The organism is Paenibacillus sp. OK076, assembly GCF_900110055.1.
In the GTDB taxonomy this organism is placed as follows: Bacteria; Bacillota; Bacilli; order Paenibacillales; family Paenibacillaceae; genus Paenibacillus.
This window is the reverse complement of the sequence record NZ_FOCH01000001.1, coordinates 4,093,655-4,151,325: the sequence shown is the minus strand read 5'-3', so window position 1 is coordinate 4,151,325 and position 57,671 is coordinate 4,093,655. Positions and strand designations below refer to the sequence as shown.

The following is a 57,671-nucleotide window of genomic DNA, read 5'->3' as shown; positions in this document are numbered from 1 at the left end:
AGGATATTCTGCCGCCTTCAATCAGCCGCAAACTGCAAGGGGTGGAGCAATGGTCCATATTTATTTTCCTGTTGATCCTTGTTATTCCACCATTGCAAAATGCGACGATTCAACCTCTATATCAATTTGCCCAGAATATGTATGTGGATCTGGCAAGGATAATCATCGGTTTATATCGTTAGAAACGTATGGTGTATGGGACTGAAATACTGGTCAGATAGACATAAAAGTTGTATGATCATCTGTGGCGATTGGATTCATGCCTGCCATCAGGCGGGGTGAATTCCAGTCATAACAGGACAGAATGGGTGGATAGACGAATGCAGCGTTATTTTGTATCTGCAGAACAGTTTAATGAACATTCCGTGGTCATCACGGGTGATGATGCGCGCCATATCGGCAAAGTGATGCGTGGTAAACCTGGAGATAAACTGATTGTCAGTGACGGAAACTCCAAAGAAGCTTTGGTGGAGATTGAAAGCATCGAAGCCCAGCAAGTAACAGCGAATATTGTGGAGCCCCTCGAAATGGACCATGAAGCGCGTATACGTGTAACCGTGGCTCAAAGCTTGCCAAAAGGCGATAAGATGGAGACGGTCATCCAAAGATGTACAGAGATCGGAGCGGTTTCATTTGTTCCTTTCCTGTCTGAGCGTACGATTGTGCAATATGATGCCAAGAAAGAAGGCAAACGGTTGGAGCGGTGGCGTAAAATCGCCAAGGAAGCTGCTGAGCAAAGCCATCGGAACCGCATTCCATCCGTTGAGCAGCCACTTTCCTGGAAAGGGCTGCTATCTTCTTTTGAGGGCTACAGTCTGGTATGTTATTGTTATGAAAAGGAAAACGGCAAGCAGTTAAGAGACGCATTGAAGCCGTTTGTGGAGCAGCTTGCACCTGGTGCGAGCGCTGAAGTGTTGATCGTTGTTGGACCTGAGGGCGGATTCTCGGAGAGGGAAACGATTGAAGCCGATCAGGCGGGTGCTGTATCCGTTGGACTGGGCAAACGCATCTTGCGGGCCGAGACAGCCGGAATGGCGGCGCTAACTTGTGTCTTATATGAATCCGGAGAAATGGGGGGAATGTAATTATGCCATCCGTGGCGTTTTACACCTTAGGCTGCAAAGTTAATTTTTATGATACAGAGGCGATTTGGCAATTGTTCAAAAATGAAGGATACGATCAGGTAGACTTTGACGAACAGACAGCGGATGTATACTTGATTAATACTTGTACAGTAACCAATACCGGCGACAAAAAGAGCCGCCAGATTATCCGTCGTGCCATTCGGCGCAACCCGGATGCGATTGTAGCCGTTACAGGCTGTTATGCGCAAACTTCACCGGCAGAAATTCTGGACATCCCTGGTGTGGATCTGGTTATCGGTACACAGGACCGGGACAAAATTTTGCCATATGTCAATGAAATTCAGGAATCACGTCAACCCGTCAATGCTGTGCGTAACATCATGAAAACGCGGGTGTTTGAAGAGATGGACGTACCGGATTTTGCCGATCGTACCCGTGCATTTCTGAAAATCCAAGATGGCTGCAACAACTTCTGTACGTTCTGCATTATTCCGTGGTCGCGTGGACTTTCCCGCAGCCGGGAAGCAAACAGCATCATCCAACAGGCTCATCAACTCGTACACGCCGGGTACAAGGAAATTGTCCTGACAGGCATACATACCGGTGGGTACGGAGATGACATGGAGAATTATGATCTGACGGATCTGCTATGGGACTTGGATAAAGTAGAGGGCCTGGAACGTATTAGAATCAGTTCGATTGAAGCCAGTCAGATTGATGATCGGATGCTGGATGTGATTAAACGTTCAGACAAACTTGTGCGCCACTTCCACATTCCGCTGCAAGCAGGCGATGATACCGTATTGAAACGTATGCGCCGTAAATATACGACCGAAGAGTTTTACAATAAAATGCTTCGCATTCGGGAAGCAATGCCGGATGTAGCAATTACAACCGACGTTATTGTAGGGTTCCCGGGTGAGACGGATGAGATGTTCCGTAATGGCTATGAACTGATGAAGAAAATCGGATTTTCCGAAATGCACGTTTTCCCCTATTCCAAACGAACTGGAACACCGGCAGCACGTATGGAGGATCAGGTGGATGAGGAAGTCAAAAATGCGCGCGTGCATGAACTGATTGAGCTATCCGAGCAAATGCAGCTGGCATACGCCAAGCAATTTGTGGGCCAAGTACTGGATGTCATTCCTGAAGGTGAAGCCAAGGGCCGTGAAGGCAGTGGTAAACTGCACGGTTACAGTGACAACTACATTCAGTTGGTCTTTGATGGTTCCCTGGATATGGTCGGCAAGGTATGCCGTGTCAAAGTGACCGAAGCGGGTGTGAATGAAAGCCAGGCTACGTTGGTTCGTGTGTTGGAGGAAAATCTCAAGTCCGCAGCGATGTAATCGAGGCGTTAGGAACAAGGATTTCATTTCCTTGGGGAGCGTACCCGTGGAGATGAGGTCCTTCTTTTTCCAAAAAAGATGAAGTCAATTCCGTAATGGGGGAGAGCAGCATGAATAAAAAAGAAATTTCGGCAGGCGGAGTCGTCTACCGCACGGGAGAAGACGGAAAGCTCCAAATTCAACTGATTGTAGATCGCTACGGCAAAACGACTCTCGCCAAGGGCAAAATGGAAGCTGGAGAAACGGTAGAACAAACCGCACTGCGTGAGATTCTGGAAGAGACAGGCATGGTCGGCCGAATTGTAGAACCCGTCGATATCATTGCTTATACGTATCAGCATGCTGAGTTTGGTCCGGTGGACAAGGAAGTTCATTATTATCTCGTTGAAGCGGAAAGCGGCGATCTGCAGCCTCAGATTGAAGAAATCAAAGGTGTAGATTGGTACGCTCCGGAAGAAGCTTGGTCCAGACAGCAGCATAGCGGATACGATAATAACGATGACATTTTACGAGTGGCACTGAACAAATTAGGCATTAACGTATAGCTGTTTTCTATTGAGTGACGTATCGCTACTTTTTGTCGAGAGTGAGAGAGTTTCGAACATCAGGCCATGGGTGACTTCGCCACTGGGGTGGAGACCGGTGGTTTTTTGTGCCAAATCGGCAAGTAACAGAACGGCAAGGCAAGCAGTGAACTGGTGACGTTAAAAAGGGTCTGGGCGTGCGCAATCTGCGCCCCGTTATCCGCTGACAGCCAGGCCGAAGCTGCATGCAGCTGGCCGATCAGCGGCATAAATAGCAGCGCTCCCGCAATGTTTAGTACGACATGGGAGGCTGCGACAAATTTGCCTGCGGATGCTCCGCCAGCGGCAGCAATCACGGCGGTGATACAGGTCCCTACGTTCGACCCGATCACAATGGCGATGCCGATCTCCACAGGCAGTACGCCTGTGGCTGCAAGCGTAATCGCCATGCTGATGACGGCTGCGCTGCTATGAATGAGCGCCGTCAGGCAGGCACCTGCCAGAAAGCCCCACCACAAGCTGTCGGCTGAGCGATCCAGAAACCACTGGAATACGCCCAACCTTCGCAGGGGTACGGCAATGGATTGCATCACTTGAATGCCTGTCATAACGAGGGCAAATCCGGCTGAAGCGAGAAAGCTGTATTGCATGGTAGACAGCGTCCGGCGTGTGCGTTCAGGAGCGAGCTGATTTCGTTCACCAAGCACAACTAAGACGGCCCAGCCTGTAAGTGACAAGGCAAGCAGAGGCAGGGAAACCCGTCCGATCTGCAGTCCGACCAGCTCGGTGGTCAGGCACGTCCCGATGTTGGTGCCGAGAATAATGCCAAGTGTGCGTCCGTAGCTAATTAATCTGGCGTTCGCGAGTCCAATGGTGAGCACGGTGACGGCGGTACTGCTTTGCAGCAGGGCTGTAGCGCCCGCACTGAAAGCCATGCCTTTCCAGGGAGCAGAGGTAGCACGGCCCAGCCATCCAGCCAACATGGGCCCGGCCATCCGCTGTAAGGCTGTTTCCATCAGCTTCATCCCGCCAAAAAAGATAAGAAGCCCGTATAGTAAGGGCAGCACAACATCTCTGAACATGAGTTAACATCATTCCTTCCGTGCATATCCTTATTCTCATCCTATGAGTAAATAAGGACAACCATGACAGGCTAACGGAATTCTGAAGTTAACAGCGTTTGAAAGACCGATAAGTTATCTTAATGGTCACCCCAATTACCGCGCCCCTATTCAAAAGATACGGAGACTCTGCAAACGCAGCGAAGGGGATGGAGTTGGAACTGTAGAAGCGAAGCATTCGCCCTTATCCTCGGATTTTTCCTATAGTGAAATGGAATCAAAAAAATCTGAGGGTAACAGCGATCGAAAGTCCGATCCATCCCCGAAGCGGACACCCCAATTACCGCGCCCCTATTCAAAAGATACGGAGACTCTGCAAGCGTAGCGAAGGGGATGGAATTGGAACTGTAGCAGCGAAGCGTTCGCCTTTGTCTCCAAATTTTAACCTTCTGAATAATAAATCAATAAAATTTGGAGACAACAGCGATCGAAAGTCCAATCCATCATCAAAGCGGTCTCCTTTGCACCAAACCTATCATTTCAACTAACTATGAAAGAAGTGGATCTATCTTGCCATCAGTTACACTGGAACGCAGCCGCAAAAAGCGGCTTGAACATGCACATCCATGGATATATAACAATGAAATCGCCTCTGTTGAAGGAAATCCCGAGCCGGGAGATCTGGTCAACGTAATGAATCACCAAGGTCGCTATCTCGCGACAGGGTACTATAATCCTGCATCTCAAATCACAGTGCGAGTCGTGGCCTATCAACCCTTGGAGTTTGAACAGATGGACACCGCGTTTTTTGCAGCGCGTTTCCGCGATTGCTTACGCCACCGGGAGCGTTTTATCCAGGATGGGGAGGCATACCGTCTTGTTTATGGGGAAGCTGATTTCCTGCCAGGTCTGATCGTTGACCGTTTTGGAAGCATTCTTGTTGTTCAATTGCTCACATTGGGAATGGACCGTTGCCGCGAAGCGATTGTACAAGCTCTAATTGAAGTGATGCAGCCGGAAGGCATCTATGAACGCAGTGATGTGTCCATTCGTGAACTCGAAGGCTTGGAGCAGACGAAAGGACCATTATATGGGGATTGCCCGCGTCATGTCACGGTAACAGAGAACGGATTACTCATTAAGGTGGATATCGTGGAAGGCCAGAAGACAGGGTACTTCTTCGACCAACGCGAGAATCGTGCAGCCATTGAACCACTTATGAAGGGTTGGGGTTACAAGAGTGGTATTACGCTCCAACAGACTGAGCAGGATGGTACGCAGCAGTTGCTTCCTGTGAATAAAAGCGGCAAGGTTGTGACGTTCCCTTATTGGGATGGGGCCACTGTGCTGGAATGTTTCTCCCACACAGGCAGCTTCACATTGAACGCCTGCAAATATGGAGCCAAAAAAGTAACATGTCTCGATATCTCAGAACATGCGATTGAAAGTGCACGTACCAACGTAGAGCTGAACGGTTTTACTGATCGGGTCGAATTTGTCGTTGCGGATGCATTCCAATACTTGCGTGAACAGGTGAAAGGCCTCGATGAGCGTAACGTACGTGCACGTGCTGGCGAACAGAAAGTGGATACGTCCAAAGCGCTTGCAGCCGGTGGTAAAACATTTGATGTGGTCATCCTCGATCCACCAGCCTTTGCCAAAACGAAATCAGCAGTCAAAGGCGCATGCCGTGGATATAAGGACATCAATCTGCAAGGAATGAAGCTGGTGAATGAGGGCGGGTATTTGGTAACGGCAAGCTGTTCATACCACATGCGTCCGGATCTCTTCTTGGAAACTATTGCGGATGCAGCCGAAGATGCAGGCAAAGTATTGCGTCTGATCGACTGGAAAGCAGCTGGTAAGGATCACCCACAAATTTTGGGGGTAGACGAAGGTCATTACCTGAAATTTGCCATCTTCGAAGTACGCAGCAAAAAGAATTAATCGAGCGATATCAGTATTGGATCGTTCATCTATTTTGGCAAAGAGGGGCTGTCTCAAAAGGAATTCCACTTCGCTCCATGCGCTAACGAACCTATCACATCTTAACAGGTGGATTATCAACGGTTGCCAGATTTAACGAACCTCAGTCACGCTATTCCGTCATCAAACGGTGTCAAAACATAAAAAATGGATCGAATCGCCGAAATAACGTCTCTGTGATTCGTTAGATCTTAGATCTGGGCTAATGGGAGCGCATAGCGTGTCTCAGGTTCATTAGTACAAAATAACGCTAACAAGGGATGTCCTCTGTCATATTCATGACTTATGGGATATCCCCTTTTTGCTATGCTCATGCAAAAGCTCTCTGGAATTGCCGGATAGTGGCAAACGTATGTTCCGAACCAAGTCAGATATGTTATACTGGGAATTAAAATCTTGTTCGTGATGGTTTGGAGGATTAAACATGTCCGTACGCTTTGTTATTGGCCGGGCAGGCAGTGGCAAGAGTGCGCTGATTACCCGGGAAATCACATCCCTGCTTCAAAAGGAACCACAAGGTAAACCACTGATTCTGCTAGTCCCGGAACAGAGTTCGTTTCGAACCGAACAGTCGCTGGTTTCTTCTGGTGCTATTAAAGGTACCATGCGTGCTGAAGTGCTTGGTTTTCGCCGATTGGCCTATCGGGTCATGCAGGAGGCAGGTGGTTCTGCCCGTATTCCCATTGGAGCTGAAGGCAAAAAAATGCTGCTCTACAAAGTGCTCCAGCGTCGTAAGGAAGAATTGAAGCTGTTTGGAGCATCGGGCAGTCAGCTGGGATTTATAGGAGATTTAAATGATTTGTACAGTGAGTTTAAACGTTATGAACTTGACCCTACTTCACTGGAAGAAGGACTTTCCGCAATGAATACTTCCTCTTCTGCACCGATTCTGGGAGACAAGCTGCATGACTTGCTTCTTATATACCGTGACTATGAAAAGGAATTAACCGAACTATATATCGATGATGAAGACACGTTGACTGAACTGACAGAGCGATTGCCGGAGAGTAGGTTGCTGCAAGATGCAGAGATCTGGATCGATGGATTTCAGGGATTTACCCCGCAGGAAATGAGTGTCATTGGAAGACTGATGCTGCAAGCTTCTTCCGTTACAATTGCATTGACGTTGGATCGTGCTTACGACCACGGCGCACTTCCAGGAGAATTGGAACTGTTCCATCCCACAGCAAGTGCATACGCACGTCTCAAAGGCATGGCCGAGGATCTGGGTGTCCTTAATGAGACAACGGTGCTTCAACCGGAAGTTTTGCCGAGATATGAGGGCAGTCCTGGACTGGCCCATTTGGAGGCTGGCTTTGATCGCAGAGTTCGCTGGAAGAGTGAGGGGCGTGATGCAGGTGTCCGACTTTACGCTGCTGAGAACCGCCGGGCTGAGATGGAAGGAGCACTTCGTGAGATGCGTCGTCTGGCGCAAGATGAAGGTGCGCGTTATCGAGATATGGCAGTGCTTGTTCGTCAGTTGGATACATATGCCGACATTGCTGAGCCCCTATTCAGGGACTATGGCGTGCCTGTCTTTCTGGATCGGAGAAGAAATGAACTACATCATCCATTATCGGAATTTATTCGTTCAGCACTCGATATCGTTCGCCGTCGCTGGCGTTATGAGGATGTATTTCGCTGTGTAAAAACGGATCTGCTGCTTCCTCGAGACGGTTCCATCACGCGTGAAGATATGGACCAGCTTGAAAATTATATATTGGCTTGTGGAATTCACGGATACCGCTGGACAGATGGCAAGCCATGGAAGTATGTACCCAGCCTTTCTCTGGAAGACAACGACCAGGATGTTCGCAGCCGGGGCCGGGAGCAGATGCTGTCCTTAATGGAAAAATGCCGAACGGTGATTGTTGACCCGCTGGGTACTTTTGAGAAACGAATGAGCAAGGCAAAGACAGCTAAAGACCAATGTGCGGCCCTTTATAGATTACTGGAAGATGCCGAGATTCCTTGGAAGCTGGATCAGATGTCTGCAGAAGCCAAGGCCCAGGGTGATCCGGAGCGATCGAGAGAGCATCGTCAAATGTGGGGTGCCGTCCTAGATCTATTAGATCAGATGGTTGATATGATGGGGGCCGAACGGCTGGATATCGATCTGTTTGCAGGGCTGATGGAGACCGGATTGACCGAACTGAAACTGGGACTCGTTCCTCCAGCGCTTGATCAGGTGTTGGTTGGATCGATGGATCGTACACGTCTTCAGGATATCAAGTACGTATTTATTCTGGGTGCAGTAGATGGTGAACTGCCTGCCGTGCCTCAGGATGATGGTGTATTAACCGAGCAGGAACGGCTGCTGTTAACGGAGAGAGGTTTGGGGCTTGGTCCCGGAGCAACAAGACAAATGCTGGACGAACGCTTTCTGATCTATTCAGCCCTGACCGCGGCGAGCAAGCAGTTATGGATGAGTTATCCCGTTGCAGATGATGAAGGGAAAACATTACTGCCCTCGGAAATTGTACGACATGTACGGAAAATGTTCGGTCTGCATGAGCAGCCATTGCTTGCCCAACCGCCGGTTACGGATGCTGAAGAGGTACACTGGTCTTATGTTAACCATCCTGGTCAGAGCCTCTCTTATCTCATTGGACAATTGCGAAGATGGCGCCGTGGAGAAGATATTCCTGAAATGTGGTGGGCGATCTATAACTGGCATGTCTCTCGGGAGACGAGCAGACCTCAGCTGAAACAATTGCTTGGATCGGTCTTTTATCGCAATCGGGCGTTACCTCTACGTACGGCTACTAGCCGTAGATTATATGGCACAGAGGTAAGGACCAGTGTCTCCCGAATGGAGCGGTTTGTGGCGTGTCCTTTCTCCCATTTTGCATCCCATGGGCTGCGGCTGAAAGAGCGCCAGCTGTACCGCTTGCAAGCTCCTGATATTGGACAATTGTTCCATGCTGCCTTGAGTCAGCTTGCGATGCGTTTGCGACAGGAGAATCGCAGCTGGGGCAGTCTGTCTCCGGATGAATGTCGGAAGGAAGCGGAGCACACTGTGGAGCAGATTGCACCACAGCTGCAGGGAGAGATTTTGCTTAGCACGAAACGATATGGTTACATCTTCCGCAAGCTGAAGGATATCGTTAGCCGGGCATCGGTTATTCTGGGTGAACAGTCCAGACGGGGAAGCTTTGAACCGATTGGGCTGGAGCTTGATTTTGGACCAGGCAAACCGCTGCCACCGCTGCGTTTTGAATTGGAAAATGGCTGTGTGATGGAGATCGTGGGTCGGATCGACCGCGTGGATGTGGCTGAAGGAGAGAACGGTCTGCTGCTGCGGGTCATTGATTACAAATCGAGCCAGACCGATCTCAAACTGCATGAAGTGTATTATGGCCTGTCATTACAGATGCTCACGTACCTGGAGGTGCTGCTTAGTGCTGCCGAGGAGTGGCTTGGAGAATCGGCGATGCCTGGAGGAACACTCTATTTCCATGTGCATAATCCGTTGCTTCAATCCGCGAATGGCATGACTTCTGAGCAGGCAGGACAAGAGCTGCTGAAACGGTTCAAAATGAAGGGCTTGCTGCTCGCGGACCGGGATGCGATCGCTCAAATGGACAATACCTTGGACAAAGGCTATTCAGCCATTATTCCGGTTGCACTTAAGGCAGATGGCAGCTTTTATAGCAGTGCTGCTGTAGCTACCCCAGAGCAATGGGATACCTTGCTTGCTTCAGTTCGCAGTAATATACGTGAGATTGGCACCCGGATTACGGACGGGGATGTGGCGATTGAACCTTACCGTATCCAGCAGGAGGTTGCATGCACCTTCTGTCCGTACAAGCCAGTCTGTCAATTTGATGAAAATATCGAAGGCAATGAATATAATCTGTTGTCCAAACCGGGCAAACAGCAAATCTGGGACATGCTGTCTCATGACAAAGGAGGGGAAACATCATGACGATTATGCCAAAACCGGAGGGAAGCTTCTGGAGTGATGACCAATGGAGTGCCATCTCACAGAGTGGGGAAGACATTCTGGTTGCTGCTGCAGCGGGTTCCGGGAAGACGGCCGTATTGGTTGAACGGATTATTCGTAAGATTGCAGACCCTTCCCGTGGATTCAGCGTAGATCGTTTGCTGGTTGCAACATTTACGAAAGCTGCTGCGGCGGAGATGAAGCAGAGGATACGGGAAGCACTGGAACGTGCACTTGAAGAGCAGCCTGCCGAAGAACATTTGCGCAAACAACTTTCACTACTTGGGCGGGCATCCATTACGACACTGCATTCATTCTGTATGGAGGTCATTCGTCGTTATTATCAGCAAATTCCGCTAAACCCGGCTTTCCGGATTCTGAATGAAAATGAAGCCGAGATTATGCGGCAGGAATTGTTGGAGCAGTTGTTTGAGGAAAAGTATGGGGAAGAAGATGAAGGCAGTACATTCCGCGAATTGGTGGATTGGTTCAGTGGGGAACGAAACGATGATGCCATGCATCGACTTGTGCAGCGTTTGTATGATTTCTCGCGCAGTCATTCCTGGCCGGATCATTGGCTTGCGGAGATGGCATCTGCTTTTCAGGTGGAAAGTGTCGAGGCACTTGGGCATTCTGCATGGGTTCAAAGTATTTTGCGTGATGCGGCTCTTGCCCTGAGTGGTGCGGCTGGTCTGCTGCGTCAAGGAATCAGCATATCGATGCAGCCGGAAGGTCCGAAACCTTATGCAGATACATTAAAAGAAGATTTGGCAATGGTCGAAGAGCTTCTGTCAGCTGTTGAGGTCATGCCGTGGGAAAGATTGCCTGAAGTGTTTCAGCCAGCATCTTTTGGCAAGCTGAAGCCTTGCAAAAAGGACCAGACGGACCCGGGGTTACAAGAACAGGTCAAGGAACTGCGTGAGGCTGCGAAAAAAGCCGTTACGGATCTGAAAGGGTCATTGTTTGGAAGAAGTGCGTTTTCTTTCTGGCAGGAGCTGGAGCAGGCGGCACCACTAATGCAGGAGCTATCCAAGCTGGTCAGTGCATTTGGAGAGCGATATCGACAGGCTAAGCAGGAACGCGGTCAGGTCGATTTCAGTGACCTGGAGCATTACTGTCTTCATATTTTGCGTCATGAGGATTCAACTCCCGAGCTGTCCATGCCTTCGGATGCAGCAATGGAATATCGGGCACGTTTCGATGAAGTGCTGCTGGATGAATATCAGGATACCAATACGGTGCAGGAAGATATCGTCAGACTGATTTCCAGAGAAAATCCAGGAAACCGATTCATGGTTGGTGATGTAAAACAGAGTATTTACCGTTTTCGTCTGGCTGAACCCGGTCTGTTTCTGAACAAGTATCGTCAATACGCAGCGAATTCGGATATGGAAGTGGACGTAGAGAGAGATTCATTGCATGCAGGAAGGCGTATTGATCTTGCACGTAACTTCCGCAGCCGTGCAGAAGTCGTCCATTCGGTCAATATGTTATTCAAGCAGCTCATGAATGAAGGGGTAGCCGAGATTGCCTATGATGAACGAGCGCAGCTCGCTTATGGAGCTACTTTCCCGGAAGAGACGCTTGGAGATGAGGCTTACACACCTGAACTCATGCTGATCGATCGTCAAGGCGGAGGACCTGATCTCACGGAAAGCACGGACGAGAATGGGGATGCGCTGCCTTCTGCTGAGCTGGAAAGTGCCGAGCTCGAAACCGCCCAGCTGGAGGCTCGGGCCATGGCTCGACGTATTCGTGAAATGGTTGGAGATACGGATAAACCGGCCCTTAACGTTTATGATAAAGCTCTCAAATCCATGCGACCTGCGCGTTACGGAGACATAGTTATTTTGCTTCGTTCTGCCCTGATGTGGGCTCCACTCATGATTGAGGAATTCAGACAGCAGGGTATTCCTGCCGGAGGGGAGCAAAGCAAAGGGTATTTCCAGGCGACGGAAGTGGAAGTGATGTTGTCCTTGCTGCAGATTGTGGATAATCCAAGGCAGGATATCCCGCTTGCTTCCGTGCTTCGTTCGCCGATTGTCGGACTAGATGAAGAGGAACTGGCTCAGATTCGCCTTGGGGACAAGCGACAGTCTTTCTATGATGCTGTTGTTTCAGCTACAGGAGCATTCACTAGTTCGTTGAATGTTTTCGGGCAGCATGGTGAGAAAGTTTCAAATTCGAATTCATCTGCAATCCAGCTGCAATGGCCCGAAGTCTGGTCAGAAATGGAACAGGGGCAGCGGGAGTCGGCAGTAACCGCCGAAGCAGACGTTATCGAACTTATACATGAATCCTCTGTACATGCAGATACAGATGAGCTTCTGGATGCTGGTATAGATGCAAGTATGGGTGGACGTATAAGCAACGATGCGGATAGGGACAACGGTACCAGCACAGAGCTGCAACAAAAGCTAATTCGCTTTTTGCGTCAGTTGGAACAGTGGCGGCTTGAAGCCAGACAAGGGAGCCTGAGTGAACTCATATGGCGAATGTACCGGGAAACGGGTTATCTGGACTGGGTTGGCGGCCTACCGGGAGGCATACAGCGTCAAAGTAATTTGAAGGCTCTGTATGATCGCGCTCGGCAATATGAGGAGGCAACGGCTAATCGTGGGTTGTTCCGCTTCCTGACCTATGTATCCAGACTACGTGAGAACGGGGGAGATCTTGGCACCGTATCAAGTGGTTCTGGTGAGCAGGACAATGCGGTACGCATCATGACGATTCACCGGAGTAAGGGCTTGGAATTCCCTATTGTTTTTGTCGGGGGCATATCCAAAATGTTCAATCAGCAGGATCTGAATTCGCCGTTTCTGATGCATAAGGAGCTGGGGTTTGGCCCGAGGTTTGTTGATCGTGAGAATCGGGTTGCCTATCCAACCTTGGCGAATCTGGCGATTCGTCGTCGTGCCCAGTTTGAGCTGCTTGCCGAAGAGATGCGGGTGCTCTATGTGGCTTTGACCCGCCCAAAAGAGAAAATGATTTTGGTCGGTACTGTGAAAGATGTTGTTAAAAAGGCAGTGGCTTGGTCTCAGATTAAAGACAGTCCGGAACGGGTATTGCCTGACTATCTGCTTGCAGCAGGACGTAGTTATCTGGACTGGATCGGTCCATCCTTGATGAGACATCCAGACGCAGCTTTGCTGCGTGAACTTGCGGGAGGCGCTGATTCATATGCTGCCTGTCTTGTGAATGATGAATCACGCTGGAGTATTTCTGTCATTTCTGCTGATCAAGTATCCCGGGAAATAGTTGTGGATCAGACGCTTGGTGAAGAAGACGGCATGACAGAAGTGCGGAAACATCGAATTGCTGCCCTAAAAGCAGTTGAGCCTGTTGAGCTGTTTCCTTCCTCCACTGAAGAAGAGATGATGGAGGATACACAAGATGCAACACCACGAGACATCAGTGAGGAAGATGTATTTACAATAGGTGAGCAAGAGGATATGCAGCTGCTTCGTGAAGTAGATAAGCGGCTTTCATGGACGTATCCTCATCAAGCAGCAACGCAAGTAGCTGCCAGCACATCGGTTACCGAACTGAAGACATTGCTAGCCATGCAAGACCATCAGTCGTTACAGATGATGGAGGAAGTTGAAGAACAATCTGAGGCTTCTGTGGATTCTGAGGGGTATGAAGTGAAGGATGGAAGCTCGTCCTTTAAATTGCATCTACGTCGTCCCAAATTCATGGAGGAGAAACAATTGACTGGAGCCGAGCGAGGAACGGTGTATCATACGTTGATGCAGCATCTTCCTGTAGATGGTTCACCCGTTGATTCGCAAATCGTTGAGCAGACACTTTTGCGGTTAGTTGAGCTCCAGATTTTGCTCCCTCATCAGGCAGAGGTTATTGAGTCTGATCAACTGGCCGGATTTTTCAATACAGAGCCTGGGACAGAACTGTTGCGTGCGGAGTGGGTGAAACGGGAGATCCCGTTTATTTATGGACTCCCGGCACATCATTCTCCTGCGGAATGGCTCCGTAATCTGTTACCAGATGCTGGCATGCAAACGTTGGAGGAAGACGGTAAGATGCAGGCATCACTTGAAAATGAGACCGTGCTGGTACAGGGGATTATTGACTGCCTGTATGAGGTGGATGGCGAGCTTGTTTTGCTCGATTACAAGACTGATCGGGTGTTGGAGCATCGGGGTGGACTGGACAAACTGACGGAAAACTATCGTTTTCAGCTGGAGCTGTATGCCCGGGCTATTGAGGATATTCTGGGTCGGAAAGTCGACCGGAAGTGGTTGTACTTTTTTGATGGTGGACATGCTGTGAAACTATAAAGTGAAATTTTAAAACGGTCGGATGGAATTTGTATCATCGGATTTTGCATGAGAGAGGGGTTGAACGGACGATGCGTATTTTGCACACAGGGGACTGGCATCTGGGCAAAACGCTGGAGGGACGGAGCCGGCTGCGAGAGCAGGAGGATTTTGTGGATGAACTTGTCAGGCTCGCGGATGAGCAGCAGGCAGATGCCATATTGATGGCTGGAGACGTGTATGATTCTGTAAATCCGCCTGCATCGGCGGAACAGCTTTTTTACGAGGCTGCGGCGCGTCTGACGGAACAAGGGAGACCTCTTGTGGTGATTGCGGGAAACCATGATCAGCCGGAGCGAGTGGCTTCGGTGACCCCGCTTGTGAACAGACAGGGAATTACACTTGTAGGTATGCCTACTTCAGAAGCAGTTACGATCCATGCCAAGCGAACTGGAGAGACTGCGCAGATTGCTGCATTGCCATATCCCTCGGAAGCGCGACTGAATGAACTGCTGACAACGGATGGGGACGAGAATGTGCTTCGTCAGGCTTACAGTCGCCGGGTCGGCATGTTAATGCAGCGTCTGGCTGCTTCTTTTCGTCCGGATACGGTGAATTTGGCAATGAGTCATATTTATGTTCTGGGCGGAGTGGAGAGTGATTCGGAACGTCCCATTCAGGTAGGGGGGGCCTATACGGTCGACCCTTCTGCATTGTCAACAGGTGCGCAATATACAGCACTGGGGCATCTCCATCGTGCGCAGGCAGTAAAAGGTGACGGTGTGATACGGTATAGTGGCTCTCCACTGGCCTACAGTTTCTCCGAAGCGGGGCAGAGCAAGTCCGTCACCATGGTTGATCTGGCACCAGGGGGTGCCGCAAGCGTGGAAGAAGTGCTGTTGACCTCCGGACGTCCACTTGTGCGCTGGAAGGCGCGTGGCGGTCTGGCTGAAGTTTATCGATGGCTGGATGAAGGGCGTGATCCTCAGGCTTTTATTGATATGGAAGTATGGCTGGATGACGCCATGTCTCTGAAAGAAATCCAGCAGCTCCGTAAGTCGCATGACGGGATCATCCATATCCGTCCGGTGTATCCCGAGATGGCAGCCGCAGGGCTTTTGGAGCAACGATCCGAGCTTCCGGTACATGAGCTTTTCCGCAAATTTTATCAGCGTCAGACAGGTGGGGCATTACCTGAAGACAGTCTGGTTCAGCTGTTCCTGGAACTCGTCGATGAGGACGAGCCAGGTGTGCGTGAGGAGGTCGAGGGAAATTGAAGCCGATTTTATTGAAAGTTGCTGGCCTGCAAAGTTATCGGGAGACACAGGAGATTGATTTTACCGTATTGACGGAAACGGGACTATTCGGCATTTTTGGTCCTACAGGCAGTGGGAAGTCTTCTTTGCTTGACGCGATTACGCTGGCGATGTACGGAAAAGTGGAACGTGCGGTTAACGGTACCCAGGGAATCATGAATCACGCGGAGGATTCGTTGTCCGTTGCTTTTACATTTGAACTTGTATCGGCAGAAGGGACAAGAAGATTTCGGGTGGAACGACGCTTCAAACGAAACAATGAGGTATCGGTAAGCAACACCATCAGCAAATTCATTGAGACCGTTAACGGAGAGGAACAGGTGCTGGCTGATAAACTGGCAGACGTGAACCGATGCGTTGAAGATGTAATCGGATTGAAAATGGATGATTTTACGCGAGCCGTTGTGCTTCCACAAGGTAAATTCGCTGAGTTTCTGTCACTGAAAGGCAGTGAACGACGGCAGATGCTGCAACGTTTATTTCATCTGGAGAAGTATGGAGATCAGCTTGCCATCAAGCTCAGTCGGCGGGTGAAGGACAATGATATGGTTCATCAGTCACTGGCTGCCGAGCAGCAGGGGCTTGGGAATGCGAGCAAAGAGACGTTGGCGGAAACGGAGCTTCTTCTTCAAGCTGCTGTGAAACAGTCTGAATTGTCACGCAAAACGCTTGATGAAGCGATGAAGGAAGCCGAGCAGCTCCGTAAAGTCCGTGAGTTAAGCCAGGAGCGCCGGGCTCGTATGGAGGAACACGAAAAGCTGAAAGCACGTGCACCACAGATCGAAGCTGGGGAACAATGGCTGAAACTGGCCGGGGCGGCAGACGCGATCCTCCCTTCATTGCAGACGATGCGTGACGCAGCAGCACAACAGAAGTTGCGTGAGGATGCAGCCGGCATTGCTCACCAGCAAGCGGTGGAACATGAACGGCTGTCTGTACTGGAAGCCGAGAAAGCCGAGAAGGCCCGTGTACAGATGGCTGAGGAAGAACCGAAGCTGCTGCTTCGATTGGAACAGCTGGAACAGGCCAAGGAGTTACAGCGGGAACGTGACGGGCTCCGTGAGGATCGTACACGTCTTAAACAGCTTCTGGACAAAGGGCAGGCTGAGCAGAGTGTCATCGGACAACAGCTGGAGAAGGAGAAAGAACTACAGCAGCGTGGCCGCAAACGGCGGGAAGAATTACAGGAAAGCCTCAAGCCGAATGAAGTGAAGTCCGAAGAACGCAGACAGCTGCAGGCTGCACTGGAATTGAAGCATCGATTGGATACTGCGGCGGAGCAATTGCGCCAAAACAAGGCTGAGATGGAAGCTAATAAGCAGTCGGCTGAACAGGGGGCAGACAGGCTGAAGCTGGCTGCCCAGGAAGAGAGCCGTCTGAGTGAACAGCGTCAGCATCTGATCGGAAAGGCGGCAATGGGTCTGGAGGCCTTGCTTGCCTGTGAGCAGGACATTGGCCGCGAACAGAGCCTGCTGGCCAAGGCGGAGGAGCAGCTGCGCGGAACCATGCGTGAGAAGGAGCTGCATCGGCTCTCCTCCGCCTTGCGCGCCGAGCTGCGCGACGGCGAGCCATGCCCGGTGTGCGGCTCCGCACACCACCCGCTCCCGGCGGCGCCGCCGGGAGAAGGTCCGCCCGCAGGCGATGCGGACCTGGAACTGCTGCGCAGCCTGCATGCGGAGCTGCAGGAGCTGCGCTTTGGGCTGCGCCAGCAGCTGCACGAACGTCGCAGCCTGCTGACGCAGCTTGGCGCTGCGGCCGGCGAAGCCCCGGCCGCAGCCGAGGCCGCGCCTGCGGCTGCGGAGCCGGAGTCCGCCGGTTCGCCCGTACACGGGCGCTCCCCGGCGGACTGGGCGGAGCGTGCCGCCGCACTGCGCGAAGCCGCGCGGGCGCTGGCCGCAGCCGCAGCGCCGCTGCAAGCGGAAGCCGCCGCGTTGCAGCAGGCGGCTTCAGGCGCGCAGCAGCGCCGCATGGAAGCGGCGGCTGCGCAGGAGGCCGGCCAAGCCGGACTCGCCCAGGCAGAGCGCCGGTTGGCCGAGAGCGAGGCCGCCGCAGCCGCATTGCACGGCCGCTGGGCCGCGGAACTGCCAGGCATCGCCCAAGAGCAGGCCATGGCCCTCCACCAGGCGATGCAGGAGCGCGACGCGCGCGCAGAAGACATCAAGGAACGGCTGAACAAAAGTGTGACGTTCCTTGAGGAAAAGGAACAGCTCGTACAGTCCCTCCAGCAGAAGCTGGTTGAGTTGGACAAACAGCTGATCCAGTGGCAAACGGAATGGCAAGGGAACAGCAAACAGCTCGCCGAGAAGGAAGAACGTTTGCGCCAATGGGTTGGCGAGCAGCGGGTCGAGGATTTGATTGCTGCGGCTCAGACTCGATTGGATGAGCTGCGGAAAATTGCTGCCGATTCAGCCCAGCGTTTCAAGGAAGCGGATGCGTTGAAACAGGAATCGGCCAAGAGGGATGTCATGGCTCATCAAGCAGCAGCCTCGGCAGCAGAGCATTTGCAGCAGGCACAGGAACGCTGGAAGCAATTGCTGGATCAATCGCCATTTGACTCCGAGAGTGCCGTTGTGGAAGCAGCCCTTCCTTCCCAGGAAGCAGAGCGGCTGGCGGCGGAAATTCAGCAGCATCGGGAGCGTGATCGTGAACTTGTTTCCCAATTGCGTGAGCTGGAACAAAAACTGGGCGGTGCTGTTGTATCCGAGGAACAATGGTTGGCATGCACTGAGCGACTGAAGCAGTCTCGTGCAGAGGATGAAGCGGCACTTAGAGCCAAGGCGCGTGCAGAACGGGATCTGGAAGATGTGCAGCAGCGACATGTTCGCTGGACGGAGTTGGAGAACAAACGGGTGGAAGTCAGCCGACAAGGTGAGATGCTTAGCAAACTTCAAGCAGCTTTCAGAGGTAATGCGTTTGTCGAGTATATTGCAGAAGAACAGCTGATGCAGGTCAGTCAGGCTGCTTCACAGCGTCTGCGCTTCCTGACCAAACAACGTTATTCACTTGAGGTGGATTCAGGCGGCGGCTTTGTCATCTGTGATGATGCAAACGGTGGAGTCAAACGTCCGGTGTCCACCTTGTCTGGTGGAGAGACGTTCCTGACCTCGTTGTCACTGGCCCTGGCTCTGTCTGCCCAGATTCAGCTGCGCGGCCAGTACCCGCTGCAATTTTTCTTCCTGGATGAAGGCTTTGGTACACTTGACCCTGAATTGCTGGATACCGTCATTACATCGTTAGAAAAACTGCATGATGACCGTCTTGCCGTCGGTATTATCAGCCACGTTCCGGAGCTGCGAGCACGCTTGCCACGCAAACTTGTAGTTATTCCAGCGGGCGAAGCCGGAGCTGGCTCTCGCGTAGTATTGGAAACATTATAGGAACTTGAACACAGAACACATACGATTGAATGACCCTCGGTTGGGATGCCCTCAGGAACCGGCCGTACAAGGTTGTTCCTGAGGGGGGATCTCTGATTGATTGAGTGTTGTTGGTTTGAATCTCATTATATATATTCGTTGTAACAGTTGAGTGAGATAGCTCACAGATACAGGTTCATCCTGTTGTTATACTACAGTTAAGCCGACAAACTTTATGTTAAGCACCCCGGCGGACGTCTGATCAGGAATAATCCTGGTTAGACGTCCGCGACAGCAGACTTCCGCATGGAAACTGCAACGGGGTGCTTCTTTTTTCTTTTTTAATAGGCACTTATGTTGGAACTCTTGTCATTCACAGTGTCATTTCGCCCAGATCTGAATACCATGAAAGGGTGATGAAGAGCAGAACAGATTCTGGAGGCGATTGATCGTGGAAAAGGTAGAAGCGAAGAAACTGTGTAAGGAACACATGCATCGCTATGTATGTATACAGATGCATGACGGTGCCCATTATGATGGCATCGTGGAAAATGTAGATGATGACATGATTTATTTGGCTGTTCCCGTGGGGCATGAAGCCATAGTTAATCATGCAAACGCAAACTGGGGACCGAATATGATGCCGGTTACTTATCCTGCTCATGCACGGGGATTCTTCCCGGGCTATGGTTACCCCTACCCCTACCCTTATTATGGTTATGGTCGCAGAAGGTTCAATAGGTTGGTACTGCCTCTGATTGGCCTCACTGCCTTAACATTATTACCTTATTATTAATAGAATTGTGTGATGGATTAATACGTGTGATGCGTATAATGACCTTTTTCATCTGTGGTGAACGCTCAGCAGTCCACTAAGATGTGAAAGGTTTTTTTGTTGAAAATTCCGATCTTAGTCACATAGCTGAACAGGTTAAATTGGACGTGAGTTTTCAGTTCCGGTATGATAGAAGGGTATACATAATTTTAAAATCGAAGGAGGGTATGAACAATGGATTGCTTATTTTGCAAAATTGTAGAGGGCAGCATTCCCTCCAATAAGGTACTGGAGAATGACCATGTCATCGTCTTTCATGACATCCATCCCGCTGCACCGACCCATGTACTCGTTATTCCCAAGAAACATATTGCTTCCATGAATGAAGTAACCGCGGAAGACTTGCCATTGATCGGTGAGATTCATTTGGCTGCGCAGGAAGCGGCCAAGCGTCTCGGCGTGGAAGAAACAGGTTACCGACTGATTAATAACTGCGGCAAGGATGGAGAACAGACCGTTCATCATCTGCACTATCATTTGCTTGGTGGGACCCGACTTGGGGTGTTGACAAGTTTGTCAGACTCTCACAAATAAACGATTAAAGTTACTCTAAATCAGGACTGATCCATTTATGCATAAAAGGCATGAATATGGAGCTGAAGTTCACATAAAATAAATGATCATTACGTTAAGGTTGACACCTTTATTACCTTTCGCCTATAATGAAAGGTGATGAACCGTGTTATTGCTCTTGGACGGTCTGGTCGGAGGGAGGGAAAACTGGTGTCTGAAACTAAAGTTCGCAAAAACGAGACTATTGATGCTGCACTTCGTCGTTTTAAACGCTCCATCGCTAAAGATGGCGTATTGGCTGAGGTGAAGAAACGTAAGCATTATGAGAAGCCAAGCGTAAAGCGCAAGAAAAAGTCCGAGGCTGCTCGTAAGAGAAAGTTTTAGGAGGATTTTAACTACATGAATCTTAGCGAACGATTGAACGAAGATATGAAGCAAGCGATGAAGAGTAAGGACAAGTTCAGACTCTCCAACATTCGGTTGATTCGTTCGACGATCAAGAATCTTGAAATAGATTTGAAAAGAGATTTGGATGACAACGAAGTGCTTGATATTCTGAGTCGTGAAATCAAACAGCGCAAAGATGCCCTCCAAGAATTTGACAAAGCGGGCCGTGAAGACCTCGCGGCAAATGCAAAAGCGGAAATTGAAGTACTCATCCAGTACCTTCCCGCACAACTTTCCGAAGAAGAAATTAAAGTTATTGTACAGCAGACCATCCAGGAAACCGGTGCTTCTTCGAAAGCCGAGATGGGGAAAGTTATGGCGGCCCTTATGCCGAAAGTTAAAGGCAAAGCGGACGGCAAACTGGTGAATCAAGCAGTTCAACAATTTCTGCAATAAAGCAAATCAATAAACACCTCCTGACTTGTCAGGGGGTGTTTTTTCCATTTTATATCACTGATACGGTACTCCGTTTCTACAGGAATTTGAAATGTGATCGGAAAGCGCTCATTTGTTCATGGAAATTCACAAATATTGCTTTTAAATGGATAATATATATGATTATGGATTTAAAATGTTGCAATTACTTCCGGTTTCAAATATAATTTTAAGATTTTGAAACGAAATGTTGCATTGTACGTAATAAATACCATAAGCTGGACAGTATAACATTAATGGAAAAGGGGGGACTATTTGTGAAGGGAAAGCGCCGGAAGAAGCTTACGGGGCCATTGATGCTCATGATGCTACTGACGCTGCTGCTTCCTGTCTGGATTGGATCACCGTCAGCGCATGCAGCTGAGAAAAGTGGCGCCGTATATATCATTCCGGTAGATAAACCAATCGAGCAGGGACTTGGCAAGTTTATGGAACGTGGGTTCAAGGAAGCAGAAGAGATGAATGCTGGCCTGATTGTTCTGGATATCAATACGCCGGGAGGGCGTGTCGACACGGCAGAAGAACTAGGTACTTTAATTAAGGAAAGCCCAATTGAAACCGTTGCATTTGTCCGTGGAGATGCTGCCTCGGCCGGAAGTTTTCTGGCTTTGAATGCAGATAAGATCGTAATGTCGCCAGGCAGCATGATTGGTGCGGCAGCGATGGTGGACAGCACGGGTAAACATGTCGATGATCCGAAGTTGGTTGCATTCTGGAAGAGCAAGATGCAGGGCGCGGCTGAGAAAAGTGGCCGTGACGGCAAAATTGCAGCCGGAATGACGGATGTTAACATGGTTGTGGAGATGCCTGAGATTAATAAAACCAAAGAAAAAGGTGAAATTATTGCTCTCTCGGCCGAAGAAGCGCTGAAAGTGGGTTATGCGGACCATATCAGCAACACGCCGGAAGAAGCCGCCGCCTGGCTTGGTTACAGTCAGGATGATGTGTTCACCGTTCAGAGAACAACCGCAGAGAACATATCCACATTTCTCACCAATCCTGTCGTCATGACGGTATTGCTATTCCTCGGAATAGCCGGTGTGATCATTGAGTTGATTGTACCTGGGTTCGGAGTGCCGGGTATTGTTGGTATCGTGTGCTTTGTGCTTTATTTCTCAGGCAATTACATTGCCGGTTTTGCCGGAGCAGAGACATGGGTATTATTCACTGTCGGACTCGTCATGATGATTCTGGAGATGTTTATCCCAAGCTTCGGTATTCTGGGTATTTTGGGATCGATTGCGCTTGTCGCTGGTGTCGTGCGAGCCGCCTATGATACAAGTGATGCATTTATATCGTTAGGTATTGCTTTTGGAGCCGCGCTGGTAGTCATTGCAATCGTTGTTATTCTGTTTAAGGATCGAGGCATATGGAATCGATTCATATTAAGTGACAGGCTGTCTGCTGATCAAGGATACTCTTCGGCGACAGAACGCAAAGAGTTGATCGGTCTGCAGGGTATCAGTTTGACTCCACTTCGTCCTTCGGGAACAGCGATATTTAACGGAGAACGCGTCGATGTGGTGTCGGATGGAGATTTCATTCCGATTGATACACCAATTATTGTGATCAAAGCGGAAGGTACCCGGATTGTGGTTCAACAAGCGTTACCGGTGTAGCCCGCTCTGTTGCCGGAGTTGATTAAAGCTTCGGCAATGTACATAACCATTCTACGGAGGCTGCTAGTGGAGTGGTGTGAATCAATGCACAGCAGCAAAGTTCCACACCGTTTTTATCATGTTTCTTACAAAAATCAAATTGCAAATGGAGGAATTTTGACTATGGAACCAACCTTGATTACGGTTTTGCTCATTGCGGTAGTTGCGATTATCGTATTGAGCGTATTCTTCAGCTTTTTCCCGGTGATGCTCTGGATCTCAGCCCTTGCATCGGGCGTACGCGTGGGGATTATCACGCTGGTAGCGATGAGACTAAGACGTGTAACGCCTAGCCGGATCGTAAATCCACTGATTAAAGCAACTAAAGCCGGACTTCAATTGACAATGAACCAACTGGAGAGTCACTTCCTGGCCGGTGGTAACGTAGACCGAGTTGTCAACGCCCTGATTGCTGCACAACGTGCGAACATTCCTCTCGAATTTGAACGTGCAGCAGCGATCGACCTTGCAGGTCGTGACGTATTGCAAGCCGTACAGATGAGTGTAAACCCACGTGTTATTGAAACACCGATTGTTTCTGCGGTAGCCAAAGATGGTATCGAAGTTAAAGTAAGAGCACGGGTTACGGTTCGTGCCAATATTGACCGCCTCGTCGGTGGTGCGGGTGAAGAGACGATTATCGCCCGTGTCGGCGAAGGTATCGTAAGTACGAACGGTTCCTCGAATTCCCATAAAGACGTCCTGGAAAATCCGGATCTCATCTCCCGTACCGTATTGTCCAAAGGTCTGGATGCAGGTACCGCTTTTGAAATCCTGTCTATTGATATCGCGGACGTGGATGTAGGTAAAAACATTGGTGCCTTCCTGCAAACGGAGCAGGCAGAGGCTGACAAACGTATTGCACAGGCGAAAGCGGAAGAACGTCGTGCTATGGCCGTAGCTCAAGAGCAAGAGATGAAAGCGCGCGTAGTGGAAATGAGAGCGCGTGTGGTTGAGTCCGAATCTCAAGTACCTCTGGCAATGTCTGAAGCACTCCGCAGCGGTAAAATTGGTGTAATGGACTACATGAACCTGAAAAACATTGAAGCAGATACTCAAATGCGTAACACATTGGGAAAACCTGGTGAAGGTTCGAACTCCAACGATCAGGGTGATTCCAAAAACGGAAGATAGGCGGTGAGTGCATATGGGCCTATTTGAATGGATTTTTAACAATCTGTATATTGTAGCAGTCATCGCTTTTGCACTCTTTTCCTTCATTGGAAAAGCAGCCAAGTCGGCTGATCCGAATAAAAAGCGTCCAAGTAACGGGATGCCAACGTTTGGAGGGAGTGGTGATTCAGATCGGGATGATCGCTCGCGGGGGAATACTGCACCGCAGCAGTCATCGGCTCCTTCTGATCCCCGCTATGACGAGCAGTATGACGAACGGTACGATGAGCGGTATGAAGATGATCAGTATGATGATCGTTATGATCAAACCTATTCAGAGCCGGCGACGACATCTGCTCGTCCCGTTGATGACGATTTAGGAGGACGGAGTTCTTTGGGTGGAATGGCAAACTCGCTTGAAGAACAAATGAAAGTGATGGAGCAACGACAACGTGAAATTCGAGAGCGACTGGATCGTATTTCTACTGCAAATACACCGGTTGTGTCTGACTCGGGTTGGGATGAAGTTTCATCCAGTGAGTCTGGAACGTCCCAGCTTCGCCGGGAAGACATTCGTACTGGTGTGTTGTGGGCAGAAGTTCTCGGTTCTCCGCGCTCTAAACAACCCTTTGGGACACGAGGCAAACTATAACTTCATATGGTTTTAATAAGTGAAAAGCCGTCTCTGGTGAGCATAATCCCAGACGACGGCTTTTTTCTGTTTAGGCCTCTTTTTATTTTCACATCTAACACGTTCCGTAGTTTTCATAATTTCAGGAATCTGCGCATAAGTTGAACTGTAGAGGAAGGGGGAAGACCTTCGAATGACCCGGATCAGCCGCAAGCTGCGCAGATGGACCAGTGAAGTTCTGGATCTGCCGCAGGACGTGCTTTACGATATGCCACGGTTAACCCTGATCGGCACAAAGCAATTGTATATAGAGAATCATCGTGGTGTCATTCATTTTACACCGGATCGCATCGTTCTGGCTCTCTCACAGGGTCAGTTGGAGATCAAAGGGACTGAACTGATGATTCGAAATATTTTGCCGGATGAAGTAGCTGTTGAAGGAACAATTCTGGATATTCATATGAATGGAGCGGAGGGGAACGGATGAAGCAGCCCAGTCTGTACAAACTGCGCGGAGCAGTCCGAATCACGGTTACTGGGGGGGATATTGAAGCATTAATCAATACGCTGGCAGAGCAGGGACTGGAAGTATGGGACCTGCGTGCCCATGACGGACGCAAGGCAGAAATGAATATTCTGCTACCGCATTTTTTCAGGCTGCGTCCTTTGCTGAAACGGACAGGCTGCCGGGTAAAGGTGACACACCGAAGTGGGTTTCCTTTTTTTGCAGCCCGTTTGCTAAGAAGGAAGTTCTTTCTGGGCGGCATGTTGTTTTTTGTAGCAGCTCTGTTTGCATTGTCATCGATGGTTTGGGATGTAGAAGTGAAAGGCAATGTGACGATTCCCACGGATGAAGTGCTCGCAGCAGCAAAGAAAGAAGGTATCTATCCCTTCCAGTGGGGATTTCGGCTGCAAAGCCAGGACAAGCTCTCCAGACAGCTCGCGCTGGCTCTTCCAGATGTAACCTGGATCGGGGTGAGCAAAGAAGGGACAACCATCACCATCCAGGTTGTGGAGTCAGCACAGCCCAAGCGTGAACCACTGCTGAACCCGAGACACTTGGTCAGTAAAACAGATGCTGTAATCACTCAAATTTATGCCGAGCAGGGGCGCCCTGTCGTGCAGAAGGACATGCGTGTCAAGAAGGGACAGGTCCTGATATCCGGTATTTTGGGAGATGAAGAGAATACAAAGACCATTGTTGCCAAAGGGGAAGTGCGCGGACTGGTATGGCGTGAATATCAAGTCGAAGTCCCTCTTGTGCAGAAACATAATACAATGACTGGAGAAAGCAAGGAACGTTTTTACATTGTGCTGGGGAAATGGGCGGTACAACTCTGGGGATACGGGAATACGCCTTTTACCACATTTGATACCGAAAGTGATCATAAGCCGCTGACCTGGAGATCCTTCACACTTCCCATGGGATGGCTGACAGAGAAAGATTTGGAAACGCGGGAACAAGAGGAGCAGCACACGGTTGAATGGGCTAGAACGAAAGGATTGGAAGGAGCAAGAAACGATATTATCGCTAAAAACGGCAAAGGAACGAAAATTTTAAGCGAAAAAATTTTGCATGAGAAGAAAGAGAATGGTAAAGTTTATATGAAAGTATTATTTGAAGTGGAAGAAAGCATTGCGGAAGAACTTCCGTTAGTCCATAGTCAAGGAGAATGAGGCTATTTGTCAGAGCAAACACGCAGCATACGAATCTCCCTCCAAAGTGCGGGAGAGGGTCAATCTCTTTTTGGACCCCAAGATATTTTTCTGAAACAAATTGAATCCGAGATTCCTGCCCAGATCGCATCCCGTGAAGCGGAGATTGTAATCCATGGCAACATTCAGAATGTAGAATCGCTTGAACAATTATTTGATGTGTTGTTGCAATTGGTACGTAACGGATACGTGTTAACCGAAAGGGACGTTAAGTATGCCATTGAGCTGGCAAAAGAACTGCGTGCAGACCAGCTTCTGGATCTGTTCAAAGGCGAGATTACAACGACGTACCGTGGGAAGCCGATCCGTGTTAAAACGATTGGACAGAAACACTATGTAACTACAATTAAAAAACGTGATGTTGTATTTGGTATCGGTCCTGCCGGTACAGGTAAAACGTATCTTGCTGTTGTGCTGGCTGTGGCAGCACTTAAGGAAGGAAGCGTCAAGCGGATCGTGCTCACAAGACCTGCAGTTGAAGCGGGAGAGAGTCTTGGTTTCTTGCCTGGTGATCTTCAGGAAAAAGTTGATCCTTATTTACGGCCGCTGTATGACGCTTTGTACGATGTTATGGGACAAGAGCAGACTGCGAAAGCACTGGAGCGCGGTTTGATTGAAATTGCACCTCTAGCCTATATGCGGGGACGTACACTGGATGATTCGTTTATTATCCTGGATGAAGCCCAGAATACGACACCGGAGCAGATGAAAATGTTTCTGACCCGTCTCGGTTTTGGCTCCAAAATGGTCATTACTGGTGACGTGACACAAATCGATTTACCGCGCGGCAAAAAGTCGGGGCTTGTGGAGGCAAATACAATCCTGGGCCAAGTGGAAGAGATTGGATTTGTCTATTTTGCCGAGCAAGACGTTGTACGGCACTCCCTCGTCCAGAAAATTATCGTCGCCTATAACCACGCCGCAGAAAATCAAGAATAGAAAGGGATTGTCTCGATGACCTCGAAGGAACTGTCAAAAGGCAAATCTTTTCAAAATAGAGCTACAGGATGGAAGTATAGCGTGTGGGCACGCTATCTTCTGTTTTTGTTTCTGGTGATCCTCTTCTACGTGGGTCTTGCTTCCAAGCTGCTCCCTGAGCGGTATGATATCCAGGAAGGCACACGGAGTGAAGTCAATATTGCTGCGCCCATGCAGATCCCGAATACCAAGGCTACACTGAAAGCGCAAGAAGAAGCTGCTGAACGTGTGCAGCCGATGTTTCAGATCGTGCAGATGCGGAACGAAAATCTGATAACGACTCTGCTTGATCGTATTGATCGACTGAATCAGGATGATCAGATTTCCAGTCAGGACAAGATTGACATCTATCGTGATGAAATACCACAGCGTCAGAAAGACTTTGTTTCCAACTTTATCAACAACAACCGGAAAGCGGGTACATACTCCGAAACGCTGTTGGAAGAGATCAGAAATGTGGTACAGGAGCAGAGCTACCGCATCCCGGAAGAGACATATATCAAAATTTCACGTCTGACTTCGGATGATATTCAGGAGATGAAGGCCGTCGCTCGGGATATCGTCTCCAGATTAATGACCGACCAGATTAGTGAGGCAACAACAGCTCGTGCCAAAGTGGCCGAGATGGTGAGTGTGAGCTCCTTAAGCAAGCGTACGCAGCGTGAGGTTGTGCAGGAGCTTGCTCGTCTTGTAGTGACGTCCAACCGCTTCTACGATGAAGAGGGTACAAAAGAAGCTAAAGTACAGGCTCGTGAGAACACTCAAACGGTGTTTATCAAGCAAGGCGATACGCTTGTTGCCAAGGGTGAGATGATTACCCCGGAGATGTACACCCTTCTGGGCGAGAACGATTTGCTGAAAAACGAAGTGAACTATTGGCCTCAGCTTGGACTACTTATGCTGTCCTGTCTGTTGTCTGCAGCGATTCTCATGTACATTCAGCAATTCAGCGGAACGCATTTCAAATATAATAATGCTCAGCTGCTGATGCTTGTTCTCATATTTATCATTACGATTGTGGTTATGCATGTTACTGCGATACTCCAGACCAGTGAGAATTCATACGTAGGCTTTCTTGCTCCTGTTGCCGTAGGAGCCATGCTAATTGCATTGCTGCTGGATACATCGCTTGCCTTTGTCTGCTCGATTATTATCGGCATGCTGTCGAGCATTATTTTGAATACACATCAGGGTCAGATTTTTGACTTTGAACTTGGATTCTTCGCCGTGTTAGTATCGTTTGTTGCGATCTTCGCCACCCATCGGGCAAGTCAGCGGTCTACGATCCTGAAAGGCGCCATTATGGTTTGTCTTTTCGGATCGATCGCAGTTTTCACGCTGGCTCTGATTGACTCAAGTGACTGGAACCGGACGACAACGCTGTACGGCATCGGATTTGCGTTTGCCGGTGGCGTACTGACCGCCATATTGGTTATTGGGCTGATGCCGTTTTTTGAAACCTCGTTTGGCATCTTGTCTGCGCTGAAACTGGTGGAACTGTCTAATCCTAATCACCCACTATTGCGCAAACTGCTAACAGAGACACCGGGCACATATCACCACAGTGTGATGGTAGGAAACCTTTCAGAAGCCGCCGCGGAGGCAATCGGTGCCAATGGGTTGTTATGTCGGGTCGGCTCGTATTACCATGATATTGGCAAGACCAAGCGACCGATTTATTTTATTGAAAATCAAAACAATATGGAAAATCCGCATGATTCGATTGATCCAAAGCTGAGCAAGTCCATTATAGTGGCTCACGCACGCGATGGTGTGGAAATGCAGAAGGACTACAAGCTGCCTAGGCCTATTCGGGACATTGCTGAGCAGCATCATGGAACAACTTTCCTGCATTATTTCTATCACAAAGCACTGCGTCAGGCTGAGGAAGCAGGAGTAGAACCTGATTTTACGGAAGATGATTTCCGTTATCCGGGTCCCAAGGCTCAGTCCAAAGAGTCGGCGATTGTTGGTATTGCTGACAGCGTGGAAGCTGCGGTCCGTTCCTTACGGAAACCTACTGTGGAACAAGTGGAGTCCATGATCGAAAAGATTATTAAAGGTCGGCTGGACGATCATCAGTTTAACGATTGTGATCTGACGATGAGGGAGCTGGATATCGTCGCCAAGACCCTTAAGGAAACCGTTATGGGCATATTCCACTCCAGGATTGAATATCCGGAAGAAATGAAGAAACCGAAGCCAACCTCGCCTGAAGCAGGTTGATTCGCTAATATGAGAAGACAGGAGTATGAAAGAATGAGTCTTAACCTAGCTTGGAATAATGAACAACAGGATAAAGAAATTACCGAACCGATGATTGCAATGCTGGAACAGCTGCTGAACCTTGCAGGGGAAGCAGAGGGTGTTGCGGACGGGGAAGTAGCCCTGACTTTCGTAGATGATGAGCAGATTCATGAGCTGAACCGTGACTATCGCGGCATTGATCGTCCAACAGATGTATTGTCTTTTGCAATGAATGAGACTGTGGATGAGGAGCTGGATATCATCTACGAACTGGACGAGGATGAGGAAATGGAAGAAATGCCTGATGTGCTGGGGGATATTATTATTTCTGTTCCACGGACCATTCTGCAGAGTAAAGAATATGGCCATTCATTTGAACGTGAGCTCGGGTTCCTGTTTGTTCATGGCTTCTTGCATCTGCTTGGATATGATCATCAGGATGAAGCCAGCGAAGCCGAAATGATGGGCAAACAGGAAGCGGTACTCGCCCAAGCCGGGTTGACACGATAATGAAAAGGCGCTCCTGGGGGATGGTATTCCGCAATGCTGCGGAAGGAATCGTATACGGGCTGCGGACTCAGCGGAATATAAGAGTTCATACAGGAGTCGCCATTTTGATGTGTGCAGCCGGCTTTTTTTTCGGGATTTCCAGAACGGACTGGATGTTTGTATTAACAGCTGTCTTTCTGGTTCTTGTGACGGAGCTGATGAATACAGCAGTGGAAGCTGCGGTAGATCTGGCGCATCCGCATATACATCCGCTGGCAAAAGCGGCGAAGGACACCGCGGCCGGTGCAGTTTTGCTGGCTGCGGTGTTCGCCGTCATCATCGGGTGTGTCGTTTTCATTAAGCCGGTGATGAGCTGGCTGGGTTTGCTCTGATTCTGTTTTTGTTTTGATTTTAATATTACACACAAATTATAAAGTTGGACTCATTTTTAAGTTGGACTTCTGGTTTGCACAATAACGGAGAGGTCAGAAAAAACCTGTAGAAGCGAAGCGTTCGCCTTTATCCCCGGATTTTCACTTTGGAAAAGGGAATCAATAAAATCTGGGGATAACAGCGATCGTAAGGTTGTTCTGACAGCGGAGAGGCTAGTGCAAATGTTTTTAAGTTAAACTTAACTCATTGAGTGCAACTTTATATACACCCCAAAGGGAGAGATTAATTATGGATAATGGTTTATTGATGCAAGAAGCAATTAAGGCACGTACGAAAGCGTATACGCCTTATTCTCATTTTGGTGTAGGTGCAGCTTTGCTTGACAGTGAGGGACATGTGCATCATGGTTGTAATATTGAGAATGCTGCTTATACGCCAGGCAACTGTGCTGAGCGTACAGCTATGTTCAGCGCGATTGCAGGAGGTAAGCAACCACGCAGTTTCAAAGCCATGGCCATTGTAGGAGATACAGACGGCCCGATTGCTCCATGCGGCGTATGTCGTCAAGTAATGTACGAGCTGTGTGAACCGGATATGAAAGTTATTCTGGGTAACTTGAAAGGTGATCTGCAGGAAACTACAGTTGCCGAACTATTGCCATGGGCTTTTGGACCATCTGATCTGAACTCTGCTAAAAAGTAAAAACCAATACATTCCAGGCCTAGGCGCCTGAGGAGGAACATATGAAAAAACAAGCATTCAAATCCGGCTTTGTAGCCATTATTGGACGTCCCAATGTAGGTAAATCCACACTGATGAACCAAGTCATTGGACAGAAGATTGCGATCATGTCGGACAAGCCACAAACGACGCGTAATAAGATTCATGGTGTATATACATCGGAACAACAACAAATCGTTTTCCTGGATACGCCAGGGATTCACAAACGTCAATCCAAGCTCGGCGATTACATGAACCAGACCGCTTTGAACACGCTCGGAGAAGTCGAAGCTGCTCTGTTCCTGATCGATGCCTCGGAAGGCATGGGCGGTGGTGACCGTTATATTGCCGAACAATTGAAAAATGTGCGGACGCCTGTCATTCTTGTCATGAACAAAATTGATAAAATTGAGCCGGAAGCACTGCTTCCGCTGATTGAGGAATATCGCAAGCTGCACAATTTCGCTGAAATCGTACCTGTTTCTGCCATGCTCGGCAGCAATGTAAGCACGTTGCTGGAGCAGCTCGGCAAGTATTTGCCGGAAGGTCCGCAGTACTATCCAGATGACCAGGTCACAGACCATCCAGAGCAGTTTGTTTGTGCCGAGTTAATTCGGGAGAAAATTTTGCAAATGACGCGCGAAGAAGTTCCTCACTCCATTGCAGTAACGATTGAGGATATGAAAGTACAGGACAACGGCGTCGTTTATATTTCAGCCGTCATCTTTGTGGAGCGTGATTCACAAAAAGGGATCATTATCGGAAAACAGGGTGCCTTGCTCAAAGAAGTGGGGAAACGTGCCCGTCAGGATATTCAGAATCTGTTGGGCTCCAAAATCTTCATGGATCTTTGGGTTAAAGTGAAGAAGGACTGGAGAAACCAGGAGCGAGTGCTGAGAGATCTGGGATTCGGTCGCGAATAATAAATGTAGTATCCAGTAATTGCATCACATAGTTTACCTTGCAGGACTCCATCCTATCTGGTAGAAGCAGACGTCATTTCCGAAGAGAGGATGAAATTCCGATGCGAGATTTTTCGTGGAAGGTTTTTGCGATGACGGGGGATGTGGAATCCTATCTGTTGTATGCCGAGGCGTGTGGCTCGGTGGGACAGGAGTCTGAACCTGCAAGGGAAGTGATTGAAGATGAAGAAGCCGAAGGTTAATTGGCTAATTCGGGAATGGTTAGGTGACGAGGCATGCTATATAGGGTGGAAGGGATTGTCATCCGCAGCATGGACTACGGCGAGGGGAACAAAATCATTACGCTTTGCACCGAAAGCGGCGGGAAAGTAGGGGTACTCGTCCGCGGTGCCAAAAAGCCCAAAAGCCGACATGCTGCACTGGTGCAGCCATTTACGTACGGTCAATATGTATATTTTCGCAACACCGGTCTGGGGACACTAAACGCAGGTGAGATCATCGAATCTTATCACGAGCTGCGTGAAGATCTGATAAAGGCCTCCTATGCATCTTATGCCTGTGAACTGCTGGATCGTGTGTTGCAGGATGAAGAGACGGGCACGTTCTGGTTCAAACAGTTGAAAGCCTGTCTTCAGGCGTTGAAGGAAGAGAAGGATCCGGTCGTCATCACAAGTCTGTATGAAATGAAAATATTACAGGCAGCCGGGTACGGACCTCAGCTTGATGATTGCATTTCTTGTGGTCACGAACGTCCGGATGAGCAATTATTTGTTAGTCCTAGACTCGGGGGCGTTCTGTGCCGTGCTTGCAAACACTTTGATCCTCCGGCGATGTCCGTTAGTCCGAAGACGTTGAAGCTCTTGCGTCTGTTTGCACAGCTGGATCTGCAAAGGCTTGGTAATATATCGGTGAGCGAAGGCACCCGGGATGAGATCAAAAAAATCATGAGGGCCTTTATGGATCATCAGCTTGGCTTGAATCTCAAATCCCGTTCTTTTCTTGATCAAATGGAAAAGTACGGGATTTGAGTCGTCTTGATACGAAATAATTAATATATCTTGACTTCGTACTTATTTTTATATATTATGAACTATAATTTCTCTTTTGGAGACATGCATTGAACGAGAAAGTAGGAGACTGGATTTATTACATTCAGGAGCAGAAGGGGTCGGTTGACCTTTTTAATCTTGTGTGAGCGAGCCGGGGATGGTGGGAGCCGGGTTGAATCGGTCTGTGAAATGGCACTCGGGAGCATGAATGACACGGAAAAGTGGGCTTGAATGAACAGGATCTCCTGTTTATATCTAAGCCAAGTAGGGTGGAACCGCGGGAATAGCTCTCGTCCCTATGTCTGTATAACAGGCGTAGGACGGGGGCTTTTTATTGTCTGTACCGTTCTAGGCTTGTTCACCACAAACCATCGAAAAGGAGCATGATTATGAATTTTCAGCAGATGATCCTCACGCTGCAACAATTCTGGGCCGAGCACAACTGTATTATTGTTCAACCATATGATACGGAAAAAGGGGCAGGTACGATGAATCCGATGACCTTTTTGCGTTCGCTTGGACCCGAGCCTTGGAAAGTAGCTTATGTAGAGCCGTCCCGCCGTCCTTCGGATGGTCGTTATGGAGAAAATCCAAACCGTCTCTATCAGCATCATCAATTCCAGGTTATTATCAAGCCTTCGCCGGACAATATTCAGGAGATTTACCTGGAAAGTCTGAAACAATTGGGCATTGATCCGCTCAAACATGATATTCGGTTTGTTGAAGACAACTGGGAGAACCCTTCCCTCGGCTGTGCGGGTCTTGGCTGGGAAGTATGGCTGGACGGTATGGAGATCACCCAATTTACGTATTTCCAACAAGTCGGTGGGATCGAGACGAACCCGGTAGCGGTTGAGATTACGTATGGTATGGAGCGTCTTGCTTCATACATTCAGGAAAAAGAAAATGTGTTTGAACTGGAATGGGTAGACGGCATTACATATGGTGATGTGTTCCGTCAGCCTGAATTCGAACACTCCAAATATACGTTTGAAGTATCTGATGTCAAAATGTTGTTTACGCTCTTCAACATGCATGAAGAGGAAGCGAACAAGGCAATGGCACAGAATCTGGTTTTTCCGGCATACGACTATGTGTTGAAATGTTCACATACGTTCAACCTGCTGGATGCGCGAGGAGCAATCAGTGTAACGGAGCGTACCGGGTACATTACCCGTGTGCGTAATCTGGCTCGTCAAGTAGCTGCAACATATGTGGAAGAGCGTGAGAAGCTCGGCTTCCCGCTGATCAAGAAAGGGGGAGCTGAGCATGTCTAAGGATCTGTTGTTTGAAATTGGTCTGGAAGAAGTGCCTGCTCGCTTCATGCGAGCAGCAATTGAACAGCTGCAGGATCGTGTTGTGAAATGGCTGGATGCATCCCGCATTGCTTATGGTGAAGTGAATGCCTATGCTACACCGCGCCGTCTGGCTGTTTTGATCAAGGATGTTGCCGAGAAACAGGAGGACGTGGAGGAAGAAGTAAAAGGACCTTCCCGTAAAATCGCATTGGACGACAGTGGTAACTGGAGTAAAGCTGCGCTCGGTTTTGCCCGCAGTCAGGGTGTTGAACCGGATCAGTTCACATTCAAGGAACTGAGCGGCGTGGAATATATCTACGCGACCAAGAGCAGCAAAGGCGTGGAAACGGCCTCTGTAATCGGTCAGGGTTTGCTGGCTATACTGCATGCCATGACGTTCCCGAAATTCATGCGCTGGGCTTCGTATGATTTCAAATTCGTACGTCCGATTCGCTGGATTGTCGCTCTGCTCGGTAACGATGTTATTGAGTTGGAAGTTGCAGGCGTAAAGTCTGGCAATGTAACACGTGGACATCGTTTCCTAGGTAAAGAGGCGGTTATTTCGGATCCCGCTTCGTATGTGGAAGTGCTTCGTTCCGAGCACGTCATTGCAGATATCAAAGAACGTGAGCAGATGATTGTATCCCAGATCCAGGCACTGGCTGCCGAGAAAAAATGGGATATTGCAATCAAGGAAGATTTGCTCGAAGAGGTTCTGTTCCTGGTTGAGACACCAACAGTGCTGTTCGGAACATTCGAATCTTCATTTTTGAATATTCCACAAGAGGTACTGATTACTTCGATGCGTGAGCATCAACGTTATTTCCCGGTGCTTGATAATGATGGACAATTACTTCCATACTTCGTTACGGTTCGTAACGGCGGCAGCGATTCACTGGATGTCATTGCAAAAGGGAACGAAAAGGTACTTCGTGCACGTCTGTCTGATGCCAAGTTCTTCTACGAGGAAGACCAGAAGCTGGAGATCAAGGATGCGTTATCGAAACTGGAAAGTATCGTCTTCCAGGAAGAGCTGGGAACGGTTGGAGATAAAGTTCGCCGTATTCGCAAAATTGCGGATGGTTTGGCTAGCAAACTGCAAGTATCTGATGATGTAGCCGAAGCGGTGAGTCGTTCAGCAGATATCTGCAAATTCGACCTTGTTACACTTATGGTGGGAGAATTCCCTGAACTGCAAGGTGTGATGGGTGAAGATTATGCCCGCAAAGCTGGTGAAAAAGAAGAAGTGGCCAAAGCGGTGTTTGAGCACTATCAGCCACGCTTTGCCGGGGATCAATCTCCTGCTTCGCTCGTTGGTGCTATAGTGAGTGCTGCGGATAAAATGGATACAATTGTAGGTTGTTTCTCGATCAATATCATTCCTACAGGATCTCAAGATCCGTACGCACTGCGCCGTCAGGCAGCAGGTATCGTCCAAATTTTGCTGGATCACAATCTTCCGCTGACATTATCCGATGTATTCGGCGTGGCACTTCAAGTGCATGCTCAGATGAACCTGTTGAAACGTGCGGATGAAGAGGTGCGTAAAGATTTGCAGGACTTCTTCGGTCTTCGTGTGAAAAAACTGTTGTCGGAAACGGTCCGTTATGATGTTGTGGACGCAGTGATTTCTTCCGGATTTGATGATATCAGCGCGGTAGTTCCAAAAGGTGAGGCACTCATGGCAGCTGTTCAAACGGGAGATGCCTTCAAAACAACCGTCGAATCCTTCAACCGTGTGGGTAATCTGGCTGCCAAAGCATCCAATGCTTCGGTTCATGCAGAACTCTTCACTGAAGAAGGAGAGCGCCAGCTGCATGAAGCATGGAGCAAAACCAATGAGGAATATCGTCAGGTATTGTCTCAGCATGCTGCTGCTGAAGCGCTCGCGATTGCATCGGCTTGGAAGGAAGCGATCACCGTATTCTTCGATTCGGTTATGGTTATGGCTGAAGATGAGGCTGTGCGTGCGAATCGTCTGGCATTGCTTGCAGCCATTGACCGTGATCTGAAAGCTTTTGCTGATTTCTCCAAACTGGTCTGGTAGTCGGGACGGTTTTTGCTCCGGTAGGACAGATCTGCGGCAAAGTATAAATTCAGTATTAAAGAAGGATATATGAGGGTATAAATATACGGAACGGATTGTGAAAAATTTATATTTACAGCCGTTCCGTATTTTAGCCTTTGATTTCCATAGACCGGTCAGAAGGATTTTGACTGGCTGGGGTCGTATATTACAATATGCAGCTATTTTATGAAACCGGGTGGTCTGGCTTTGAGTGAGTTGAATGTACGGCACATTGTTGTGGATGGTGATGCTTGCCCAGTCAAAGCTGAGATCGCTGAAACAGCTCTCCGATTCAAAGTTCCTGTATTGATGGTTTCTTCATTTGACCATTTTCTTCAGGGCGGAGAAGGCGTGCGCACCGTTCAGGTAGATCGAAGTGATCAGAGTGCAGACCTGTACATTGCCAATCACATCAAGCCGTACGATGTGGTCATAACACAGGATTATGGACTGGCGGCGCTCGCACTTGGCAAACGTTGTTATGTTTTATCATTTCGTGGTCGTGAGTTTAATGATCGTGACATTGATTTCATGCTGGATTCCCGTCATACTGCAGCCAAAGCTCGAAAAAGAGGGCATTATGGAAAAGGCCCAAAGCCCTTCACAGAGCAGGATCGGGAAATTTTTCAACATAAACTGACAAAACTTTTGAAAGATTTGCAGGAGAATGTGTAAGTTTATCGAATAATATTTACGTGTTAAAGAGATGAAGGTGGACCAAGATGAGTACCGGACAAGGCGGTATACCCGAAAGCATTATTGAATCGGTGTTACAGCAGCATGATATCGTCGATACGGTGAGCCGATTTGTACATCTGACCAAACAGGGGAAATATATGAAAGGCCTCTGTCCTTTTCATTCTGAGAAGACGCCTTCGTTTACAGTTACGCCAGAGAAACAAATTTTCTATTGCTACGGTTGCGGCACGGGTGGAAATGCCATCAAATTCAGGATGGAAATCGAAGGGTTATCCTTTCCCGAGGCTGTCAAGACGATGGCAGAAGAAAGCCACATTTCAATGGGGGACTGGCAAGGGCGTGAATCGGCTCATGTTAATCCAGAGACTGAACGTTTATTGGAAGCATATGAGCTTACCGCGAAGCTGTACCATTTCTTATTGAAAAATACAGAGCACGGTAAAGTGGCTATGGAATATTTACGCTCACGTGGGTTTAGCGACAAACTCATTGACCAATTCCAGATTGGCTATGCGCCTAATCGCTGGGATACCTTGGTACAATTTCTGGAAAAGCGCGAATTTCCGCTTGAAGAGATGGAAAAGGGTGGTTTACTGTCACCGCGAAACGAAGGTCAGGGGTATGTGGACCGTTTCCGGGACAGGGTCATGTTTCCGATTAATGGCAGGAGCGGTAAGCCGATTGCATTTGCGGGTCGCATTTTGGGAGACGGGCAACCGAAGTACCTAAATTCACCGGAAACCCGGTTATTTAACAAAAGCCGTGTTCTCTACAATCTGCATCATGCCAAAAATGCAATTCGCAAACAAAGGCAGGCCATATTGTTCGAAGGGTATGGCGATGTTATCTCCGCCTGGGATCAGGATATCCAGAACGGTGTAGCGGCAATGGGTACCGCGCTCACTGAGAATCAGGCATTGATGCTTAAAGGCATGTGTGATGAAGTCATCGTATGTTATGACGGCGATCGAGCCGGACAGGCTGCAGCACTCAAAAACTTCCCTATTCTTGAGGAAGCCGGATTGCAGGTCAAAATTGCTCTGATACCGGATGGGCTCGACCCGGATGATTTTATCCGCAAGTATGGTGGTGAACGGTTCCGAAACCAGATTGTGGACGGCGCCGTAACGACTACAAAATTTAAGCTTATAAACCTAAAAAAAAACCATATACTGCTAGAAGGCGGCGGACAAATCGCTTATTCCAAGGAAGCGGTCAAACTTATTGCTCCTTTATCTTCTCCTACAGAACGGGAAGTATATCTTCGGGAACTGGCTGCGGAAGTGGATGTTTCATTTGAAACACTGAAACAGGAGTGTAATGAAGAACGGGAGGCCATGAAAAATAACCTCCAGTATGGGGATAATAACCCGAAAAGGTGGAATAATGGTAGGCAACAAAATAGGCAGGTGCCTACACCCAATATGTTGCCGGCTTACCACGCTGCTGAACGCAAGCTGCTCGCCTGGATGCTTCAGGATGATGAGGCTGCCCAGTACGTGAATGAGCATCTTGGTGAAGCTTTTAACTTGGATGATCATGCAGCTATTGCTGCTTATCTATATGCCTATTATGCGCAAGGCAAACCGTCGGATACAAGCCGTTTTATGTCTTCGCTGCATGACGACCGACTGGAAAAAACGGTCAGTTCAATCTCGATGATGGATGGTCCAGGTGAATGGAGTATTCAAGTGCTCGACGATTGCATCAGGGAAGTGCTGAAATATCCGCGTAAGAAAGAGTACGACCTGAAAAAAGAAGAAATGATTGCTGCAGAGCGGGCAGGTGATTCTGTACGCGCGGCACAAATTGCAATTGAAATGATTGCCCTAGAGAGACAGTGAACGTCTGAATGTTGGATGTTTCTAGGGAGGAGGGAGTCGAGTTATGGCGAATGATCAGCATACTGAACTAGAAACAGAATTGACGCTGGATCAGGTTAAGGATCAATTGATTGAGTCAGGTAAGAAAAGAGCTTCGTTGAACTACAAGGAAATTATAGAAAAACTCTCCCCGTTTGAGCAAGACGCTGAGCAGATGGATGAGTTCTATGAACAACTGAGCGATCTGGGTATTGATGTTGTGAACGAAAATGATGAAGAGGTAACCCTTCGCCCTAGTGAAGATTCCGAGAACAACACCAGAGAGGGAGACGATGAATTCCACTTTGATGATGATCTGAGCCTTCCACCAGGAATCAAAATCAACGACCCTGTTCGTATGTATCTCAAAGAAATTGGTCGTGTACCTTTGTTGTCTGCGGATGACGAAGTAGAACTGGCTAAACGGATTGAAAACGGGGATGAAGAGGCGAAACGTCGTTTGGCTGAAGCTAACCTTCGTCTCGTGGTCAGTATCGCCAAGCGTTATGTTGGACGTGGCATGTTGTTCCTGGATCTGATTCAGGAAGGTAACATGGGTCTGATCAAAGCTGTTGAGAAGTTCGACCACAAAAAGGGCTATAAATTCAGTACGTATGCGACATGGTGGATTCGCCAAGCGATCACCCGTGCGATTGCGGACCAGGCGCGTACCATTCGTATCCCTGTGCATATGGTGGAGACGATCAATAAGCTGATCCGGGTATCCCGTCAGCTGTTGCAGGAACTTGGGCGTGAACCGACACCAGAAGAAATCGCTGCCGAGATGGATCTGAGTGTGGAAAAAGTTCGTGAGATTACGAAGATTGCTCAGGAACCGGTTTCCTTGGAAACACCGATTGGTGAGGAAGATGATTCCCATCTGGGTGATTTCATCGAGGATCAGGAAGCGCTGGCTCCGGCGGATGCTGCTGCTTATGAGCTGCTGAAAGAACAGCTCGAAGATGTCCTGGATACTTTGACTGAGCGTGAAGAGAATGTGCTTCGTCTGCGTTTTGGTCTGGACGATGGACGTACAAGAACGCTGGAAGAAGTGGGCAAGGTATTTGGTGTTACGCGTGAGCGTATTCGTCAGATTGAAGCCAAGGCTCTTCGTAAATTGCGTCACCCTAGCCGTAGTAAACGGCTTAAAGATTTCCTCGAATAAATCACTATGGGAGACTTTCCGCAAGACGCTTAAGCGGCGGCGGGGTCTCCTTTATTTTTAAATTGAACATCTAAATTTCTTGGTTTTGGTAATTCATCCTTGAAATGTTTTATTGGATTTCATTTTATCGCTTTTCGTTGTTCAATGCAAATCAATAAATTAAATGAATGGTGTAGGTGCTTCATGAAACTTTCGAATCGATTACAGCGGATACATGATCAAATTCCCGAAGGCAGCCGCTTGGCTGACATTGGCTCAGACCACGCTTTGCTTCCGGTAGCGGCAGTACGCAGCGGGAAAGCAGTTACTGCAATAGCCGGAGAAGTTAATCCCGGCCCTTATGAAGCTGCACGCAAGCAAGTCAGTGATGCTGGACTGAAGGAACAAATTACAGTACGTCGTGGTGATGGCTTGGATATCATCTCTGCAGGAGAAGTGGACGTTATCACCATTGCCGGTATGGGAGGAGCACTCATTGCCTCCATTCTGGATCGCGGCCTCTCCAAGCTGGATGAGGTCAAGCTTCTCATTTTGCAGCCTAATGTTGGTGAGGATATTCTCAGACGTTGGTTGTTGGAACATCACTGGGTGGTTGTTGCAGAGCAGCTGCTTGAGGAAGATGGCAAAGTGTACGAGATTATTACAGCAATGCCGAAGGAACTCAGTCCGATTGCCAATGAGGAAGTGTATCGCGCACGACCGCTTGAAGGCGGAGTGGAATTGACATCAGATTTGCTGCTGCGCATGGGGCCTTATTTAACAGACCGTCCTACGGATGTTTTTTTTGCCAAATGGGAGAGCGAAATCGTCAAGCTGCAAAGTGTTGTGCAGTCCATCTCCAAATCCGATCAGGAGTCCTCGCGGGACAAGGCGGCTGAGGTGGAGCGTCTTATTGTGAACTTGAAGGAGGTACTCTCATGTTTGCCAAAGGTCAAACTGTAATTCAATTGATGGAGCAGCTTGCTCCCAAACATCTGGCCGTGCCGGACGATCGGATTGGTCTTCAACTTGGCAGTTTGCAAAAGGAAATTACGCACGTTCTTATCGCGCTTGATGTTACGAACGAAGTTGTAGACGAGGCTATTCGGATTGGAGCTAATCTGATTATTGCGCACCATGCCATCATTTTCCGTCCGGTCAAATCATTGAACACTGACACACCCATGGGGAAATTGTACGAGAAGCTGATCAAGCATGATATTGCGGTGTACATTAGTCATACCAATCTGGATGTTGCTGAAGGTGGCATGAATGACTGGATGGCCGAGGCCATTGGAATAGAGAGCAAGGAATCACTTGAGGATGTACATACAGATCATTTATTTAAATTGGCTGTATTTGTACCCCGCACCCATCATGAGCAGGTGCTCCAAGCGATCCTCGAAGCCGGCGCTGGCAGTATTGGTCAGTACAATAAGTGCAGCTTCAACACCGAAGGTACAGGTACTTTTGTACCGGGTGAGGGGACACAGCCCTTTATCGGTACAGAGGGACAGATGGAGCGTGTAGAGGAAATGCGGATTGAGACCATTGTACCGCAGAGTCTGCGCAGCAAGGTTATACAAGCGATGCTGAAGGCTCATCCGTATGAGGAAGTGGCCTATGACCTGTATGCAATGGATTTAAAAGGCCGTACGCTGGGTTTGGGGCGCTTGGGACCACTCAACCAACCAAAGACACTCGGTGAGCTGGTGGAGGTCGTTAAGGCCCAACTGGATGTGCCATACGTTCGGGTGGTAGGCGATCTCCATCGGCAGATCAAAAAAGCAGCTGTGCTTGGCGGTTCAGGCAGCCGTTATACCCTTCCAGCACGATTCAAAGGTGCAGATGTTATCGTAACTGGAGACATTGATTATCATACGGCTCATGATGCGCTGATGGCGGGCATGTGTATTATCGATGTCGGGCATAATGCAGAGAAAATCATGAAACCGAAAACTGCGGACTGGCTGCGTTTACGTTTGGAAGACAAACGTTATGACACACAAGTAACTGCATCCGAGATAAACACGGAAGTTTTTCAGTTTATTTAAAAGTACTCGGGTTCATGGCTTCCAGTAAGATTAGACTTGTTTGTAAACCCAAATGCCTGTATACTATGTAATGTTGTTCGGAAAGCTTGACAGACAATCGCTGGTGGCCTTCGTTGCCACGAGAGGAAAGTCCGGGCTCCACAGGGCAGGATGCTGGATAACGTCCAGTCAGCGCGAGTTGAAGGATAGTGCCACAGAAATGGACCGCCGATGGCCGGATTTTCCGGCACAGGCAAGGATGGAACCGAGGTGTAAGAGACCCCGAGGAACGCTGGTGACTTCGTTCCTGGTAAACCCCATCTGGAGCAAGACCTAATGGGACACAGTCGACTCTTTGGAGAAGGCAGCCTTAGCCCGAGGTGTGTCTAGGTTGGTCGCTTGAGCTGTGCAGCAATGTATGGCCTAGATAGATGATTGTCGCTTGTGGTGGGAGGGTAGTTCCCGTCTGAACCACGAAGAGCACAGAACCCGGCTTACGGTAAGCTTTCCTAACTACAACACAACAGTAACAAGTGCAGTCCACTATCAGTCAAGGGCCAAACAGAAGGAATTGTATCTGATGTGCCTGACTGATCAGAAGGACGCGATTATATTAAAAAGATTTCCTGCACTCGCAGGTCATATAAATAAGGCGTCAGACTTCGAGATTTCTCGGGTCTGACGCCTTATTTTTGTTGTTATTCGTTGGAATGAGAAACTGTTCCGAATGAAACAGTGGATGACAGTTCGTTACAGTGTAACTACACTATCTGACTGTAATGATGCATGCCAGCGTTGAATGGCACGATCCATACGCTCTACAGCCTCAGGAAGCAGATCTGGATCAGTATGAGTAAAGTTGATCCGCATACGGTTCAGCTCCGGTGTACCCGCATAGAAGGAATCCCCTGGTACAATGCATACTTTCTCCTGAATTCCATACGTGAACAGATTGCTGGCCAGCATGCCCTCAGGCAGTTGCAGCCATAGGAACATTCCGCCTTGAGGTGAGTTCCAAGAGATACCATCCCACGATTTTGCAGCCATGAGTGTGGTCATTTTTTTCATCCGTTGTTCATAATTCAGTGAGATATTGCGAATATGTCCGTCCAGATCGAAAGACTCCAGTAGCGCATGAAGTGCTCTTTGGTCGATGCTGCTGGAGTGCAAATCTGCCCCCTGTTTGGCGCGGGCAGCTATTTTGATTACATCCGGAGCAGCCAGTATCCAGCCAGTACGGAGGCCTGGAGCTACTGTTTTGGAGAATGTACTGGTGTAGATGACATTGGATGGACCCTCATAGGATGCTGCATCCAGCTGCGCCAGTGCAGGGGCATCCAGCTGCTCCGGTTTAAAGCGGATTTCACCATAGGGATCGTCTTCCAGAATCAGTACCCCGTATTTCCGGCACAGATCTACGGCTTGCTGGCGTCTGGCGCGACTCCATACTTTGCCCGACGGGTTGGAGAAGGTAGGGTTAATGTAAACGAGCTTGGGACGATGCAATTGCAGCTGTTCCTCCAGTGATTCAGGCAACATTCCGTCATCATCACAGGCAACACCGCGCGCCTCAGCCTGATAGGAATGAATGACCTGAAGGGCAGCCAGATAGGTTGGTGATTCAACCAATACGCTGTCGCCTGGATCGAGTAAAATGCGGCACACCAGGTCAATGGATTGCTGAGATCCGGTAGTCAGAAGCATATGATCAGGTGAAGCGGGAATGCCCTTGGATTCAAGACGTTCGGCAATTTTGGCACGTAGTGGTCGGAAACCTTCCGTCTCTGCATATTGAAGAGCCGCTGAACCACCCATGAATACCTTTTCGTATGCGTCACGTATGGCTTCAAGCGGGAATGATGACTGGGCAGGTAACCCGCCGGCAAGAGAAATCATTCCAGGCGCCTGTGCAGCCTGTAACATGTCGCGAACGACAGAGGACGGGGTATTTTGTGCCATTTTGGACCAAGGGGTATTCATATTATTCTCATCTCCTGTTATTCACTGTTATACTGATATTATAAACTATCATAGACTGAATGCTGTATAACAGTAAAATGCTGATCATAACAGTTGGGAGGGTGCATGTGTGCATATTGAATTGAAACGGGGAAGCAGCACCAAATTATATGTTCAGATTGCCCTTACACTTGCTGACCGAATAAGGTCTGGACTAATCGAGCCTGGAACCCGTCTGCCGTCGGTTCGTAAAATGACCACAGACCTGGGCGTCAGCCTGGTCACTGTGTCCAAAGCCTATGCCGAGCTCGAAGCGTTACAGTTGGTTACGTGTTCACAGGGGAAGGGTTGTTATGTACAAGAGGCGCAAGAGCTGGAGATAACGGAGGATATAGAGAAGACTCACCGTACTCATGCAAAGAATGAATCCATCACACCTTGGAACTGGCAGATGGCTCTTGTAGATTATTTGCCCCGAGCACAGCTTTGGAGACATTTTGACGCATCTCCTCAAGTTAAATATGAGCTGCATATGTCGGCAATTCAGCCTGAATTGCTGCCAACGCGAGAGATTATCGATAGTGCGTACCGGCTTTCCTCGGATCATCCAGAGCGCATGGCTGCTTATGGTTCTTTTCAGGGAGATCGGGAACTGCGTCAGACGTTTTCCGGGCACTTTGCAGAAAGAGGGTTGCGGGTAATGCCTGAACGGATGCTGATTACGAGCGGTACCCAGCAGGGAATCGATCTTGTCGCGCGTACGTTTGTTGGTCCTGGTGACGTCGTTTACATGGAAGCACCGAGCTATACGGGAGCCATTGATGTGTTCACAAGCAGAGGAGCGAAGATTATTACGGTGCCTATGGATGATGATGGTATGCGTATTGATTTGTTAACCCGGTTATGTGATACATACCCGCCCAAGTTGATATATACCATTCCTACGTTTCACAATCCTATAGGTATTACGATGAGTGCCAAACGGCGTGCGCAACTGCTTAACCTTGCTCAAAGCTATCATTGTCTCATTCTGGAGGATGATCCGTTCGCCGATCTGTATTTCCGTGATCCGCCGCCTGCTTCCATTAAATCCATGGATGGGACGGGCCATGTGATATATATCAAAAGCTTCAGCAAAGTATTATCCCCCGGCTGTCGTGTGGCGTGTGCGGTTGCAGATGGAAGTGTACTCACCCGACTTGTTGCAGCCAAATCCACTGCGGATCTCGGAAGTCCGCTGCTTACACAAAAGGCATTGCAATCTTTCATACAGCATCAATACAGTGAGTATACAGCACGATTGAGGGATGAGTTATATTCCCGACTGCTTGCGGCATCGACGGTACTGGAGGAACATGGTCCTCCCGGGATGCATTGGACTTTGCCTGATGGGGGACTAAACTTGTGGCTGCAATTGCCGGATGGCTTGGATATGCGTGAGCTGCACCGCCAGTCGCTTGCCGCAGGTGTTTCCTTTTTGCCGGGTTCTGCCTGTTATGTGGGGGAAACGGATACGGCGAGTCTGCGGATTTGCTTTACGGTTACGAATCAGGAGCTGTTATGTGAAGGGCTGCGGGTATTATGCAGTGTCATTAAGAACATTACACCGCAAAAGGGTGGGGCAACGGCGGACAGGCTCCCGCTTATATAATTTTTACGAACACGGACATACATCCAATCCACATCGGACTCAGTGCAATACGTTATAGTATCACTTGAAAGGGAGTTGGTTTGAAATGAACCATTTTTGTCCACCGCTTTGTCCGATTGTATGTGACCCAATCCAGGTTGTTGAAGATTACTACATTCCACAAATCGTACCCGTAATTCATCCGATCGAAGTCATCAAAAAACATCACTGTGTACCAATCCATCATCATATGTATCCTGTCGTGGTCAAAGAAGAAGATCCTTGTTATGTTTCAAGCTACAACGGCAAGAAAAAATCCGTGAAAAAATCAAGCAAATCCCGCACATCTTCTCGCAAACGCTAGTCGCAGCGGGTGCCCCGGGGGAATAGGTAAACCAATACCAAAGAGCAGCATACGCCCCGGGGCGCAGCTGCTTTTGTTTTTTTATATCAAGTTGAACGGTTAATGTTTGATATACTTTTTCATTGTATTTTCCATTTGCTGTCTTACATGTTGTGGCCAGAATTGAAGTGGCGCAGTATTACCAGAAGCTGCCTCCAATGCTTTAAACACATCGATTTGACCGTAGCCGTAATATTTGTCGTGACCTGGGTCACCGAGATCTATGACGCTTTGACGCATCAAATCCATGACCTCCGTGTTGGTCAGATCGGGATTTAACGAGCGAATCAAGCCTGCAAGTGCCGCGACATGGGGACTTGCCATAGACGTTCCGGACAAGGCTGCATATTGGTTTTTCGGATACGTACTTGCAATGCTGGACCCTGGGGCCGTCACATCCACGTAATCCCCGTAGTTGGAATAGGAAGCTTTGTTCATGTCCGGATCCGTAGCAGATACCGCAAATACTTCCGGATAGGCGGCAGGGTATCCCGGACGCTCGGTATTATCGTTACCCGTCGCTGCAATTAATACGATGTCGCGATCAAAAGCGTATTTAATGGCATCATGAAGAAATTGGGCATCGGCGTAATTGCCCAGACTCATGTTAATGACCTTGGCACCATGATCAGCAGCCCAAATGATGCCTTCAGCTACAGCATAGGTTGTGCCTGAACCCGAATTGTCGAGCACTTTAACAGGAAGTACCTTGTTATACCAGCTCATGCCTGCTACACCTTCGTTGTTATTCACAACAGCGCCGATGATGCCTGCTACATGTGTACCATGGCCTACGTCATCAAGTGGTTTGCTCGCTGGATCAACAACGTTATAACCATCCAGCAGCTTGCCCTTCAAATCGGGATGAGTCAGATCGACGCCGGTGTCCACCACGGCAACGATAACATCCTTGTTTCCCTTCGTAATATTCCAGCCACGGTTAGTCTCAATGGCGGGAAGGTTCCATTGGTAGTCGGAAAACAAAATATCATTGGGCACGGTTACATCTTTTTGTTCAGGTACGGTTTCATTGGTTAAATACAAGTAGTGAGGTTCCATATACAGCGGATTCCATTTACGTTCGAAATAGGCATGTAATTGCTCATAATTCATATGTTCTGACCGAAAAACATACGTGTATCCCAGCTTGCGAGCTGATTGAGTCCGCAGATCGGATTTAATGATTCGCATATCCCGTTCACCTGGATCCTGACGGAAACGGATGACGATTTCATTTTCGTAAAAATGACTGGCATTGGCGTTATCATGCCCTGTTTTTACAGTAATTTCTTTCAGGGTGTCGGGGTGTACAGACTCGATTTTGAATTTACCTTCACGCGGATAAGGAATCATACGCAAATTTTTACGCTGATGCTGCTCCACGGCATTTAGTACATTTTGGCTAAACAAAGCGATGACGGCTCGTTCTCCATCCTTAGAGGGCTGACCCATGACAAAAAACTTTTCCTTGCCCAGAGGAAACGAAGAAGATTCGAAGCTTTGACGTTTGTTCACGGCTTTCTTGGCCAAGGCGAGAGAATGTTCCAGCTTTTGCTGTTCCAACTTGCTTCCTTTTGCTGCTGTTTTGTCAAAGTGCCGACTGCGTGATTCTTTGGTATTTATTACATCAATAGAGCGAATATGATCATGTGTTTGTTGAAGCTCTTTAACGTATTGACTTATCTGCACATCATTCATTTGGGAGGTCTTCTCAAGCATGATGCGAAGATGCTGTTTGGCATCCGCACGGGTCAGCATATCGGTTGACTTTACATCCTGAACTTTGAGACGTTGTTTGCTCGCATGCTCCTCGTGTGGAGAATCGGGCATGGCACTTGGAGCTGGAACAGGGCGATTGGACGTCGGAAGCAAAAGCGTCAAGGCAAGTGCGCCCGCACCCGCGGCAATGGCCCAGTTAACCCATTTCGGTCTGGACATAGGGGATGGAACCTCCTCGTTTATTTTGATAATCATCTAACAGTGCTCTGATTTCATCGTTGTCACTGGATATATCTATCGTTAGGAAAAGCGGTTATTTTTATGCAGGTGAACATCAGGTGAGCTGTGTGTAATGGGCATGTTCAGGGACAGAACGGGAAACCCTGATTAAGGGATACCGCTCGTCATCTTTTTATGGTAGGATAGTACCTGAGAATTCAAGGTCAGGGGGGAGCCTCCCGTTGGCCGATCTATATGTAAGGACTTATTTAAGGGGGAGCTACCTTTATGTCAGCAGCCAATGTACAGAAAACATGTGAGTCAACTAGGGAAAAGTTAAAACCGGCTATCGATCGGATTGAAAAATTTTTGAATGAAAATGCTTTGCCTGAACTGGATCAGAATCAGACGGAGGAGTCATCAGCCTTCTACAAAGGATTTCTTTCGGATCTCCGTCATTTGCTCGTTTTTTCTGAAGTTTCTTACGAAAAACTTGGCGTTGTGCTGCGTCGTGCCAATTTTGATGTTGATTTTGCCGAAAAGGCTCTCTATAACACATACCATCAAAGCATCAACAGCTTTTTTTATCCTAAAAATGAATGTTACTCCGAAGATGGAAGATATGCTTACACTGGTCAGGATGCAATCCGTTTCCGTGATAAGCCCATTCGTGCAGTACGGGATGTTATTCTTGAAATATCAAAAACGTACGAAGAATTGCGTGATGATCTGGCCTTTTATGAAAGTGACTACCTGACGCAGCGTCGGATGCAAAACCAACGTAATCACGCGTAAATACATTTTCAACGATATAAGAATTGGACAAAACCGCCATTGTGGCGGTTTTTTTGCGTTTTTTTTAATGGAATTGCGGATGAGGGAGCATGTCATCATCTGGCATTTCGTTGGAGAATAGCCGATTTACGGTGCGGAGACAATAGATGTCGAGGTGATAAAAAAATGAGCCAAGAGAAGCCGATCGTCAAATGCAGTGTCTCGAACTGCAACTTTTGGGGAGAAAACAATTTCTGCCAGGCTGATGCCATTATGATTGACATTGACCAACATGCCACCCGTCGCTTACATGAGGAATTTGCCGGAGAGACCTTTGATTCAGACCATCAAGACTATGCACGTACTTCATCAGCGACATGCTGCCACACATTCAAACCGAAATGAGCAGTTATTCCCATTTATATGGAGGTGCTTTGCATTGAATAATGACCGTAGAGATGATCACCCGTTACAGCATCCCAAAACGACTCCGTTAGATGAAAAGCAGCGTCAGCGTGTAGATTATCCAAGACGTAGCCACAAGGAAGAGTATGGCGCAGAGGTAGCCCCCACAACAGGTTCTATTCGAACAGAACCTACAGAAAGAACAGATCATACCCCTGTCAAGCGTGAAGATGACGGTGTTATGAAATCTACTGGCCGTATCTCCGGGTATATGGGTCTGGCCTTTGGTATCGCATCCTTATTTATGTGGTCCATCGTCCTTGGTCCAGCCGCAGCGGTACTTGGTTACTATGCTTATGTCAATGGCCGGAAAACGGCTGGTGCATGGTCCATCGGACTTGGCGCAGTGGCAACTCTCAGCTATTTCTTCATGATTCCATTTGCCCGTTAATAAAGCAAAAAGCATATAATGATCTGATAAGCGATATACAAGATCATAACCGAACTGGATATGCTTTGGGTTATTTGCAGCCTTCTGCTTCCACCTTACTAAAAGGGGATTGCAGAGGGTTTTTTCGCATATGCGCAATGAAGTTGTATAATCGGTCTATTTTTTTGAAAACAATGGAACCTTCCTGTAAAATAATGTAGAATAAAGTCATAATCTACGTTTACATTATACGGGAGTGAATATAACTCATGCAGATTGATCCGCGCGCGTCGCGGCAGTTGCTGGAACTGCAATTGTCCAATAGTCTCAACGAAACAAATGCATCGGATGGAAATTCCGGTTCAACCGTGGATTTTGCCAGTATGATGGACGGGCTGCTCGGCACGAATTCAAATTCTTCGAACAATAGCGGTACCATAGGCGAAGACGTGAACTCTGCAGTGAGCTCCAAACGGTCCAATGACGGTCTGTTGTGGCTACAACTGGGCAGCATGTATAACCCGGATGCAAGTTCTGTTTCTTCTTCGAACAGTAATGCGATTTCTTTATCTGCCCTGTTAAATACTGGAGCAGTGGATTCGGGTGCATCTGTACCTACAGATTTTGAATCATTGATTGCTTCAGCAAGTGCCAAATATGGGGTGCCTGAATCTTTGATCAAGGCGGTTATTGATACAGAATCTGGCTTCAATCCGAATGTGGTTTCTTCCGCAGGTGCCAAAGGACTAATGCAGTTGATGGATGGGACGGCAGCAGGGTTGGGGGTAAGCAACGCTTACGATCCCGCTCAAAATATAGATGGTGGTACCAAATACCTTTCTCTCCAGCTCCAGCGTTTTGGTGGAGAGGTGAAGATGGCACTTGCTGCTTATAATGCCGGACCGGGACGGGTTTCGAGTCTGGGCGTATCGAGTGATGCTGAACTGATGAGTGTACTTAATCGTCTTCCTTCAGAAACTCAGGCTTATATTTCCAAAGTGGAGAAGGCGCAGACGAAATATATGGTATAAATGGTATAGACCGAAGAAATGGCAACAAAACAGTATGTTCTGGAAGAGATCAAACGCGGGAACAGCACCCTTAAAGGTGCTTGGTTCCTGTTTGGTCTTTTTGTGTTGAGCGGGGATCGTGTTACAATGCTCACTGTAGATTCCACAACGAAGAGACAAGGAGGGGAACCTCATTTGAAATATTTTGATTATGCAGCAACGACGCCTCCTCATCCGGATGTCGTTCGAACTATGGCTGAGATTATGGAGGCGCAATATGGAAATCCGTCTTCGATTCATGGATATGGTGAGCGTGCTCATCAGTTGTTACGCCGAGCGCGAGCTGGTTGTGCTGCCGCTATTGATGTGAAACCGGAGGAAATCGTATTTACCTCAGGCGCAACCGAGAGCAACAATCTTGCCATTAAAGGCGCAGCATTGAGGTATCAGTCCCGGGGCAAACATATCATTACAACTGCAACGGAGCATGCTTCGGTATATGAGAGTTTTGTGCAGTTGCAGCAGTGGGGATGGGATGTCACTTGGCTTCCCGTCGATTCCGACGGTCTGGTTAGCGCCCAGCAGGTAATGGATGCCATAAGATCAGATACGGTGCTTGTGAGTCTGATGCATGTGAACAATGAAACGGGAGCAATACATCCAATTGCTGAAATTGGAGTACGACTGAAAAAGGAAGCGCCAAAGGTGCTTTTTCATGTGGATGGTGTGCAGGGTTTTGGCAAGTTGGATGCTAAACCTGCGGAATGGGGCGCGGATCTGTACAGCTTGTCTGCTCACAAGATTCGTGGTCCTAAAGGAGCTGGACTTCTCTACGTACGAAGTGGAGTGGAGCTTACGCCTCTACTGTCCGGGGGGTCCCAAGAGCAGGGGTTGAGAGCGGGAACTGAAAACGTACCTTTGCTTGTGGGTATGGCGAAGGCAATGCGTCTCGCTGCGGAACGTCAGGCTGACTTTGCGCAGCGTACAACGATTTTGCGAGATCGTATTATGCAGGTCATAGATACGATTCCCGGACTTGTGCTAAATAGTCGTAAAGAGGGTGCACCGCACATTGTTCATTTTTCCTATCCTGGAATGAAGGCAGAAGTGGCATTGCATACCCTGGAGCAACTTGGAGTAACTGTTTCTACACAATCTGCCTGCTCTTCGCGATCGGCTGAACCCAGCAGGGTATTGCTCGCCATGGGCAGGGATAATGCTTGTGCTGCTGGTGGATTGCGTATTAGTCTTGGAGATGAACATATAGAAGAAGATGTGGCTCTGCTGGAGCAGGCTTTACATCAGATGGTGGCGCAGCTGCGCCCGTTGGAAAGGCGGATGTGATTTTAGATGAAATATGATATGCTGCTTCTCCGTTTCGGAGAGTTTATGTTAAAAGGAAAAAACCGTGCCCGGTTTGAAAAAACAATCATCACCCAGGTACGTTCCCTGCTCAAACCTTATCCAGGTGCAAGTCTGCGTAAGGAGTTTGGACGGTTGTATGTCGATCTGGGTGGTGAATCTCATACAGAGCTGATTGCTGTGCTGAAACGAGTATTCGGTGTTATGTCGATCAGTCCCGTTAAAGTGACCCCATCTGAAGCTGATCAGATCGTGGAGACTGCCATCGCTTTTATGGATGAGAGGGAGTCTGAATTCAAAGAAGGTACCACATTCAAAGTTAATGCACGGCGTGTATGGAAAGAGTTCCCCAATTCTTCCCATGAAATGAACCATCTCGTAGGTTCTCCTATTCTTCGGAAATTCCAGCAGTTAAGTGTAGACGTGCGTCAACCTGACATTGAACTGCGTGTGGAAATTCGGGATCAGGGCACGTATATCTTCAGTGAGGTGATTCCGGCTGTAGGCGGGTTCCCCCTGGGCACAAATGGAAAAGCAATGCTGTTATTATCGGGTGGCATAGATAGCCCTGTAGCGGCATGGTCTTCGATGCGTAGAGGTCTGGAAGTGGAATGTGTACACTTTTACAGTTATCCGTTCACAAGCCAGCGTGCCAAAGAAAAGGTCATTGATTTGGCGCGTGCACTTGCTGATCATGCAGGCACAATTAAGCTGCATCTGGTTCCTTTTACGGAAATTCAAACAGCATTTACCCAACTGGGACAGGATAACTTGATCATCACACTGATGCGCCGCTCCATGTTACGTATTGCAACCAAGCTGGCTGAACGTGAACGTGCGCTTGCACTGATTACCGGAGATAGTCTGGGACAGGTAGCGAGCCAAACCTTGCCAAGCATGAATGTCATTGGACGTGCGACGGATCTGCCGCTGCTGCGGCCGCTTGTCATGATGGACAAACAGGAAATTATAACTTTATCCAAACAGATCGGAACGTACGATATATCGATTCTGCCATATGAGGATTGTTGTACTCTTTTTGTACCAAAATCCCCCACGACGAACCCAAATCTTCGTATTGTGGATAAAATCGAAGCGACCATGAGTCAGCTGCCGGAATGGGTGGAGCAGGCGGTGGAGAAGACAGAAACCATTACGCTGCATGCAGGTGAAAACTTTATGGTAACCAATCAGCAGGATGAAGCTAATGAAATGAAAGAAGAGTGGTTCTGAGAAACCGTATTCTGGATTGAATAACATAATAAGGACTATGTTATCTTCATGAAGAAAAAGGACTGGCCGATGTAGTTATCGGTCAGTCCTTTTTTATAGTTGTGGCTGATGGGAATTTCACTTAATTAAAGCTTAGGAATAGGAGTGCTGACGCTCTCCACCTGGTTTATTGCTGCTTGCACGTTTGCGATATCCCGCAAATACGACACCACCAGTAACGAGAACGATAAATAAGATTCTCAGTGCAGGATGCTCAGTGAAGAAAGGCACGAGACGGTGTTCCTCTGTAATCATATTGGAAGCCGTATACCCTAGCACGATAGCTCCCAGATAAATGATCCAAGGGAAATGATTAATTAACTTGATAAACAACGTACTGCCCCAAACGATAATAGGCACACTGATCAGCAGTCCGAGTATAACAAGTACCAAGTGCTGCTGTGCTGCACCGGCAACGGCGATGACGTTATCCAGTCCCATGGCAGCATCTGCGATAACAATTGTACGCACAGCTACCCAGAGAGAACTGCCAGCCTTGATATCGGAATGTTCTTCCCCTTGATCTGCCAATAGCTTGTACGCAATCCAAATTAGGAGTAATCCCCCAACAAGGAGCAGCCAAGGCACTTTAAGCAGCCAGAGCACAATCACGGTGGCTACAATGCGAATCAAAAGTGCGCCGCCTGTTCCGTAAAGAATCGCCCTTTTCTGCACAGAAGGGTGCAAATTTCGAGCTGCAAGACCAATCACGATGGCATTATCGCCAGCCAGAATTAGATCAATAAATACAACGTTCAACAACGCTAGCCAAAAAGCGGGGCTAAACAACTCCATACGATGTCACTCCTTCTATATATCCAAACCTGAGAAAGCTTGTTCAACGTTTAAGAATAGCATGGACAACTTTGACATACAAGTTAGAGTGGGGGGATGAGAAGCATGGATACGCTATGGCTGTTGACCGAAATATTAATGATCAATCTGGTTCTGAGTGGAGATAATGCGGTTGTTATCGCACTTGCAAGTAAGGATTTGCCTGCGAGACAGCGCAAGCAGGCAGTATGGTGGGGGGCTTTCGGCGCTGTTGTTTTGCGCTGCTTGTTAACCTTTGCAGCTGTGCTGCTGTTGGGGATTCCTTTTATTCAGGCGGCTGGCGGTCTGCTGTTGCTATGGATTGCTGTTAAGCTGCTGCTTCAGAATGAAGATGAAGTACATATTCGTAAAGCGTCCACGACCTGGAAAGCGATCCAAACGATTTTGATTGCTGACTTTGTCATGAGTCTGGATAATGTTCTCGCAATTGCTGCTCTGGCGGATGGGGACTTGGCGCTCACGGTCATCGGAATTGCTATAAGTATTCCGATTGTGGTGTGGGGCAGCGGATTAATTGTCGGTTTGTTGAAGCGGTTTCCGATTCTGGTATTTGCCGGTTCAGGTATTTTGGCCTTCACAGCAGGTGAGATGGTGATGAATGATCCGAAGCTGGGACAGTGGCTTGGCGGCTTGGCAGCTGAGGCGCATACCTTGCTGCCTGCAGCTATGGCTTGTCTTGTAATCGCGATTGGAGGAGCGCATAAGTTCGTTCGTCGAAACGTGTAAATTGATTTGAACAAACGGAAATATAAATTGTTCTGGCGAACTGCTCTTTTGGGGCAGTTTTTTTGCTGTGTTTATTTGTTCTAGAGGTATGGGCGAACTTGAATAAGTCATAGACCGATCAGTTTAGGGTAATACAGGATAATGGAGAGAGGCAAAGTACGACATAAGGTGTAGTTTTTTGCATACACATCGGCTACACTAGAAAAAGGCTGGGAACAGTCAGTCATCATGGAATTGTTTATCATTTTAGCTTGCGGGTACATAGCCAAATGTTATAAGAGGTGATTGTAGATGAGGATGAGAAATGAAAAAGCAATCGGAATATTTATTTTTGTTGCAGGTTTAATAATTTTACTCGGCAAACTTGGTGTGTTTGGCTTTATTGGCCGGCACTTCTGGCCTTTGCTCATCTTGTTGCCTGGTATTGCTCTTCATGCATTATATTATGCAAGGCTTACGCCATCATGGTCACTCGTTCCAGCAGGTACGTTAACCGTCTATGGTCTGTTGTTTGGAATCACGAACACATGGGGCAGCGGATTGATGAGCAACCTGTGGCCTGCTTTTTTGCTTGGAATTGCCGTTGGTTTGCTTGAATATGCACTGGCTGATCATCGAAGACCTGCAGTGGTACTTCCGGTTGCATTGGGCGTGGGAATCCTTTCAATTATTTTGTTCGGATTTACAATGCTTCACACCGGTATTATCTATGTGCTGGCGGTAATTTTGATTGTAGGCGGGATATGGTTGCTGTTTGGCCGAGGACGTCAAGGGAGAGGCTGGTAACATTCCCATTGGTCTTTCAAGCGAAATATCTTGATTTTTACCTATGATCAACTATAATATAAGGGATATAGGATGCGTCGGGATATCACCGACGCTTATTTTGGGTGAGTAACCTGCGAATTTGCGGGAAGTTTAGTAGATAAGAATTGAAATTGGAAAGGATATGGATACAAACCATGCATTCAAGAGAACACATTCGCAATATTGCGATTATTGCCCACGTCGACCACGGGAAAACAACGCTCGTCGACAAGTTGCTCCAGCAATCCGGTACTTTCCGTGATCACGAAACGGTACAGGAGCGCGCAATGGACTCCAACGATTTGGAGCGTGAACGCGGTATTACGATTCTGGCTAAAAACACAGCTATTACCTATAAAGATTACCTGATTAACATTGTGGATACACCAGGACACGCCGACTTCGGTGGTGAAGTGGAACGTATCATGAAAATGGTTGACGGCGTATTGCTCGTTGTTGATGCTTATGAAGGCTGTATGCCACAAACGAAATTCGTACTTCGTAAAGCACTGGAGCACAACCTGACACCAATCGTTGTGGTAAACAAAATTGACCGTCCAGCGGCTCGTCCGACTGAGGTTATTGATGAAGTACTGGACCTGTTCATTGAACTGGGTGCCAACGATGAACAACTTGAATTCCCTGTTGTATATGCTTCCGCATTGAACGGAACATCCAGCATGGAAAGTGATCCTGCGAAACAGGACGACAACATGATGGCGATCTACGATACGATCGTTAGTCATATCCCTCACCCAACAGAGAATGTTGAAGAGCCACTTCAATTCCTCGTTACTTTGATGGACTACAATGAATACCTTGGCCGTATTGCCATTGGTCGTGTTAACCGCGGTGTGATCCGTCAAGGACAATCGGTAACGGTTATTATGCGTGATGGTAAGAGCAAAACTGCACGTATCGAGAAACTGTTCGGTTTCCAGGGGCTCAAACGTATTGAGACAGAAGAAGCAGGAGCAGGCGACATCGTTGCCATTGCAGGGATCAAGGACATCAACATTGGTGAAACCATTGCCGACCCTAACAATCCAGAAGCACTTCCAGTTTTGAAAATTGACGAGCCTACCCTGCAAATGACGTTCCTCGTGAACAACAGTCCATTCGCAGGTCGTGAAGGTAAATGGGTAACTTCCCGTAAACTTCGTGAGCGTTTGTTAAAAGAATTGGAAACAGACGTTTCCCTTCGTGTTGACGAAACGGAAAGCCCGGATGCATTTGTCGTTTCCGGACGTGGTGAGCTTCACTTGGGTATCCTGATTGAGAATATGCGTCGTGAAGGATATGAGCTTCAAGTATCCAAACCGGAAGTTATCGTTAAAGAAGTTGACGGTAAGAAAATGGAACCTCTTGAGCGCTTGTTGATTGATATCCCTGAAGAAAGCATGGGTTCCGTAATGGAGAGCCTGGGCGCACGTAAAGCAGAGATGGTTAACATGGTCAACACAGGTAGTGGTCAAGTTCGTCTGGAGTTCCTGATTCCAGCACGTGGTTTGATCGGATATAGCACAAACTTCCTGACATTGACTCGTGGTTACGGTGTGATGAACCATGCATTTGACAGCTACGCTCCAGTAGTATCCGGTCAAGTGGGTGGACGTCACCAAGGTGTACTGATCTCAACTGAAACGGGTACATCTACGTTCTATGGAATGATGGGCGTTGAGGATCGTGGTACTCTCTTCTTGGAGCCGGGTACTGAAATCTACGAAGGTATGATTGTTGGTGAACATACACGTGACAATGATATCGTTGTTAACATCTGCAAAGAAAAACAACTGACTAACGTTCGTTCTTCTGGTAAAGATGATACGGTTAAAATTAAAACTCCGATTATCTTCTCGTTGGAACAGGCGCTTGAATACCTGAATGAAGATGAATATTGTGAGATCACACCGAAATCTATTCGTCTTCGTAAGAAGATCCTGAATAAATCCGAGCGTGAACGTGCAGAA

Annotated in this window: 48 protein-coding genes, 1 other RNA gene, 1 pseudogene and 1 riboswitch (2 of these 51 running past the window's edge); of the genes and pseudogenes, 45 read left to right on the top strand and 5 right to left on the bottom strand. The window is 48.3% G+C overall.

The features are described 5' to 3' along the window. The 4 genes from BMY78_RS18585 to BMY78_RS18570 form a co-directional block, all read left to right on the top strand. A protein-coding gene (locus BMY78_RS18585; RefSeq protein WP_090901661.1) for a site-2 protease family protein crosses the window boundary here: on the top strand, nucleotides 1-182 show its final stretch. 496 nt of this gene lie to the left of the window's left edge; only the last 182 of its 678 coding nucleotides appear in the window; its start codon lies beyond the left edge, outside the window; its stop codon occupies nucleotides 180-182. 138 nt (nucleotides 183-320) lie between these two features. Beyond that, complete coding sequence (locus BMY78_RS18580; RefSeq protein WP_063567294.1) at nucleotides 321-1,085, top strand: 16S rRNA (uracil(1498)-N(3))-methyltransferase; 765 nt, start codon at nucleotides 321-323, stop codon at nucleotides 1,083-1,085. A 2-nt stretch (nucleotides 1,086-1,087) separates the two neighbouring features. Continuing rightward, nucleotides 1,088-2,434, top strand: coding sequence for a tRNA (N(6)-L-threonylcarbamoyladenosine(37)-C(2))-methylthiotransferase MtaB (mtaB, locus tag BMY78_RS18575; RefSeq protein WP_090901658.1), 1,347 nt, complete (start codon nucleotides 1,088-1,090; stop codon nucleotides 2,432-2,434). Nucleotides 2,435-2,544: 110 nt separating this feature from the next. Continuing rightward, complete coding sequence (locus tag BMY78_RS18570) at nucleotides 2,545-2,979, top strand: NUDIX hydrolase (protein WP_090901655.1); 435 nt, start codon at nucleotides 2,545-2,547, stop codon at nucleotides 2,977-2,979. A 59-nt stretch (nucleotides 2,980-3,038) separates the two neighbouring features. On the opposite strand, the gene BMY78_RS33375 is transcribed toward BMY78_RS18570, so the two are convergent. Together BMY78_RS33375 and BMY78_RS33785 are read right to left on the bottom strand one after the other, a co-directional pair. Next, nucleotides 3,039-3,371 (bottom strand): Na/Pi symporter, encoded by a 333-nt coding sequence (locus BMY78_RS33375; protein ID WP_256222181.1) that lies wholly within the window; start codon nucleotides 3,369-3,371, stop codon nucleotides 3,039-3,041. Further along, nucleotides 3,345-3,428, top strand: a riboswitch (Fluoride riboswitch). Its footprint overlaps the gene before it by 27 nt. A gap of 174 nt (nucleotides 3,429-3,602) precedes the next feature. Beyond that, a pseudogene (locus BMY78_RS33785) lies at nucleotides 3,603-3,941 on the bottom strand (Na/Pi symporter); the annotation flags it as partial. Between the two features lie 648 nt (nucleotides 3,942-4,589). Between BMY78_RS33785 and BMY78_RS18560 the strand changes: the two are divergent. From BMY78_RS18560 to rnpB, 30 genes are all read left to right on the top strand, one after another. After that, complete coding sequence (locus BMY78_RS18560) at nucleotides 4,590-5,966, top strand: class I SAM-dependent rRNA methyltransferase (RefSeq protein WP_090901649.1); 1,377 nt, start codon at nucleotides 4,590-4,592, stop codon at nucleotides 5,964-5,966. Nucleotides 5,967-6,429: 463 nt separating this feature from the next. Beyond that, nucleotides 6,430-9,933: a helicase-exonuclease AddAB subunit AddB gene (gene addB, locus BMY78_RS18555; RefSeq protein WP_090901646.1), complete on the top strand. Its 3,504-nt coding sequence runs from the start codon at nucleotides 6,430-6,432 to the stop codon at nucleotides 9,931-9,933. Then, a complete protein-coding gene (gene addA, locus BMY78_RS18550) occupies nucleotides 9,930-14,249 on the top strand; it encodes a helicase-exonuclease AddAB subunit AddA (protein WP_090901643.1) in 4,320 nt (1,439 codons plus the stop codon). Before addB ends, addA begins: the two co-directional genes overlap by 4 nt. Nucleotides 14,250-14,320: 71 nt before the next feature. Further along, nucleotides 14,321-15,505: an exonuclease SbcCD subunit D gene (locus tag BMY78_RS18545; protein ID WP_090901640.1), complete on the top strand. Its 1,185-nt coding sequence runs from the start codon at nucleotides 14,321-14,323 to the stop codon at nucleotides 15,503-15,505. Then, nucleotides 15,502-18,921: an SbcC/MukB-like Walker B domain-containing protein gene (locus tag BMY78_RS18540; RefSeq protein ID WP_090901636.1), complete on the top strand. Its 3,420-nt coding sequence runs from the start codon at nucleotides 15,502-15,504 to the stop codon at nucleotides 18,919-18,921. The genes BMY78_RS18545 and BMY78_RS18540 overlap by 4 nt, the downstream gene beginning before the upstream one ends. A gap of 430 nt (nucleotides 18,922-19,351) precedes the next feature. Then, entirely contained in the window at nucleotides 19,352-19,696 is a 345-nt protein-coding gene (locus BMY78_RS18535; protein WP_090901633.1) for a hypothetical protein, read from the top strand. A 213-nt stretch (nucleotides 19,697-19,909) separates the two neighbouring features. After that, the gene (locus BMY78_RS18530) at nucleotides 19,910-20,269 is read left to right on the top strand and encodes a histidine triad nucleotide-binding protein (protein WP_090901630.1); all 360 of its coding nucleotides are present in this window, start codon (nucleotides 19,910-19,912) and stop codon (nucleotides 20,267-20,269) included. Nucleotides 20,270-20,458: 189 nt separating this feature from the next. After that, nucleotides 20,459-20,632 (top strand): 30S ribosomal protein S21, encoded by a 174-nt coding sequence (gene rpsU, locus BMY78_RS18525; protein WP_005547957.1) that lies wholly within the window; start codon nucleotides 20,459-20,461, stop codon nucleotides 20,630-20,632. Nucleotides 20,633-20,647: 15 nt separating this feature from the next. Continuing rightward, nucleotides 20,648-21,091 carry a GatB/YqeY domain-containing protein gene (locus tag BMY78_RS18520; RefSeq protein WP_062835503.1) on the top strand — a complete coding sequence of 148 codons (444 nt, stop codon included), beginning with the start codon at nucleotides 20,648-20,650 and terminating at the stop codon, nucleotides 21,089-21,091. 335 nt (nucleotides 21,092-21,426) lie between these two features. Beyond that, on the top strand, nucleotides 21,427-22,749 hold the full coding sequence (locus BMY78_RS18515; RefSeq protein WP_090902595.1) for an NfeD family protein: 1,323 nt from the start codon (nucleotides 21,427-21,429) through the stop codon (nucleotides 22,747-22,749). Between the two features lie 162 nt (nucleotides 22,750-22,911). Beyond that, the gene (floA, locus tag BMY78_RS18510) at nucleotides 22,912-23,922 is read left to right on the top strand and encodes a flotillin-like protein FloA (protein ID WP_076288088.1); all 1,011 of its coding nucleotides are present in this window, start codon (nucleotides 22,912-22,914) and stop codon (nucleotides 23,920-23,922) included. A gap of 13 nt (nucleotides 23,923-23,935) precedes the next feature. Beyond that, a complete protein-coding gene (locus BMY78_RS18505; RefSeq protein WP_090901627.1) occupies nucleotides 23,936-24,553 on the top strand; it encodes a hypothetical protein in 618 nt (205 codons plus the stop codon). Nucleotides 24,554-24,725: 172 nt separating this feature from the next. Beyond that, the gene (yqfC, locus tag BMY78_RS18500) at nucleotides 24,726-25,019 is read left to right on the top strand and encodes a sporulation protein YqfC (RefSeq protein WP_024628472.1); all 294 of its coding nucleotides are present in this window, start codon (nucleotides 24,726-24,728) and stop codon (nucleotides 25,017-25,019) included. After that, entirely contained in the window at nucleotides 25,016-26,209 is a 1,194-nt protein-coding gene (gene yqfD / locus BMY78_RS18495; protein WP_090901624.1) for a sporulation protein YqfD, read from the top strand. Before yqfC ends, yqfD begins: the two co-directional genes overlap by 4 nt. Before the next feature lie 6 nt (nucleotides 26,210-26,215). Next, nucleotides 26,216-27,187 carry a PhoH family protein gene (locus BMY78_RS18490; protein ID WP_090901621.1) on the top strand — a complete coding sequence of 324 codons (972 nt, stop codon included), beginning with the start codon at nucleotides 26,216-26,218 and terminating at the stop codon, nucleotides 27,185-27,187. Nucleotides 27,188-27,202: 15 nt separating this feature from the next. After that, nucleotides 27,203-29,452, top strand: a complete 2,250-nt coding sequence (locus tag BMY78_RS18485; protein ID WP_090901618.1) for an HD family phosphohydrolase — start codon at nucleotides 27,203-27,205, stop codon at nucleotides 29,450-29,452. 33 nt (nucleotides 29,453-29,485) lie between these two features. Beyond that, nucleotides 29,486-29,983, top strand: a complete 498-nt coding sequence (gene ybeY / locus BMY78_RS18480; protein ID WP_090901615.1) for an rRNA maturation RNase YbeY — start codon at nucleotides 29,486-29,488, stop codon at nucleotides 29,981-29,983. After that, on the top strand, nucleotides 29,983-30,354 hold the full coding sequence (locus BMY78_RS18475; protein WP_090901612.1) for a diacylglycerol kinase family protein: 372 nt from the start codon (nucleotides 29,983-29,985) through the stop codon (nucleotides 30,352-30,354). The genes ybeY and BMY78_RS18475 overlap by 1 nt, the downstream gene beginning before the upstream one ends. 289 nt (nucleotides 30,355-30,643) lie before the next feature. Next, nucleotides 30,644-31,057 carry a cytidine deaminase gene (locus BMY78_RS18470; RefSeq protein ID WP_090901609.1) on the top strand — a complete coding sequence of 138 codons (414 nt, stop codon included), beginning with the start codon at nucleotides 30,644-30,646 and terminating at the stop codon, nucleotides 31,055-31,057. A 41-nt stretch (nucleotides 31,058-31,098) separates the two neighbouring features. Then, nucleotides 31,099-31,998 carry a GTPase Era gene (era, locus tag BMY78_RS18465; protein ID WP_090901607.1) on the top strand — a complete coding sequence of 300 codons (900 nt, stop codon included), beginning with the start codon at nucleotides 31,099-31,101 and terminating at the stop codon, nucleotides 31,996-31,998. A 101-nt stretch (nucleotides 31,999-32,099) separates the two neighbouring features. Further along, nucleotides 32,100-32,240 (top strand): YqzL family protein, encoded by a 141-nt coding sequence (locus tag BMY78_RS18460; protein WP_090901604.1) that lies wholly within the window; start codon nucleotides 32,100-32,102, stop codon nucleotides 32,238-32,240. A gap of 33 nt (nucleotides 32,241-32,273) precedes the next feature. Next, nucleotides 32,274-33,026 carry a DNA repair protein RecO gene (recO, locus tag BMY78_RS18455; RefSeq protein ID WP_090901601.1) on the top strand — a complete coding sequence of 251 codons (753 nt, stop codon included), beginning with the start codon at nucleotides 32,274-32,276 and terminating at the stop codon, nucleotides 33,024-33,026. Nucleotides 33,027-33,436: 410 nt separating this feature from the next. Then, nucleotides 33,437-34,324, top strand: coding sequence for a glycine--tRNA ligase subunit alpha (glyQ, locus tag BMY78_RS18450; protein ID WP_024628463.1), 888 nt, complete (start codon nucleotides 33,437-33,439; stop codon nucleotides 34,322-34,324). After that, complete coding sequence (gene glyS, locus BMY78_RS18445; protein WP_090901598.1) at nucleotides 34,317-36,392, top strand: glycine--tRNA ligase subunit beta; 2,076 nt, start codon at nucleotides 34,317-34,319, stop codon at nucleotides 36,390-36,392. The genes glyQ and glyS overlap by 8 nt, the downstream gene beginning before the upstream one ends. A 228-nt stretch (nucleotides 36,393-36,620) precedes the next feature. Beyond that, the gene (locus tag BMY78_RS18440; RefSeq protein ID WP_371129144.1) at nucleotides 36,621-37,088 is read left to right on the top strand and encodes a YaiI/YqxD family protein; all 468 of its coding nucleotides are present in this window, start codon (nucleotides 36,621-36,623) and stop codon (nucleotides 37,086-37,088) included. Nucleotides 37,089-37,135: 47 nt separating this feature from the next. Continuing rightward, complete coding sequence (dnaG, locus tag BMY78_RS18435; protein WP_090901593.1) at nucleotides 37,136-38,956, top strand: DNA primase; 1,821 nt, start codon at nucleotides 37,136-37,138, stop codon at nucleotides 38,954-38,956. Nucleotides 38,957-38,999: 43 nt separating this feature from the next. Beyond that, complete coding sequence (gene rpoD / locus BMY78_RS18430) at nucleotides 39,000-40,139, top strand: RNA polymerase sigma factor RpoD (RefSeq protein ID WP_024628459.1); 1,140 nt, start codon at nucleotides 39,000-39,002, stop codon at nucleotides 40,137-40,139. A 183-nt stretch (nucleotides 40,140-40,322) separates the two neighbouring features. After that, nucleotides 40,323-41,081 carry a tRNA (adenine(22)-N(1))-methyltransferase gene (locus BMY78_RS18425; protein WP_090901590.1) on the top strand — a complete coding sequence of 253 codons (759 nt, stop codon included), beginning with the start codon at nucleotides 40,323-40,325 and terminating at the stop codon, nucleotides 41,079-41,081. Next, nucleotides 41,057-42,172 (top strand): Nif3-like dinuclear metal center hexameric protein, encoded by a 1,116-nt coding sequence (locus tag BMY78_RS18420; protein ID WP_090901587.1) that lies wholly within the window; start codon nucleotides 41,057-41,059, stop codon nucleotides 42,170-42,172. The genes BMY78_RS18425 and BMY78_RS18420 overlap by 25 nt, the downstream gene beginning before the upstream one ends. An 81-nt stretch (nucleotides 42,173-42,253) precedes the next feature. After that, an RNA gene (gene rnpB / locus BMY78_RS18415) (RNase P RNA component class A) lies at nucleotides 42,254-42,663 on the top strand. 238 nt (nucleotides 42,664-42,901) lie between these two features. On the opposite strand, the gene BMY78_RS18410 is transcribed toward rnpB, so the two are convergent. Then, complete coding sequence (locus BMY78_RS18410; protein ID WP_090901584.1) at nucleotides 42,902-44,131, bottom strand: aminotransferase-like domain-containing protein; 1,230 nt, start codon at nucleotides 44,129-44,131, stop codon at nucleotides 42,902-42,904. Nucleotides 44,132-44,240: 109 nt separating this feature from the next. On the opposite strand from BMY78_RS18410, the gene BMY78_RS18405 reads away from it, so the two are divergent. Both BMY78_RS18405 and BMY78_RS18400 read left to right on the top strand, forming a co-directional pair. After that, the gene (locus tag BMY78_RS18405) at nucleotides 44,241-45,761 is read left to right on the top strand and encodes a MocR-like pyridoxine biosynthesis transcription factor PdxR (RefSeq protein WP_090901582.1); all 1,521 of its coding nucleotides are present in this window, start codon (nucleotides 44,241-44,243) and stop codon (nucleotides 45,759-45,761) included. A gap of 85 nt (nucleotides 45,762-45,846) precedes the next feature. Further along, nucleotides 45,847-46,104: a hypothetical protein gene (locus BMY78_RS18400; protein ID WP_090901579.1), complete on the top strand. Its 258-nt coding sequence runs from the start codon at nucleotides 45,847-45,849 to the stop codon at nucleotides 46,102-46,104. A gap of 99 nt (nucleotides 46,105-46,203) precedes the next feature. Here the strand turns inward: BMY78_RS18400 and BMY78_RS18395 are convergent, their stop codons facing one another. Further along, nucleotides 46,204-48,081, bottom strand: coding sequence for a S8 family peptidase (locus BMY78_RS18395; RefSeq protein ID WP_090901576.1), 1,878 nt, complete (start codon nucleotides 48,079-48,081; stop codon nucleotides 46,204-46,206). A gap of 288 nt (nucleotides 48,082-48,369) precedes the next feature. Between BMY78_RS18395 and BMY78_RS18390 the strand changes: the two genes are divergently transcribed. The 6 genes from BMY78_RS18390 to thiI all read left to right on the top strand — a co-directional run bounded on the left by BMY78_RS18390 (nucleotide 48,370) and on the right by thiI (nucleotide 53,295). Beyond that, nucleotides 48,370-48,876, top strand: coding sequence for a YpuI family protein (locus BMY78_RS18390; RefSeq protein WP_063567014.1), 507 nt, complete (start codon nucleotides 48,370-48,372; stop codon nucleotides 48,874-48,876). A 165-nt stretch (nucleotides 48,877-49,041) separates the two neighbouring features. Then, a complete protein-coding gene (locus BMY78_RS18385; RefSeq protein WP_090901574.1) occupies nucleotides 49,042-49,260 on the top strand; it encodes a DUF1540 domain-containing protein in 219 nt (72 codons plus the stop codon). 34 nt (nucleotides 49,261-49,294) lie between these two features. Continuing rightward, nucleotides 49,295-49,711: a hypothetical protein gene (locus tag BMY78_RS18380; protein ID WP_090901571.1), complete on the top strand. Its 417-nt coding sequence runs from the start codon at nucleotides 49,295-49,297 to the stop codon at nucleotides 49,709-49,711. A 248-nt stretch (nucleotides 49,712-49,959) separates the two neighbouring features. After that, nucleotides 49,960-50,721 (top strand): lytic transglycosylase domain-containing protein, encoded by a 762-nt coding sequence (locus tag BMY78_RS18375; protein WP_090901568.1) that lies wholly within the window; start codon nucleotides 49,960-49,962, stop codon nucleotides 50,719-50,721. A gap of 174 nt (nucleotides 50,722-50,895) precedes the next feature. Further along, the gene (locus tag BMY78_RS18370) at nucleotides 50,896-52,044 is read left to right on the top strand and encodes a cysteine desulfurase family protein (protein ID WP_090902592.1); all 1,149 of its coding nucleotides are present in this window, start codon (nucleotides 50,896-50,898) and stop codon (nucleotides 52,042-52,044) included. A 6-nt stretch (nucleotides 52,045-52,050) separates the two neighbouring features. Next, nucleotides 52,051-53,295: a tRNA uracil 4-sulfurtransferase ThiI gene (gene thiI / locus BMY78_RS18365; RefSeq protein ID WP_090901565.1), complete on the top strand. Its 1,245-nt coding sequence runs from the start codon at nucleotides 52,051-52,053 to the stop codon at nucleotides 53,293-53,295. Nucleotides 53,296-53,427: 132 nt separating this feature from the next. Here the strand turns inward: thiI and BMY78_RS18360 are convergent, their stop codons facing one another. Further along, on the bottom strand, nucleotides 53,428-54,129 hold the full coding sequence (locus BMY78_RS18360; protein ID WP_090901563.1) for a TerC family protein: 702 nt from the start codon (nucleotides 54,127-54,129) through the stop codon (nucleotides 53,428-53,430). Nucleotides 54,130-54,234: 105 nt separating this feature from the next. Between BMY78_RS18360 and BMY78_RS18355 the strand changes: the two genes are divergently transcribed. The 3 genes from BMY78_RS18355 to typA all read left to right on the top strand — a co-directional run. Further along, on the top strand, nucleotides 54,235-54,894 hold the full coding sequence (locus BMY78_RS18355; protein WP_090901560.1) for a TerC family protein: 660 nt from the start codon (nucleotides 54,235-54,237) through the stop codon (nucleotides 54,892-54,894). A 291-nt stretch (nucleotides 54,895-55,185) separates the two neighbouring features. After that, a complete protein-coding gene (locus BMY78_RS18350; RefSeq protein ID WP_090901557.1) occupies nucleotides 55,186-55,680 on the top strand; it encodes a hypothetical protein in 495 nt (164 codons plus the stop codon). Nucleotides 55,681-55,856: 176 nt separating this feature from the next. After that, nucleotides 55,857-57,671: the 5' portion of a translational GTPase TypA gene (gene typA, locus BMY78_RS18345; protein WP_090901554.1), read on the top strand. 30 nt of this gene lie beyond the right edge of the window; the window shows 1,815 of its 1,845 coding nt (coding positions 1-1,815); the start codon lies at nucleotides 55,857-55,859; its stop codon lies beyond the right edge, outside the window.

Excerpts from the sequence above, each read along its gene's own strand:
- BMY78_RS18410 (WP_090901584.1), bottom strand. The coding sequence starts at position 44,131 with ATGAATACCCCTTGGTCCAAAATGGCACAAAATACCCCGTCCTCTGTC.
- BMY78_RS18350 (WP_090901557.1), top strand. The coding sequence starts at position 55,186 with ATGAGGATGAGAAATGAAAAAGCAATCGGAATATTTATTTTTGTTGCA.
- floA (WP_076288088.1), top strand. The coding sequence starts at position 22,912 with ATGGAACCAACCTTGATTACGGTTTTGCTCATTGCGGTAGTTGCGATT.
- BMY78_RS18515 (WP_090902595.1), top strand. The coding sequence starts at position 21,427 with ATGCTCATGATGCTACTGACGCTGCTGCTTCCTGTCTGGATTGGATCA.
- era (WP_090901607.1), top strand. The coding sequence starts at position 31,099 with ATGAAAAAACAAGCATTCAAATCCGGCTTTGTAGCCATTATTGGACGT.
- addB (WP_090901646.1), top strand. The coding sequence starts at position 6,430 with ATGTCCGTACGCTTTGTTATTGGCCGGGCAGGCAGTGGCAAGAGTGCG.
- glyQ (WP_024628463.1), top strand. The coding sequence starts at position 33,437 with ATGAATTTTCAGCAGATGATCCTCACGCTGCAACAATTCTGGGCCGAG.
- BMY78_RS18475 (WP_090901612.1), top strand. The coding sequence starts at position 29,983 with ATGAAAAGGCGCTCCTGGGGGATGGTATTCCGCAATGCTGCGGAAGGA.
- BMY78_RS18505 (WP_090901627.1), top strand. The coding sequence starts at position 23,936 with ATGGGCCTATTTGAATGGATTTTTAACAATCTGTATATTGTAGCAGTC.
- mtaB (WP_090901658.1), top strand. The coding sequence starts at position 1,088 with ATGCCATCCGTGGCGTTTTACACCTTAGGCTGCAAAGTTAATTTTTAT.
- BMY78_RS18395 (WP_090901576.1), bottom strand. The coding sequence starts at position 48,081 with ATGTCCAGACCGAAATGGGTTAACTGGGCCATTGCCGCGGGTGCGGGC.
- BMY78_RS18530 (WP_090901630.1), top strand. The coding sequence starts at position 19,910 with ATGGATTGCTTATTTTGCAAAATTGTAGAGGGCAGCATTCCCTCCAAT.
- yqfD (WP_090901624.1), top strand. The coding sequence starts at position 25,016 with ATGAAGCAGCCCAGTCTGTACAAACTGCGCGGAGCAGTCCGAATCACG.
- BMY78_RS18355 (WP_090901560.1), top strand. The coding sequence starts at position 54,235 with ATGGATACGCTATGGCTGTTGACCGAAATATTAATGATCAATCTGGTT.
- thiI (WP_090901565.1), top strand. The coding sequence starts at position 52,051 with ATGAAATATGATATGCTGCTTCTCCGTTTCGGAGAGTTTATGTTAAAA.
- BMY78_RS18545 (WP_090901640.1), top strand. The coding sequence starts at position 14,321 with ATGCGTATTTTGCACACAGGGGACTGGCATCTGGGCAAAACGCTGGAG.
- BMY78_RS18425 (WP_090901590.1), top strand. The coding sequence starts at position 40,323 with ATGAAACTTTCGAATCGATTACAGCGGATACATGATCAAATTCCCGAA.
- BMY78_RS18485 (WP_090901618.1), top strand. The coding sequence starts at position 27,203 with ATGACCTCGAAGGAACTGTCAAAAGGCAAATCTTTTCAAAATAGAGCT.
- BMY78_RS18420 (WP_090901587.1), top strand. The coding sequence starts at position 41,057 with ATGTTTGCCAAAGGTCAAACTGTAATTCAATTGATGGAGCAGCTTGCT.
- BMY78_RS18375 (WP_090901568.1), top strand. The coding sequence starts at position 49,960 with ATGCAGATTGATCCGCGCGCGTCGCGGCAGTTGCTGGAACTGCAATTG.
- BMY78_RS18400 (WP_090901579.1), top strand. The coding sequence starts at position 45,847 with ATGAACCATTTTTGTCCACCGCTTTGTCCGATTGTATGTGACCCAATC.
- glyS (WP_090901598.1), top strand. The coding sequence starts at position 34,317 with ATGTCTAAGGATCTGTTGTTTGAAATTGGTCTGGAAGAAGTGCCTGCT.
- yqfC (WP_024628472.1), top strand. The coding sequence starts at position 24,726 with ATGACCCGGATCAGCCGCAAGCTGCGCAGATGGACCAGTGAAGTTCTG.
- recO (WP_090901601.1), top strand. The coding sequence starts at position 32,274 with ATGCTATATAGGGTGGAAGGGATTGTCATCCGCAGCATGGACTACGGC.
- ybeY (WP_090901615.1), top strand. The coding sequence starts at position 29,486 with ATGAGTCTTAACCTAGCTTGGAATAATGAACAACAGGATAAAGAAATT.
- BMY78_RS18520 (WP_062835503.1), top strand. The coding sequence starts at position 20,648 with ATGAATCTTAGCGAACGATTGAACGAAGATATGAAGCAAGCGATGAAG.
- addA (WP_090901643.1), top strand. The coding sequence starts at position 9,930 with ATGACGATTATGCCAAAACCGGAGGGAAGCTTCTGGAGTGATGACCAA.
- BMY78_RS18460 (WP_090901604.1), top strand. The coding sequence starts at position 32,100 with ATGCGAGATTTTTCGTGGAAGGTTTTTGCGATGACGGGGGATGTGGAA.
- BMY78_RS18570 (WP_090901655.1), top strand. The coding sequence starts at position 2,545 with ATGAATAAAAAAGAAATTTCGGCAGGCGGAGTCGTCTACCGCACGGGA.
- BMY78_RS18360 (WP_090901563.1), bottom strand. The coding sequence starts at position 54,129 with ATGGAGTTGTTTAGCCCCGCTTTTTGGCTAGCGTTGTTGAACGTTGTA.
- BMY78_RS18390 (WP_063567014.1), top strand. The coding sequence starts at position 48,370 with ATGTCAGCAGCCAATGTACAGAAAACATGTGAGTCAACTAGGGAAAAG.
- BMY78_RS18385 (WP_090901574.1), top strand. The coding sequence starts at position 49,042 with ATGAGCCAAGAGAAGCCGATCGTCAAATGCAGTGTCTCGAACTGCAAC.
- BMY78_RS18580 (WP_063567294.1), top strand. The coding sequence starts at position 321 with ATGCAGCGTTATTTTGTATCTGCAGAACAGTTTAATGAACATTCCGTG.
- BMY78_RS18470 (WP_090901609.1), top strand. The coding sequence starts at position 30,644 with ATGGATAATGGTTTATTGATGCAAGAAGCAATTAAGGCACGTACGAAA.
- rpoD (WP_024628459.1), top strand. The coding sequence starts at position 39,000 with ATGGCGAATGATCAGCATACTGAACTAGAAACAGAATTGACGCTGGAT.
- dnaG (WP_090901593.1), top strand. The coding sequence starts at position 37,136 with ATGAGTACCGGACAAGGCGGTATACCCGAAAGCATTATTGAATCGGTG.